Annotated in this window: 52 protein-coding genes and 1 pseudogene; 30 read left to right on the forward strand and 23 right to left on the reverse strand. The window is 74.6% G+C overall.

Annotation, left to right across the window (positions count from 1 at the left end; translation table 11 throughout):
- Together D450_RS29545 and D450_RS34125 are read right to left on the reverse strand one after the other, a co-directional pair.
- Positions 1-181: pseudogene (locus D450_RS29545) on the reverse strand (hypothetical protein); the annotation flags it as partial.
- A 1,077-nt stretch (positions 182-1,258) separates the two neighbouring features.
- Positions 1,259-1,504, reverse strand: a complete 246-nt coding sequence (locus D450_RS34125; RefSeq protein ID WP_017537720.1) for a hypothetical protein — start codon at positions 1,502-1,504, stop codon at positions 1,259-1,261.
- 1,190 nt (positions 1,505-2,694) lie between these two features.
- On the opposite strand from D450_RS34125, the gene D450_RS0105745 reads away from it, so the two are divergent.
- Together D450_RS0105745 and D450_RS0105750 are read left to right on the forward strand one after the other, a co-directional pair.
- Complete coding sequence (locus tag D450_RS0105745) at positions 2,695-3,855, forward strand: heparan-alpha-glucosaminide N-acetyltransferase domain-containing protein (protein ID WP_017537722.1); 1,161 nt, start codon at positions 2,695-2,697, stop codon at positions 3,853-3,855.
- A 176-nt stretch (positions 3,856-4,031) separates the two neighbouring features.
- Positions 4,032-4,862, forward strand: coding sequence for an arginase family protein (locus D450_RS0105750; RefSeq protein ID WP_017537723.1), 831 nt, complete (start codon positions 4,032-4,034; stop codon positions 4,860-4,862).
- 48 nt (positions 4,863-4,910) lie between these two features.
- Here the strand turns inward: D450_RS0105750 and D450_RS0105755 are convergent, their stop codons facing one another.
- Positions 4,911-5,672: a MerR family transcriptional regulator gene (locus D450_RS0105755; protein WP_017537724.1), complete on the reverse strand. Its 762-nt coding sequence runs from the start codon at positions 5,670-5,672 to the stop codon at positions 4,911-4,913.
- 208 nt (positions 5,673-5,880) lie between these two features.
- Between D450_RS0105755 and D450_RS0105760 the strand changes: the two genes are divergently transcribed.
- On the forward strand, positions 5,881-6,408 hold the full coding sequence (locus D450_RS0105760) for a hypothetical protein (RefSeq protein ID WP_039820178.1): 528 nt from the start codon (positions 5,881-5,883) through the stop codon (positions 6,406-6,408).
- Between the two features lie 39 nt (positions 6,409-6,447).
- On the opposite strand, the gene D450_RS0105765 is transcribed toward D450_RS0105760, so the two are convergent.
- Positions 6,448-7,065, reverse strand: a complete 618-nt coding sequence (locus D450_RS0105765; RefSeq protein WP_017537726.1) for a stage II sporulation protein M — start codon at positions 7,063-7,065, stop codon at positions 6,448-6,450.
- Between the two features lie 214 nt (positions 7,066-7,279).
- Positions 7,280-8,314 (reverse strand): acyltransferase domain-containing protein, encoded by a 1,035-nt coding sequence (locus D450_RS0105770; protein WP_017537727.1) that lies wholly within the window; start codon positions 8,312-8,314, stop codon positions 7,280-7,282.
- Between the two features lie 128 nt (positions 8,315-8,442).
- Between D450_RS0105770 and D450_RS0105775 the strand changes: the two genes are divergently transcribed.
- The 3 genes from D450_RS0105775 (at position 8,443) to D450_RS0105785 (ending at position 12,975) form a co-directional block, all read left to right on the forward strand.
- On the forward strand, positions 8,443-10,038 hold the full coding sequence (locus D450_RS0105775; protein WP_017537728.1) for an AMP-binding protein: 1,596 nt from the start codon (positions 8,443-8,445) through the stop codon (positions 10,036-10,038).
- 68 nt (positions 10,039-10,106) lie between these two features.
- Positions 10,107-10,655, forward strand: coding sequence for a GNAT family N-acetyltransferase (locus D450_RS0105780; protein WP_017537729.1), 549 nt, complete (start codon positions 10,107-10,109; stop codon positions 10,653-10,655).
- A 448-nt stretch (positions 10,656-11,103) separates the two neighbouring features.
- Positions 11,104-12,975: a DEAD/DEAH box helicase gene (locus D450_RS0105785; protein WP_017537730.1), complete on the forward strand. Its 1,872-nt coding sequence runs from the start codon at positions 11,104-11,106 to the stop codon at positions 12,973-12,975.
- 291 nt (positions 12,976-13,266) lie between these two features.
- Here D450_RS0105785 and D450_RS0105790 read toward each other — a convergent pair whose 3' ends face one another.
- The gene (locus D450_RS0105790) at positions 13,267-13,986 is read right to left on the reverse strand and encodes an SDR family NAD(P)-dependent oxidoreductase (RefSeq protein ID WP_017537731.1); all 720 of its coding nucleotides are present in this window, start codon (positions 13,984-13,986) and stop codon (positions 13,267-13,269) included.
- An 87-nt stretch (positions 13,987-14,073) separates the two neighbouring features.
- Here D450_RS0105790 and D450_RS0105795 point away from each other — a divergent pair, with 87 nt between their 5' ends.
- Positions 14,074-14,670: a TetR/AcrR family transcriptional regulator gene (locus tag D450_RS0105795; protein WP_017537732.1), complete on the forward strand. Its 597-nt coding sequence runs from the start codon at positions 14,074-14,076 to the stop codon at positions 14,668-14,670.
- Positions 14,671-14,956: 286 nt separating this feature from the next.
- On the forward strand, positions 14,957-15,442 hold the full coding sequence (locus D450_RS0105800; RefSeq protein ID WP_017537733.1) for a hypothetical protein: 486 nt from the start codon (positions 14,957-14,959) through the stop codon (positions 15,440-15,442).
- Positions 15,443-15,517: 75 nt separating this feature from the next.
- Here D450_RS0105800 and D450_RS0105805 read toward each other — a convergent pair whose 3' ends face one another.
- From D450_RS0105805 to D450_RS0105820, 4 genes are all read right to left on the reverse strand, one after another.
- Positions 15,518-15,883, reverse strand: a complete 366-nt coding sequence (locus D450_RS0105805; RefSeq protein WP_017537734.1) for a hypothetical protein — start codon at positions 15,881-15,883, stop codon at positions 15,518-15,520.
- A gap of 336 nt (positions 15,884-16,219) precedes the next feature.
- Positions 16,220-16,558, reverse strand: coding sequence for a nuclear transport factor 2 family protein (locus tag D450_RS29555; protein WP_338037956.1), 339 nt, complete (start codon positions 16,556-16,558; stop codon positions 16,220-16,222).
- Positions 16,559-16,871: 313 nt separating this feature from the next.
- Positions 16,872-17,087, reverse strand: a complete 216-nt coding sequence (locus tag D450_RS0105815) for a Rossmann-fold NAD(P)-binding domain-containing protein (protein WP_017537736.1) — start codon at positions 17,085-17,087, stop codon at positions 16,872-16,874.
- A 91-nt stretch (positions 17,088-17,178) separates the two neighbouring features.
- The gene (locus tag D450_RS0105820) at positions 17,179-17,610 is read right to left on the reverse strand and encodes an Rrf2 family transcriptional regulator (RefSeq protein ID WP_017537737.1); all 432 of its coding nucleotides are present in this window, start codon (positions 17,608-17,610) and stop codon (positions 17,179-17,181) included.
- 693 nt (positions 17,611-18,303) lie between these two features.
- Between D450_RS0105820 and D450_RS0105830 the strand changes: the two genes are divergently transcribed.
- Positions 18,304-18,684, forward strand: a complete 381-nt coding sequence (locus tag D450_RS0105830) for a lipopolysaccharide assembly protein LapA domain-containing protein (protein WP_017537739.1) — start codon at positions 18,304-18,306, stop codon at positions 18,682-18,684.
- Positions 18,681-19,733, forward strand: coding sequence for a YihY/virulence factor BrkB family protein (locus D450_RS29560; protein WP_241483072.1), 1,053 nt, complete (start codon positions 18,681-18,683; stop codon positions 19,731-19,733). Before D450_RS0105830 ends, D450_RS29560 begins: the two co-directional genes overlap by 4 nt.
- On the opposite strand, the gene D450_RS34260 is transcribed toward D450_RS29560, so the two are convergent.
- On the reverse strand, positions 19,639-20,082 hold the full coding sequence (locus tag D450_RS34260) for an MmyB family transcriptional regulator (RefSeq protein WP_152520801.1): 444 nt from the start codon (positions 20,080-20,082) through the stop codon (positions 19,639-19,641). The two genes, D450_RS29560 and D450_RS34260, sit on opposite strands and share 95 nt — an antisense overlap.
- Before the next feature lie 31 nt (positions 20,083-20,113).
- Here D450_RS34260 and D450_RS34265 point away from each other — a divergent pair, with 31 nt between their 5' ends.
- The 3 genes from D450_RS34265 to D450_RS0105850 all read left to right on the forward strand — a co-directional run bounded on the left by D450_RS34265 (position 20,114) and on the right by D450_RS0105850 (position 26,293).
- Positions 20,114-20,293, forward strand: a complete 180-nt coding sequence (locus D450_RS34265; RefSeq protein WP_152520802.1) for a hypothetical protein — start codon at positions 20,114-20,116, stop codon at positions 20,291-20,293.
- Between the two features lie 28 nt (positions 20,294-20,321).
- Positions 20,322-20,501, forward strand: coding sequence for a GNAT family N-acetyltransferase (locus tag D450_RS29570; protein WP_017537743.1), 180 nt, complete (start codon positions 20,322-20,324; stop codon positions 20,499-20,501).
- Between the two features lie 329 nt (positions 20,502-20,830).
- Positions 20,831-26,293, forward strand: coding sequence for an ATP-binding protein (locus tag D450_RS0105850; RefSeq protein WP_017537744.1), 5,463 nt, complete (start codon positions 20,831-20,833; stop codon positions 26,291-26,293).
- 97 nt (positions 26,294-26,390) lie between these two features.
- Here D450_RS0105850 and D450_RS0105855 read toward each other — a convergent pair whose 3' ends face one another.
- On the reverse strand, positions 26,391-27,251 hold the full coding sequence (locus D450_RS0105855) for a haloalkane dehalogenase (RefSeq protein WP_017537745.1): 861 nt from the start codon (positions 27,249-27,251) through the stop codon (positions 26,391-26,393).
- Between the two features lie 53 nt (positions 27,252-27,304).
- Positions 27,305-28,123, reverse strand: a complete 819-nt coding sequence (locus tag D450_RS0105860) for an SDR family oxidoreductase (RefSeq protein WP_017537746.1) — start codon at positions 28,121-28,123, stop codon at positions 27,305-27,307.
- Positions 28,124-28,203: 80 nt separating this feature from the next.
- Between D450_RS0105860 and D450_RS0105865 the strand changes: the two genes are divergently transcribed.
- Together D450_RS0105865 and D450_RS0105870 are read left to right on the forward strand one after the other, a co-directional pair.
- The gene (locus D450_RS0105865; RefSeq protein WP_083932549.1) at positions 28,204-28,785 is read left to right on the forward strand and encodes a TetR/AcrR family transcriptional regulator; all 582 of its coding nucleotides are present in this window, start codon (positions 28,204-28,206) and stop codon (positions 28,783-28,785) included.
- A gap of 441 nt (positions 28,786-29,226) precedes the next feature.
- Positions 29,227-30,177: an MBL fold metallo-hydrolase gene (locus D450_RS0105870; RefSeq protein WP_017537748.1), complete on the forward strand. Its 951-nt coding sequence runs from the start codon at positions 29,227-29,229 to the stop codon at positions 30,175-30,177.
- Positions 30,178-30,571: 394 nt separating this feature from the next.
- Here D450_RS0105870 and D450_RS0105875 read toward each other — a convergent pair whose 3' ends face one another.
- On the reverse strand, positions 30,572-30,958 hold the full coding sequence (locus D450_RS0105875; RefSeq protein WP_017537749.1) for a recombinase family protein: 387 nt from the start codon (positions 30,956-30,958) through the stop codon (positions 30,572-30,574).
- A gap of 156 nt (positions 30,959-31,114) precedes the next feature.
- Here D450_RS0105875 and D450_RS0105880 point away from each other — a divergent pair, with 156 nt between their 5' ends.
- Together D450_RS0105880 and D450_RS0105885 are read left to right on the forward strand one after the other, a co-directional pair.
- Complete coding sequence (locus D450_RS0105880) at positions 31,115-31,678, forward strand: DUF3887 domain-containing protein (protein WP_017537750.1); 564 nt, start codon at positions 31,115-31,117, stop codon at positions 31,676-31,678.
- Between the two features lie 53 nt (positions 31,679-31,731).
- Positions 31,732-32,703, forward strand: a complete 972-nt coding sequence (locus D450_RS0105885) for a CPBP family intramembrane glutamic endopeptidase (RefSeq protein WP_017537751.1) — start codon at positions 31,732-31,734, stop codon at positions 32,701-32,703.
- A gap of 159 nt (positions 32,704-32,862) precedes the next feature.
- On the opposite strand, the gene xylA is transcribed toward D450_RS0105885, so the two are convergent.
- The gene (gene xylA, locus D450_RS0105890) at positions 32,863-34,023 is read right to left on the reverse strand and encodes a xylose isomerase (RefSeq protein ID WP_017537752.1); all 1,161 of its coding nucleotides are present in this window, start codon (positions 34,021-34,023) and stop codon (positions 32,863-32,865) included.
- Positions 34,024-34,142: 119 nt separating this feature from the next.
- Here xylA and D450_RS0105895 point away from each other — a divergent pair, with 119 nt between their 5' ends.
- Both D450_RS0105895 and soxR read left to right on the forward strand, forming a co-directional pair.
- Complete coding sequence (locus D450_RS0105895) at positions 34,143-35,363, forward strand: ROK family transcriptional regulator (protein WP_017537753.1); 1,221 nt, start codon at positions 34,143-34,145, stop codon at positions 35,361-35,363.
- 522 nt (positions 35,364-35,885) lie between these two features.
- Positions 35,886-36,365 carry a redox-sensitive transcriptional activator SoxR gene (soxR, locus tag D450_RS0105900; protein WP_017537754.1) on the forward strand — a complete coding sequence of 160 codons (480 nt, stop codon included), beginning with the start codon at positions 35,886-35,888 and terminating at the stop codon, positions 36,363-36,365.
- A gap of 522 nt (positions 36,366-36,887) precedes the next feature.
- Here the strand turns inward: soxR and D450_RS0105905 are convergent.
- From D450_RS0105905 to D450_RS0105915, 3 genes are all read right to left on the reverse strand, one after another.
- Positions 36,888-37,301 carry a VOC family protein gene (locus tag D450_RS0105905; RefSeq protein WP_017537755.1) on the reverse strand — a complete coding sequence of 138 codons (414 nt, stop codon included), beginning with the start codon at positions 37,299-37,301 and terminating at the stop codon, positions 36,888-36,890.
- On the reverse strand, positions 37,295-38,536 hold the full coding sequence (locus tag D450_RS0105910) for a hypothetical protein (protein WP_017537756.1): 1,242 nt from the start codon (positions 38,534-38,536) through the stop codon (positions 37,295-37,297). The genes D450_RS0105905 and D450_RS0105910 overlap by 7 nt, the downstream gene beginning before the upstream one ends.
- 344 nt (positions 38,537-38,880) lie before the next feature.
- Entirely contained in the window at positions 38,881-39,411 is a 531-nt protein-coding gene (locus D450_RS0105915) for a hypothetical protein (RefSeq protein ID WP_017537757.1), read from the reverse strand.
- Positions 39,412-39,617: 206 nt separating this feature from the next.
- On the opposite strand from D450_RS0105915, the gene D450_RS0105920 reads away from it, so the two are divergent.
- Both D450_RS0105920 and D450_RS0105925 read left to right on the forward strand, forming a co-directional pair.
- On the forward strand, positions 39,618-40,559 hold the full coding sequence (locus D450_RS0105920; RefSeq protein ID WP_017537758.1) for an alpha/beta fold hydrolase: 942 nt from the start codon (positions 39,618-39,620) through the stop codon (positions 40,557-40,559).
- A complete protein-coding gene (locus tag D450_RS0105925; RefSeq protein ID WP_017537759.1) occupies positions 40,556-41,455 on the forward strand; it encodes an SDR family oxidoreductase in 900 nt (299 codons plus the stop codon). The genes D450_RS0105920 and D450_RS0105925 overlap by 4 nt, the downstream gene beginning before the upstream one ends.
- 989 nt (positions 41,456-42,444) lie before the next feature.
- On the opposite strand, the gene rnhA is transcribed toward D450_RS0105925, so the two are convergent.
- On the reverse strand, positions 42,445-42,903 hold the full coding sequence (gene rnhA / locus D450_RS0105930; RefSeq protein WP_017537760.1) for a ribonuclease HI: 459 nt from the start codon (positions 42,901-42,903) through the stop codon (positions 42,445-42,447).
- Between the two features lie 549 nt (positions 42,904-43,452).
- Here rnhA and D450_RS0105935 point away from each other — a divergent pair.
- On the forward strand, positions 43,453-43,890 hold the full coding sequence (locus D450_RS0105935) for a hypothetical protein (protein ID WP_017537761.1): 438 nt from the start codon (positions 43,453-43,455) through the stop codon (positions 43,888-43,890).
- A 24-nt stretch (positions 43,891-43,914) separates the two neighbouring features.
- Here D450_RS0105935 and D450_RS0105940 read toward each other — a convergent pair whose 3' ends face one another.
- On the reverse strand, positions 43,915-44,889 hold the full coding sequence (locus D450_RS0105940) for a zinc-dependent alcohol dehydrogenase family protein (RefSeq protein WP_017537762.1): 975 nt from the start codon (positions 44,887-44,889) through the stop codon (positions 43,915-43,917).
- A gap of 154 nt (positions 44,890-45,043) precedes the next feature.
- Between D450_RS0105940 and D450_RS35145 the strand changes: the two genes are divergently transcribed.
- From D450_RS35145 to D450_RS0105970, 6 genes are read left to right on the forward strand one after another with little or no spacing between them, the layout of a single operon-like run.
- A complete protein-coding gene (locus D450_RS35145) occupies positions 45,044-45,508 on the forward strand; it encodes an acyl-CoA thioesterase (protein WP_017537763.1) in 465 nt (154 codons plus the stop codon).
- Positions 45,505-46,254 (forward strand): energy-coupling factor ABC transporter ATP-binding protein, encoded by a 750-nt coding sequence (locus D450_RS0105950; RefSeq protein ID WP_017537764.1) that lies wholly within the window; start codon positions 45,505-45,507, stop codon positions 46,252-46,254. The genes D450_RS35145 and D450_RS0105950 overlap by 4 nt, the downstream gene beginning before the upstream one ends.
- Positions 46,251-46,898, forward strand: a complete 648-nt coding sequence (locus D450_RS0105955; RefSeq protein ID WP_017537765.1) for an energy-coupling factor transporter transmembrane component T family protein — start codon at positions 46,251-46,253, stop codon at positions 46,896-46,898. The genes D450_RS0105950 and D450_RS0105955 overlap by 4 nt, the downstream gene beginning before the upstream one ends.
- Positions 46,895-47,476 carry a biotin transporter BioY gene (locus D450_RS0105960; protein ID WP_017537766.1) on the forward strand — a complete coding sequence of 194 codons (582 nt, stop codon included), beginning with the start codon at positions 46,895-46,897 and terminating at the stop codon, positions 47,474-47,476. The genes D450_RS0105955 and D450_RS0105960 overlap by 4 nt, the downstream gene beginning before the upstream one ends.
- Before the next feature lie 59 nt (positions 47,477-47,535).
- Positions 47,536-49,143, forward strand: a complete 1,608-nt coding sequence (locus D450_RS0105965; RefSeq protein ID WP_017537767.1) for an AMP-binding protein — start codon at positions 47,536-47,538, stop codon at positions 49,141-49,143.
- Positions 49,106-50,317, forward strand: coding sequence for a thiolase family protein (locus D450_RS0105970; RefSeq protein WP_026124120.1), 1,212 nt, complete (start codon positions 49,106-49,108; stop codon positions 50,315-50,317). The genes D450_RS0105965 and D450_RS0105970 overlap by 38 nt, the downstream gene beginning before the upstream one ends.
- Positions 50,318-50,733: 416 nt before the next feature.
- Here D450_RS0105970 and D450_RS0105975 read toward each other — a convergent pair whose 3' ends face one another.
- Positions 50,734-51,807 carry an ArsO family NAD(P)H-dependent flavin-containing monooxygenase gene (locus D450_RS0105975; RefSeq protein WP_017537769.1) on the reverse strand — a complete coding sequence of 358 codons (1,074 nt, stop codon included), beginning with the start codon at positions 51,805-51,807 and terminating at the stop codon, positions 50,734-50,736.
- A gap of 241 nt (positions 51,808-52,048) precedes the next feature.
- Positions 52,049-52,924: an SCO6745 family protein gene (locus tag D450_RS0105980; protein WP_017537770.1), complete on the reverse strand. Its 876-nt coding sequence runs from the start codon at positions 52,922-52,924 to the stop codon at positions 52,049-52,051.
- 465 nt (positions 52,925-53,389) lie between these two features.
- Between D450_RS0105980 and D450_RS34495 the strand changes: the two genes are divergently transcribed.
- Positions 53,390-53,689: a DUF418 domain-containing protein gene (locus D450_RS34495; RefSeq protein WP_017537771.1), complete on the forward strand. Its 300-nt coding sequence runs from the start codon at positions 53,390-53,392 to the stop codon at positions 53,687-53,689.
- A gap of 144 nt (positions 53,690-53,833) precedes the next feature.
- On the forward strand, positions 53,834-55,081 hold the full coding sequence (locus D450_RS0105990; protein WP_017537772.1) for an MFS transporter: 1,248 nt from the start codon (positions 53,834-53,836) through the stop codon (positions 55,079-55,081).
- Between the two features lie 368 nt (positions 55,082-55,449).
- On the opposite strand, the gene D450_RS34500 is transcribed toward D450_RS0105990, so the two are convergent.
- Complete coding sequence (locus D450_RS34500) at positions 55,450-55,818, reverse strand: hypothetical protein (protein WP_017537773.1); 369 nt, start codon at positions 55,816-55,818, stop codon at positions 55,450-55,452.
- Positions 55,819-56,844: the final 1,026 nt, after the last annotated feature.

The following is a 56,844-nucleotide window of genomic DNA, read 5'->3' on the forward strand; positions in this document are numbered from 1 at the left end:
GCCGCGGCGCCCCCCGGGCACCGGAGGCGCCGGAGGCCTCGGCGGGGGGAGGGGAGGGGCGCCCGTCGTCGTGCGCGGCGGGCGCCGGGCGGGCGGCCTCGGGGCCGTCCGGGGCGCTGTCGGTCGGGGCGGCGGTCTCGGCCGCACCGTCGCGAGGGGAGGGGCTGATGCTGTTCGACACCCTTCGAGCATCGCGCGCCCGGGGGAGGATTGCAGGGGTACAGGCGGCTTGTGACCGGTTGTGGCCGGAGCGCGGCACAGAGGCGCGGCGGGGACAACGCAAGGGCCCCTCCGCGCGTCCTACCGACGGCGCACCGCCCGGCGGACGTGGCGGTATGACCGTTATGCCAAGAATGCCCCAGTTTCATGCATAACGCACTTTATGCATGAAACATCGATCGCCCCCCGAGGGCCCAGATCCACCCCGCGGCAGGCACTCTGGGGCTTGGCACCCCTTTTACCTGCGGGAACGCCGCGTCTTCGCCTCGAACTGCACATCCACCCCGAGGGGCCCCGGGCGATCCGGGACAGGGGGGCGGCACGGCTACGCCATGGGGGCGGAGCGCCAGGGGGTGCCGAGCATTCGCCGTCGCACGGTCACTGCCTCCCGAGCCGCGCCCGCCGGAGTCGTCCGCATCGCACAGGCAGGCCGCCGGCGCAGTTCGGCCGGCACGGCTGGTCGAACCCGAGAGGGCGCTTGAGTCGGCGTGAGGGCCTGGCCTGGCCCCAGGAAGCGCGGCGCCCGGAGCCTCCGTCCGGACGCACACAGAGCGCGGACGGAGGCTCCGGGCGCGTGACAGCAGACAGGAGCGTTCCAGCGGACCTCCAGCAGCGATCTGCGAAGCGGTCGCCCCCGAGCCGTCTCGACGGACGTTCAGGCGCCCGGGTGGGCAGGTACGGAGACCCGAGCCGGTCGGACGTGCCGACCCGCTCCGGCGGCCCGGTGTTCGCCCATCGAGGGCCCTGGGCCTCAGAGGCCGCTCACGAGGTCGACCGAGGTCGGCCAGCGACGCATGCCTTCTCAGTGAACCCCGATGCGCTCACTGGCGCGCCACGGCCTACGGCGCCTCCGGCAGGGCGCGCACCGACCGCGTGTGGAGCACCGGTGGGCCGGTGAGCGCATCGTGCGCACGCGAACCGCAAGCGCGAGAAGCCCTGGGCAACCCCTCTTCCAGGCAGGTCCTCGCAGTGCCGATAATCTGCATTATGTCAAGTTGAATCCGGTGGAACCCTCCCCGCCCGCCGGGCGGCCTGTCAGTTACTGCAGCGACGCGAGCGCCGCGCAGGGTCCACGCTCATGCACGCCGACCTGACCGGCCTCGCCCGATGCCTGTACGGCGACGAACACCGTCCTGTGCCCGAGTGCGAAATCGAGCATCGGGAGGACGAGCTCATCGAGGCGACGACCTTCGCCGGGGCCGATGCGCTCGCGGCCATGCTCGGCGAGCCGTGCCCCAACGCCGCCGACGGCCACCTGCCGGTGCGGGTGCGCGACCTGGCCCACCGGCTACCGGCTCGCCCTGCTCCAGCGGCCGGACGATCCTGCGCTCATGCGGGCGGCCGCCGAGAACCTGTGGATGCACGGACCGGATTGGGATCACATCGCAGAGGAGCTCAGGCAGCGCGCCGATGCTCTCGACGGCGGCCCCTCGAGTAGCTCCTGAGAGCAGGCGCGATCCACCGACCACTCCCCTTGTGCGCCCCTCCTGGGCGCTTTTCCGTAGTTCGGTTCCTCGCCCACGGAGCATCGAGTCGACCGGGCACGGGGGCTCATGTGAGCGGACGGCGCTTGGCCGAGAAGTGCGTACAGTACCGGATTCGGCGCCGACGCCTCGCCTGTGGAGCCTGCTCATATTCATGGGGTCTTCCGGCCGGTCCGCGTAGGTGAAGTCCTCGCAGTGGGCAACGACGAGCTGCTCTGAACAGGGCGTCGATGCTGCCGTCCCCCATTGGCGAGCGCCGAGGATCGGAACGGACGCTGTGCGCGGAGTCGAGCGTCGCGGGCCGGCTGCGATCCTCGGCGAGAGGTGGGACTGATGAGGAGCAGCGAACAGCAGGCATCTGGCAAGCCCGTTTGGGGCGCGGCCGCACTGCAGCAGGGCGCTTCCAGGGGGCCGATCCCCCGCATCAGCGCGCTCCTGTTCCCTTTTCCGGCTTCCCCGGTCAACCGGGCGGGTCCACTCGACTCTGGGTTCCGAGGAGCTGATCGGCCGGATCGGGACGTCCTGCTTTGGGGGCGCTGGGGCCGGCCGTCCGTGGTGCCTGCACTCCCCTCCCCCTCCGGCGTGGGCCCATGGCGGGTTCCCTGGCCCGGACGGCGGCGGCCTCGCCGTGGCCGGGCCAGGGCGCCAGGCCCGGTTCGCCGGAGTCCTGGTCCTGGCCTGCCCGAGGGGCGGCCGATTCGGCCGGTTCGGGCACGGACGGCCGTTTCCGCAGGTCACCTTCGCGTGATCCTGGTCACTTCCCCCCTGGTGCCCGGTCGCTCGGGCGTGCGGGAAGCGCGGCGGGGGCGCGATCCTGCGGGGCGGCGGCACCGACCCGCAGGGTTTGCCTCCTCGGGGGCGCGACTTACCCTTTACGGCGGCATATCCCCCTGTTTGCCTTCGCCGTGCCGCCCTGCCTCTCGCACCACGGCCTTCTCACACACTCCCGCTCCCCCCTTCGGCCGCCCCGCGCGGTCAGGAAGGCCCCCGCTTGACCACCGCTGCCCCCCTGCACGCCCCCGCCCCGCCGTCCGCCGCGGTGTCCGCTCCCGCCGAGGGCGCCGCCCGGCTGGGCGGGCTGGACCTGGCGCGCGCCGTGGCGGTGCTGGCGATGTTCACCGTCCACCTGGGCGCCCCCTTCACCCCCGAGCCCTTCCAAGAGGCCGTGCGGACCCTCTCCCACGGGCGCTCCTCCGCGCTGTTCGCGCTGCTGGCCGGGGTGGCCCTGGCGATGATGAGCGGCCGCACGCGGATTCCCGCCGGGGCGCGCCTGGCCACGGCCCGGCGCCGGATCGCGGTGCGCGCCGGGTGCCTGGCCGTGGTCGGCCTGCTGCTGATCCGGCTGGACACCCCGGTGGCGATCATCATCGCCCACTACGGGGGCTTCCTGCTGCTGGCGCTGCCGTTCCTGGGAATGTCCGCGCGGCGGCTGCTGGTCGCGGCCGCGCTCTGGGCCCTGGTCGGCCCGCAGGCCTCCTATCTGGCGCGCGCGGGGCTGGAGGGGGTCGCGGCCGGCGGTGCGGCCGAGGCGCTGGCGGTCTCCACGGGCGCCGCCCCGTTCCTGCTGACGGGCATGTTCCCCGCGGTCTCCTTCCTGCCGTTCGTGCTGGCGGGGCTGGCGCTGGGGCGTGTGGACCTGGCCGAGGGGCGGGTGCGGGCGCGTATGGCGGCCTGGGGCGCGGTGCTGGCGGCGGCCGGGTACGGCGGGGCGCGGCTGGCGCTGTGGTGGCTGGCCTCCCCCGCCGAGGCGGCGCGGGTGGGGGCGCACACCTACTTCCACGGTGCGGTGCCGCTGGAGGGCCCGGCCTGGCTGCTGACGAGCGTTCCGCACAGCGGCACCACCTTCGAGGCGGCCGGGTCGGCGGGGGTCGCCGTGGTCGTGGTGGCGGTGTGCCTGGAGGCGGCCGATCGGGCGCCGCGCGCCCTGGCGCCCCTGGCGGCGGTGGGGGCGATGTCCTTGACGGTTTACGTGGCGCACGTGCTGGGCATCTGGGCGGTGCGCTCGGCCGGATGGTGGGAGTGGCCGCTGATGGCCGAGGCGTTCGCCGTCGCGGCGGTGGGCGGGGCCTGGGCCTGGCGTGCGCGGTGGGGCAAGGGGCCGCTGGAGCGGCTGGTGGCCGGGACGGCCCGGAGGGTTCCGTCGCGGGCCTAGGGCCGGGTCCGGACGGGTGCGCCCGGCAGGGCTGCGGCGGCGGCCGTGTCGCCGCCGGGCACCGGGCGCGGCCCAGGAGCGGGAACCGGTTGTCCTCCGGGGGTGGCCGCTGTCGGTCGCCGGCCTTTCGCGCCGGATCCGGTGCGGGGCGGGGTGCGCGGTCCTAGGGTGGGTCCATGGTCTGGCAGCGCGACGTCGATCTGGTGGTGCCGCTGTGGCAGGGGGGCGATGACGTGCGGGTGGCGCCGGGGGCGGCGGCGCTGGCGCGCCAGGTGCCCTCCGGCGGCAGCAGGCTGCACGTCTCGGTGACCGACGGCCCCCGGCGGGTGGTCGGCGGAGTGCTGAACCTGGAGACGGTGGCCGAGACCCAGCGCCAGCTCGGGGACCGCCTGGCGCGGCGGGATCCGGCGCGCACGCTCACGCTGGGCGGGGACTGCTGCTCGGATCTGGCGGCGGTGCGGCACCTGGCGGCGCGCTACCCCGGGATGGCCTGCTACTGGGTGGACGCGCACCCGGACCTGAACACCCCGCAGTCCTCGCCGTCGGGGCGGGCGCACGGGATGGTGCTGCGTGCGCTGCTGGGGCAGGGCCATGCGCGGCTGACCGGTGCGGGGGCGGCACTGTCGGCCCGTGATGTGACGCTGGTGGGCACGCGCGCCTTCGATCCGGCCGAGGAGGAGTTCGTGCGGGCGCACGGGGTGGCCGTGGCCGGGCCGGAGGCGGTGGAGGCCGACCCCGACGGGGTGGCGCTGCGGCGCACGGCGGGCAGCCCGGCGTATGTGCATCTGGATGTGGACGTGTGCGACCCGGCCGAGGTGCCTGCGGTGGCGTGCCCGGAGCCGGGCGGGCCGTCGGTGGAGGCGGTGGCCCGGGTGCTGGCCGCGCTGGCGCGCCACCACGAGGTGGTGGGGATCGGGGTGTGCGAGTACGCGCCGGTGATCGAGCACGATTCCAAGCGGTTGAACGTTCTCCTGTCGGCGCTGGGGCTGTGCGAGCCGGTCTTTTAGCCGGTGGTGCGGGGCCGGTGCCGGAGTCGCCCGGTGGGCGGGGTGCCGTCAGTCGTCGCGGGGCACTCCCCCGCCGGTGCGGGGGTCGTCGGCGTCCTGCCGGTCGAGGAGTTCGTTGAGGCGCTGCAGCAGGCGGATCTGTGCGGGGTTGTACATCTCGGCCACCGCGTGGGCCAGCACGTTGCGTGCGGCCACGGCCCCCTGGGGCGAGCCGGCGGTCGGGTCCGCCGACTGCGGGTCCTTCTGCCGTGCCTTGCGGACCACCGGCGCCATGCGTGCGGCCAATCGTTCGATGGCGGCGTCGTCGGCGTCGGCGGGCAGACGTTCGAACTCCTCTTCGGTCTCGTCGCGCTGCTGCAGCATCCGGCGGAACTCCTGCCAGGCCTGCTCGCCGAAGACGGCGGAGTAGACCATGAGCAGTGAGCGCTGGGTGTGGGACAGGTCCGGGGCGACGACGGAGGCGAAGCCGGGCGGGGTCTCGGGCGGGGCCCTGTGGTGCAGGACCGCGGCCAGTTCGGCGCGTGTGCGGGTGAGCCGCTCGATGGTCGCCTCGAGTTCGGCGTCGAGCGCGCGGATCGCCTCGTAGGCCTGTTCGTCGTCCTGGCCCATGGGCGGGATCCGCGCCAGGGGGACCCCCAGGCCGCTGAGCCTTTTGATCTGCAGCAGGCGCACCAGGTGCGCGATTCCGTACTGCTTGTAGCCGTTGGGGGCGCGCTCGGGCACCTCGAGCAGGCCGATCCGGTGGTAGTGCCGGACGGCCTTGACCGTGGTTCCGGCGAGTTCGGCGAGCTGCCGGGTGCTCCACGCCATGGTCGACCTTCCTTGTCCGCGGCCGCCACGGTACCGCGCGCCGGGGTCGGTCGGGTTGACCCTGCCCCGAGGGCAGCCCTTGTACTGGGCGCGGCGCCGGGCGGGGGCGGTGGGCGTTGCGGCCGCCTCCTGCACCTGTGGTCTCCCGCCTGCGCGGGGCCCGGGCCGTTTCGTGGATGGGCCGAACCCCGGGGAAGAGGTGGGCGAGATGGTCGAAGGTCTCAGGCGGCGCCGGTGGCGCGGCAGGGTCGGGCCGGGCGACGGGAGTGCGCTGGCCGAGTACCGCATCTGGCAGGTGTCCACGCGCTCGCTGTTCTTCCTCGACACCGCGGGCCCGGTGGGCGGGCGGTGCGTCTTCGCGGTCGACGTGCGCCACCTGGTGGACTCCACGTCCAAGCGGGAGCACGAGGCCGGGGCCGGCAGGAGCCCTGCCGCGCTGTACCGGGACGGCCTGCAGGTGCACCGCTCCAACCTTCCGGCGGCCTTCCCGGTGCCCGGCGGGGTGATCGAGGTGGCCGCCTCCCCGTTCGGGCTCAAGCGCATGCGCTATGTCGGCGACGACGGCGCCGAGTTCGCGCTGCGCCCGCACCCGCGTTCGCTGGAGGGGCTGCGGGAGCGGCTGGGCCGGCGGTATCCGCGTGCGAGCGCGGTGGTGGGCGCGGCGGGGTTCCTGGCCGCTTTCGAGCGCGCCTCCCGCCTTCGGTACCACTGGCTGATCGACTCGGCCGCCTGTTGAGCGGGCCCGGGGCGGAGGCGATCCGCCCCGGGCCCGTGGTCAGCCCGCCAGCAGGGGCGGGACCAGGTAGATGACCTCGAAGGCCTCGTAGAGGGCGCCGATGACGAACAGCGCCAGTGCGGGCAGGCTCAGCCATGCGATCTGTCGCAGGCCGTGGAGGTAGGCCCGGCGCCGGTTCGGGGCGCCGACGGCGCCGGGGCGGATCCAGGACCTTCCCAGCAGGTAGGCGCCCAGGAGCAGCAGGGCGTAGGCCTGGAACTCGATGAGGACCGTCAGCGAGTGCGGGACCATGGTCAGGGCGGTGGTGCGGTCGACCGGGGCCAGGGCCAGGCCGATGGTGAAGACCCGGTGGCCGAACAGGGCGATGCCGGCGAAGGGCACGGCCATCGAGGGCAGCAGGATCGTGGCCAGGCCGACCGTGAGGGTGTTGACCGCGAAGATGGTCAGGCTGAACAGCCAGGCGTTGGACAGCAGCGAGGTGACCAGGCCGGTGGTGCCGTTGCGCTGCATCGAGTCCAGGTGCGCGGTGTGCAGCTCGGGGAAGAGCAGCGCTGCGGCCGTGCCGGCGAAGAACAGGCCGAAGACGAGGGCGTTGATGGCCAGGTAGGCGCCCAGGTGGGCGCGGATGATCTGGAAGGGCCTGTGCAGGGCTCGCATGTGTCCTCACTCGGTGGCGTGGGGCGGGTGGCGAGCCGTCCGGGCCGTCGCCGGGCGGTGCCGGGCGCGGTCGCGGGTGGCGCCGAGGGCGCGTGCCGGGGCGCGGGTCGCCCGCGGGGTCGGGCCGGCGGCTCGCACACCAGTGCAGTCCATGCCCTCGGGGCAGGGTCAAGCCGGTGAGGGCGCCAGCGCTCGGCCGGGCGCCTTCCGGTGCTCATTCGGGCAGGTCGAGCCACCCGGTGCGCACGTGCCAGTGGCCGCCGGCGGCGACGTGGTCGGCCGTGGCGCGCTCCAGGCGGGTGGTGCGGCGGGCGCGCGCGGGGTCGGCCCGGGGGCTGTGGTGGATGAAGCGGAACACGTCGTCGTCGCCGGGGGCGGGTTCGTCGACCAGGGTGAACAGCTTCTGGAAGCGGGCGATGTTGCCGTCGTGGCCCAGGTGGTCGTTGAGGCGGGGGTCCAGCATCCAGGAGGAGCAGGTGGCCACCGGGTAATCGGCGCCCAGGCGGGTGCGGAAGAAGGGGCGGGCGCGGCGCAGGGAGTCGGCGACGTCGCCGGCGTCCAGGGGCGGGCCGGCGGGGATGTGGATGCGCAGGCAGGGGGCGCCGGGGGCCAGGTCGGGGCGGCCCAGGGCGCGGGCGCGGGCGTGGTCGAACCAGCGGACCGAGGCCTGGGTGGCCAGGACGTTGGGCTCGTACTGCAGGCGGCCCAGCTCGTACAGGCCCGAGCGGAACTGCAGGGCGACCCAGCCGGCGGTCTCCAGGCCGGTGCGGCCGAACATTCGGCGGTTGGCGGCGACCTGGCGGCCCACGTCGCGCAGGGTGGCGCGGGTGACGTCCTCGGGTACGCCCAGGGCGCGCTGGTGCTCCAGGTACCAGGGCAGGGACAGGGCGAAGGCGATGACGGGGGCGCAGCGGGCCCGGGGGTCCTCTGCCGTGTGCAGGGCGGGCCAGTCCTGCCAGGCCGGGGCGGTGCCGGCGTCGGCGGCGGCGCGGGCGGCCAGGCGTTCGACCAGGTGGAGCAGGCCGGGGGGCCAGGTCGCGTCGGGCCAGGCGGCGCGGATCTCTGCGCGGTCGGGCTCGGGCAGGGCGAAGGGGGCCAGGAGGGGGTCGGGGTCGGCGGTCAGGGGGTCGGCGGCGCCCCGGGCGGCGGGGTGGGGCAGGTGGGCGGCGCTGCGCAGCCAGTGCGCGGCGGCGGCCTCCAGGCCGTGGCGTTCGCACAGCTCCTCGGCGTCGTACCCGGGTCCGTTCATCGGTCCTCTCCCCTCCCCCAGGCGCGGGCGTGCCCCCGGTGGATGAGGGCACCATCACACACCAAGGCATACTCTTGTACCGAACGCCGCCAACACCCCGATAGCGTAGAAAACGAGGACGCTCACCGATGCCCACCCCGGCGCAGCAGGTACACGACTGGCTGGCCATGTACGACGCCCCGAACGCATCGGTGGCCCGCCTGTTGTGCGACCGGCATCCGGGCTCGGCCACGGCCGTCGTGGAGATCGGTGAGGACCTGGAGCCGTCGGTGCGCACCTTCGCCGACCTGGCCGAGCGCTCGTCGCGCCTGGCGGCGGGGATGGCGCGCCTGGGGATCGGCCCGGGCGACCGGGTGGCCACGCTGCTGTGGCGCGGGTTCGACCTGGCGGCGACCGCGGTGGCGGCCTGGCGGCTGGGGGCGGTGCACGTTCCGCTGCTGACGGCCCTGGCGCCGGCGGCGATCGGCACGCGCCTGGCCGCGGCGCGGGCCCGGCTGGTGGTCTGCGAGGAGCAGGTGCGCCACAAGCTGCAGGACGCCGGGCCGTGGCGGGTGGCGGTGGCCGGTGAGGGGGGCGGCCTGGCCGGGGACCTGAGCCTGGAGGGGCTGGCCGCGGGGGCGGGCCCGGTGCCCGAGCCGGCGGCGGTGGGCGGCGCGGCGCCGTTCCTGCACCTGTTCGCGCCCGGGCCGGGCGGCATGCCGCGGGCCTTCGAGGTGCCGGTGCGGGCGCTGGCGGCCTTCCAGTCCCACCTGCGCTTCGGCCTGGACGTGGCCGAGGAGGACGTGTACTGGAACACCCACGACCCCAGCTGGCACTACGGGCTCTTCCACGGGCTGGTGGCGCCGCTGGCGGAGGGGCGCTCCAGTCTGCAGCTGCGGGCGGGCGGCGACCCGGAGCTGGTGCTGGACGTGCTGGCCGAGCAGCGGGTGAGCAACCTGGTGGCACCGCCGACGCTGTACCGGACGCTGCGCTCGTCGGTCAAGACGCTGCCGCCGGAGGTGGCGGTGCGGCGCCTGTCGAGTGCGGGCGAGCCGCTGCCCGAGGGGGTGGCGGAGTGGGCGGCCGACGTGTTCGGCACGCCGGTGCGCGACCACTACGGGCAGGCCGAGCTGGGGGTGTGCGTGGGCCAGCACCAGCACCCCCAGGCCCGGGCGGCGGTGCCCGCGGGGTCGCAGGGCACGTGCCTGCCGGGCTGGTCGGTGGCGGTGCTGGACCCCTTCGACGACGTGGAGGCCGCCCCGGGGGTGCTGGGGCGGGTGGCGGTGGACGCCCACGACAGCCCGGCGTACTGGTTCGGCGGCTATGCCGGGGATCGGCGGGCGCGGCTGACGCCCGACGGCCGGTGGTTCGTGACCGGTGACACGGCGGTGCGCGACCGCCAGGGGTGCTTCTTCTTCTCCTCGCGGGACGAGGAGGCGATCCTGGCCTCGGGGTACCGGATCGTTCCGGGGGATGTGGAGACCGCGCTGCTGGAGCACCCGGACGTGGTGGAGGCGGCGGTCTACGGCGCCCCGGACGGTACGGGCGGGCGCACGGTGGCGGCCAGCGTGGTGCTGGCCGAGGGGGCGCAGGCGGGGGCGCAGCTGGCCGAGAAGCTGCGCGAGCTGGTGCGGGGGCGCTTCGCCGAGCACGCCTACCCGCGCACGATCGACTTCGTGGAGGAGCTGCCCAAGTCGCCGTCGGGCAAGATCCGGCGCTCGCGGCTGGGGCCGCGCCGGGGGTGATCCCGGCGGGGCGGCCGCGGGCCTGCAGGGGAACGTGCGCCTCCTCAGAGCCGGGCACAATACGCCCCATGCACCGACCCGTCGGCCTGCCCGTCCTCAGCGCCCGCCGGGGCACCTTCCTGCGCCCCTGGCGCATGTCGGACCTGGAACTGGTCCGCGAAGCCGCCCAGGACGACTACATCCCCGCCATCACCACGGTGCCCTCCCCCTTCACCGAGCACCAGGGCGCGGCGTTCATCCGCCGCCAGTGGGAGCGGACGGCCGCGAAGAACGGCTGCCCCTTCGTCATCGTCGACGCCGGGCGCCCGGTGGGAGCCGTCGGGCTCTGGCTCAACGAGGCGGACCAGGGGCGGGCCACCGCCGGGTACTGGGTCGCCCCCTCAGGGCGGGGGCGGGGAGCGGCCGCGTCGGCCCTGGCAACGGTCGCCGACTGGGCCCTGGGCGCGCTGGCGGTCCCCCGCCTGGAGCTGTACGTGGAGCCGTGGAACACCGCCTCGGTGCGCACCGCCGAGCACGCCGGCTTCCGGCGCCAGGGGCTGCGGCCCCGGTCGCGCACCGTCAGGGGCGCCCCGCGGGACATGCTCGTCTACTCCCTCCCGGTTCCGCGCGACCTGTGAGCGGCCGCCGCCGGTCCGCACCCGGCTCCGGCGCGCACGGACCACCGCACCACGCCCGAAACGGAAATCGGGCCCGCCCCGCCGACGACCCGCGGCCACCGCACCCACCTGCGCCGACACCCCCGCCCTCCACCCCCGCACACCCCCTGGCCCAGTGTGCTTCTGGTCTCCTCTGCGGGCCCCGGGGCGCGGGCAGGGGCGCCCATCACCTAGGCTTGTGGGGCGGCCGGAGCCTAGTGACCGTCGGGGAGGCCGCGACCCTTGTGCGCCCGCGGCCCCATGCGAAGGGGCCGGATCCGGGCATGCGGCGACAGCGCACTGCGGACGCGCGGCGCCGCGAGGGACAGGTCCGCGCCCATCCACCCGCAGCAGCCTGCGGGCACCCCCGCGTGCCCGCACCGCGCGATGCCCCGACGGACACCGACGCCCGCGTCCCCAGAGGAGATTTATGGCATCCGCCGCCCCGACCCTGCCCTCCGAGCAGGACATGCAGGACATGGCAGCAGAGCTTCCCGAGTTCCACGAGCCGGCCCAGGCCGCCGAGCAGGCCGACCCCGCCCCCGAGGGCTTCGCCGCCCTCCCCCTGGACCCCAGCGTCCTGGCCTCGGTGACCGCCGCCGGCTTCACCGACCCCACCCCCATCCAGCGCGAGGCCATCCCGCCGCTGGTCGCCGGACGCGACCTGCTCGGCCAGGCCGCCACCGGCACCGGCAAGACCGCCGCCTTCGCCCTGCCCATCATGCAGATGCTGGCCCAGCGCTCCGGGCGCACCCCCGGCGGCCCGGCCGCCCTGATCCTGGTGCCCACCCGCGAGCTGGCCGTACAGGTGTGCGAGGCCGTGGAGAGCATGGGCGCCGCTGCCCGCGCCCGCGTCCTGCCCGTGTACGGCGGCACCCCCATCGGGCGCCAGCTGCGCGCCCTGGAGCGCGGCGTGGACGCCGTCGTGGCCACCCCGGGCCGCGCCCTGGACCTGATGGGCCGCGGCGGCCTGGTCCTGGACCGGCTGTCCATGGCGGTGCTCGACGAGGCCGACGAGATGCTGGACATGGGCTTCGCCGAGGACATCGAGTCGATCCTGGAGCAGACCCCCGCCGACTGCCAGCGGGTGCTGTTCTCGGCCACCATGCCCTCGCGCATCGAGTCCCTGGCCCAGAGCCACCTGACCGACCCGGTGCGCGTGCGCATCGCCCCCGAGCAGCGCGCCCAGGGCGAGGCCCCGCGCGTGCGCCAGTGCGCCTACCTGGTCCCGCGCGGCTACAAGGAGGCCGCGCTGGCCCGGCTGCTGGAGGCCGAGGAGCCCGGCGCGGCGATCGTCTTCTGCGCCACCCGCGAAGAGGTCGAGCGGGTCACCGAGGCGATGAACGGGCGCGGCCGCCGCGCCGAGGCCCTGCACGGCGGCATGGGCCAGGAGCACCGCGACCGGGTGATGGGCCGCCTGCGCTCCGGCGCGGCCGACCTGCTGGTCGCCACCGACGTGGCCGCCCGCGGCATCGACGTCGACCACCTGACGCACGTGGTCAACTTCGGCCTGCCCGCGGCCCCCGAGTCCTACGTGCACCGGGTGGGCCGCGTCGGCCGCGCCGGGCGCGACGGTGTGGCACTGACCGTCATTGAGCCGCGCGACCAGCGCCGCCTCAAGGCGGTGCGGCGCGCCGCCTCCGGGCCGATCGAGGTCGAGCAGGTCCCCACCGTCGAGCAGATGCGGCGCCGCCGCCTCGAGCGCACCCGCCAGGCGCTGCAGGAGGCCCTGTCGCAGGACCAGACCGCACCGGCCGCCGCCGAGCTGGAGGAGGTCCTGGGGTCGCTGCGCGAGGAGTTCGGGGCCGAGCGGGTGGCCCTGGAGGCCATGCGCCTGGCGCACGGCGCCCTGGCTCCGGCCGCCGAGGGCGAGCAGGAGATCCCGCAGGTGCCGGTGCGCGCCGAGACCGACCGGCGGGGCCGGCGCGGCGAGCGCTCCGACCGCGACCGGGGCCCCCAGGGCCCGGGTCGGCGCGGAGGCGGCCGCGGCGCCTCGGGCGATCGGGTCCGCCTGTTCGTGGGGGCCGGGCGCAGCGCCCGGGTGCGCCCCCAGGACCTGGTGGGCGCGATCGCCGGGGAGGCCGGCCTGAACGGGCGCGACATCGGCGCGATCGAGATCGCCGAGCGCTTCTCGCTGGTGGAGGTTCCCGCCTCTGACGCCGACCGGGTCATCGACGCCCTGCAGGGGGCCATGATCAAGGGCCGCAAGGCCGTGGTGCGCCGCGACGCCCGCGAGAGCGGCGGCGGTCCGCGCCAGGGCGGCGCCAAGCGCCGCCCGGCCACGCGCGCGCCCAGGGACTGACACCGGCCCGCCGCTCAGGGCGGGAGGGCTCCGACGGGGGCGGCACGCACTGCGCGCCGCCCCCGTTTCGCATGCCAGGGGGTGCCGTGACCGCAGGAGGGTGCGGGGAGTATTACTACAGCCTCGGCGCGCACTGACCGGCGCCTCCGTGGTCAACGGGTGCGAACCGGTGGGGGGACCCACTCGCCGGGCACCCGGATGCGGGGCAGAGCCCGGCCTTCGGCGTACGGCCGCCGACCCGCCCACCGGTGAACCGGGGCGGCCGGTATGCCCACCGTATGAGGGGCGCGGTCAGACCTGGGCCTGGCCTCCGTCGACGAACCAGTCGACGCCGTTCACGAAGCTGGAAGCGTCCGAGGCCAGGAACGTCGCCACGGAGGCGATCTCCTCCGGGCGGCCGATCCTGCCGAGCGGCACCTCCGAGGCGAGCTGGTGGTCGGGGCCTACGGCGCCGACCAGGCCCGGGGTCTCGGTCGGGCCGGGGCTCAGCGTGTTCACCCGGAACTTCCGTTCCTGCGCGCTGAGCGCCCAGCTGCGCACCGCCGCCTTCGATGCGCCGTAGATTTCCAGGCCCGGTCCGGGGCGGAGGGAGCTGGTCGATCCTGTCACGACGATCGAGGCGCCGTTCGACAGCAGGGGCAGCGCCTTTTGCACGGTGAAGACCGTGCCCTTCACGTTCGTGCCGAAGGTGGCGTCGGTGGCCTCCTCTGTGATCTCACCGAGACGCTGAGGCACGGCGCTGCCGGCGTTGGCGACGAGCACGTCGATGCGGCCCGCCTCCTCGCGCACGACCGAGTAAAGGTCGTCGAGGTCCGTCTGTACCGAAACGTCGGTCCTCACACCGATGGCCGCCGGCCCGATCTCGGCGACGGCCGCGTCGAGCGGCTCCTGGCGGCGACCGGCCAGGAACACCCGTGCCCCCTGCGCAGCGAACCTTCTGGCGATGGCGAGGCCGATTCCGCTGTTGGCCCCGGTGACCACCGCCACCTTGTCTGCGAGTACTTCCGCCATGACGCGTCCACTCCTCAATTCTTGACTCGTTCGTCCAGAACGCTAACCATTTTGGACGAACGAGTCAAGAACGGGTAGGGTGTCCCCATGGCACGGCCCAAGAAGTTCGACGAGCGGCAGGTACTGGACACTGCCCGGGAGCGGTTCTGGTCGGGTGGGTACGCCGCCACGCGGATGGACGACATCGCCGAGGCGACAGGGCTCGGCAAGGGCAGCCTGTACGGCGCGTTCGGCGGAAAGCAGGAACTGTTCCACCGCGTGTTCGACGACTACTGCGGCTCCGTCGTCGATGCTGTGGGCCGGCAGCTGCGCGGCGACGACGCGGACGCCTACGCGCGGCTGTCCGCCCACGTGTACGCGGTGGCGGCGGCGACCGCCGCGGACACCGCCCACCGCGGATGCCTGCTGGCCAAGGGCGCCGCCGAGCTGGCCGAACACGACCAGACGGTGGCCGAGCGGGCGCGCGCGGCCATCGAGGCGCTGCAAGCCCTCCTGGAGGACGACATCGCAGCCTGTCAGCGCAACGGCGACATCGCCGCGGACACGGATCCGGGAAAGCTGGCCGCGCTGGTGCTGGCCGTGCTGCGCGGCATCGAAGCACTGGGCAAGGCCGGAGCGAGCGAGGAGACGCTGACCGGTATAGCCGGGACGGCCCTTGCCGTACTCCCCCGCCCCGCTCACTGAGCTTCTTCGGCCTGGCGGCCATGGGCGCCTCGAGCCCGCGCAACAGGCCCGGGACGGACCTGCGGCCGACCACCGTGCGGTTCCCGGGCACCTTCCCGGCCGACACTGCCTGGTTCCGGCCACGGTCGGATGCGCAAGAACGGGCTCGCGGCCTTCCACGAGCGATCACCGGTCTTGGACGGATTCGCCCCCTGGATACACTGACCGCGCCCCACCTCGGCCGGAGGTCCTCTCAGTGCCGCCTGCGCTACCTGCACGAGTATTCGCCGTTGCCCCGCCTGCTCTGGTGATTCTCACCCTGTCCGGGTGCTCCTCCTGGGGCTGCACCGACACGACGGCGGAGCGCGGTGAGGCCGGTGCCAGGGTGCAGGTGCTGGACACGGAAGGGCGGCCTCTCGGTGTCACCGCAGCGGTCCTCGACTGGCGCCTCGAGCCCCACCCGCAAGTGCCCTCCGAAGGCGACCGGGTCCACTTCTCCTTCCGCTTCGACGGCGCCGACGAATACTCCGACCGCGCGGTGGACGCCTGCGCGGTCGACGAGGACCGTGTGGCGTTGGGGTGTCGGACGGTTCACTCGTCCCAGGCGTTCGGGCCGGCCGAGGATCCCCTCACGGGCGGCGACTGGCTCGTCGTGGACGCCCCTGAGCAGGTTGCCGACGTGTTGTTGGTCCCCAATGACCAGTCCCACGACCGCCCCACCTGTGAAGTGGACGCCAAGGACGGTGGAGGGAGGCATCCTCCGGAACCCCCCGTCAGGGGGGACCGGCTGTAGGGGGTGGGGCGGTCGAGCGCGTCGGCGGCCCACCGGGCCCGGTCCGGAAGACGGCGGAGCCCGGCGGCTGAGCCGTCAGGGCCCGCCGACACGGCCGCGACGGGCACCTCGCACGGCCAGGACCAGCCCCGAAGCGACGGGAACGGTCCACCACAGCTGGTACCAGAAGACCGCGTCCAGGCTCTGCCACGGAGTGCTGCCCAGGGCGGCCCCCAGCAGCCCGCCCAACGCGAAGACCCCCAAGGCGCCCGGAACCCGGCACGATCCGAGGGCGGCCAGGGCCAGAGCCGCCGCGCACCACACGGCCAGGAACACGCGGTGGGCGGCAGGGTCGGGGACGGGGGCGCCCCAGGCCCAGGCGGCCAGCGCGACCGAGGCGGCCGCGGCCCCCGCCGACAGCGCTGCGGACCAGGGCGTGAACGTTCCGGTAACGATGGCCATCGCCCCGTTGCCTTCCCTGCCCGCCCGCGGCCCCTACCGCCTCGGGCCGAATCCGGCCCCGAGCCGCCCCCGCGGGGCGGTTCAGGGGGCCTGCCAGGCGGGGCGCGTCCTCCTCCACGGCGACGGGCGCTCCCCACAGCTCCGGCAGGGGCGCCTCGGGGGCGAACTCGGCCACGTGCTCCAGGCAGGCCCGCACCGCCGCCTCGGGCGGCGCGTAGCCGCGGCCGCATCGCCCCGGCGAGGTCCCAGCCGTGCACGACCACCTCGGTCAGGGCGATGCGGCCCCCGTCCACGCCGATCCGCGGGCCCGCGAACGCGTGGTGCCGCCGCACCGGTTCAGCCGGCGTTGAACGCCTTGTCGACGGTGAGCGTGTCCTCGTACAGGTGCATGCGGACGATCCGGCCGTCCTCGACCACCAGATGCATGGCCGCCGGTGTGGTGAACTCCTTCCCGGTGGCCACGGCGGTGTGCGTCCAGACCGCCAGCAGTACGACGTCACCGCCGTCGACGATGACGCGTTCCAGCGCGACCTTGCTCATGCCGTGCGCGAAGTGCGGCCACATCGTGGTGAAGTACGGTGCGACCTCCTGCCTGCGGGTGCGGCGCCCGGTCCAGGGCAGAGCGTCGCTGCCGGGGACGTGCCAGTCGATCTCCTCGGCGAAGAGCTCCTGGATGCCGTGGGGGGTCCTGCCTGCCGAGGCGCTCCACGAACTTCTCGGCCACGGTCCGCGGGGCCTGGGCGTCTGTTGCCGTCATCGTTGTCCTTGTCTTACTGCTCGTAGGAGGTGTGCTGGTCGGGCCTCGGCCCTGTAAGGGGAGGGCGGCCTGCCGCCGGGGATCGGGCCGCCGCGCCGCGCGCCCGGTGGTGGGCGCGCTCTTGACGGCCGCCCCCTTGTCGTGTCGAAGCCGTTGCACCTGCGGCGGTGGCAAGTACACGGCCCGGACGCCCTGGAGGAGCCGATGCCTCCCGTGTGGAGGGTCGGGCCCTCAGAGCTGTGTGGCGCCGCCGTCGACGAGCGGTTCCGCGCCGCTGGGGAAGGTGCTCTGGTCGCCGGCCGGGTAGAGGGCGGTGGCGGCGACCTCGTCGGGGCGGCCGACGCGGTCGGGCGGGGCGGGCTCGGCGGCGAAGCGGCGGGCGATCGCCGGGCCGGTGCCGCTGGAGGCGCCGGTGACCAGGGCGGTCCTGTCGTCCAGCTGTCCCATGGGGTTCTCCGAATCTTTGTCGTAACCATTTTTGTTACATTGACGGGTGCAGGGCGCGCCCCCTCGGTCGAGGGAGGCCGGCGGCCTGAGGTCAGGCGGCCTTCAGGATGTCCTGCAGGACGTCCTCCAACGTGGTCTGGGCCAGCTCCCTGCGCAGGGCGGCCTCCACCCCGTCGTACACCGCGCTCAGCGCCGGCCCGATGCCCTGGCCCACGACGCACTCGGGGTCCGGTGCGGCGCGGTGCAGGGCGAACAGCGGGCCCGGCTCGATCGCCCGGTAGACGTCGAGCAGGGTGATCGCCGACAGCTCCCGTGTGAGCGTCCAGCCCGCCCCCGCCCCCCGCTGCGAATCGGCCAGGCCGGCCCTGCGCAGCTCGGACAGCAGGCGGCGGATCACCACCGGGTTGGTGTTGGCGCTGGTGGCGATCTGCTCGGAGGTGGCGACCTCGTGGCCGCGCCGCTGATACAACCCGATCCACGTCAGGGCGTGCGCCGCGACGGTCAGTCTGCTGTTGGCGCTCACGCGGGCCCGCTCCCTTCCTCGCCGGTCGGCTCTTGTCGTAACGGTAATGGTTACGACAGGGCGCGGCAACCCTTGCGGTGCACCCTCCCCTCGGGGCGGACGCCGTCCGCCCCGGCGGCGCCCGGGGCCTCACCGACCGCATCGCGCGTCCTCCCCGCGGCGGCGGTGACCGCACGCGCCTCCGACCTGCTCCGATCCACCGCCCCTCCCCCTGGGCCCGCCGGCCGCCTCCCGGCGGGGGGCGGCCTCAGGGCCCCCTCGGGGAGGGGGGTTTCGTTTGGGCGGGGCCGGCCGGGCCGGGTGACGGTTCGGTCCGCCTCACGGGCTGGCATCCGGTAAGGCCCACTTATCGGGGGTCAGATTCCCCGCCGCTCCGCACCTTCTTTGTGTTTGCAAACCTGGATTACGTAACGAGATAACGTATTTCACTAACGTTATTCGGGTGGGGGGGTGCAGAACCCCCGAGGCACCGGCCACTCCCGCCTCGACCGGCACACAGGACAGGGGCCCGGGAAGCACCCGAGGCCGGGTTCCGGGCGAGGAGAAGACCGGGTGCCGCTGCCGCCCGCGCCACCAGCCGCAGACGGGCTCAGGCAGGACACCCCGGCGTAGAATCGGCCCCGTACCGGTATCGCGACGACATCCTCGAACCGAGACGCCCGCCGTACCGGCTTCCGTCAGGGGGTATGCGGCATGCCGTTCCCACGCCGGCCCGACCGCCACCGCGCACAACAGGACCGACCACCCGACCCGCCCGCCCCCCAAGGCCCCGCACCGGCGGCCGAGCCCGGGCCCCGCGCCGATTCCGCACCTCAGGCGCGCGCCGGCGCGGTCTGGGCCGCAATCGGTGCCCTCGTCCTGCTCGCGGCCCTGCTCATCGTGTTCCTGATCAGCAACACCGCCCGCGTCGAAGTCTCCTTCCTGGCCCTGCGCGGCGAGCTGCCCCTGGCGATCGCCCTGCTCATCGCGATGATCGCCGGAATCGTGGTCGCCCTCACCGGGGCCGCCACCCGCCTCACCCTCGCCCAGCACCGCCGGCGCCGCGAACAGCGGCCCCCCGCCGACCGGCCGTGAGAGCCCGCACCGGTGCGCGGCTGAGCACACGGCCCGCCGGCGCCGCACGCATGCTCGCCGACCGGGCGCGGCAGGCGCGGCGCCTGGCCCTCGACACCGCATCCCGGGCCTGGCAGGACCGCATCCTGGGGCTGGCGGCCGAAGCCGGGTTCTGGGCCCTGCTGTCTCTGACCCCCCTGCTGCTGGTCCTGGTGGCGGCCATCGGCTTCCTGCCCCCGCTGCTCGGCGGCGGCACGGTCGTCGAGGTCGAGGACTGGCTCCTCGCCGCGGCCGGACAGGTCCTGGCGCCCCCGGCCGCCGAGGAGATCATCGGCCCCGTTCTGGACGACGTGCTGCACCACGGACGGGGCGAGGTCGTCTCGGCCGGGTTCCTGCTCGTGCTGTGGAGCGGCTCGGCCGCGATGAACACCTACGTCAACGCCATCACCATCGCCTACGGGATGGACGGCCTGCGATCGGCGCCCCGGTCCCGGGCGCTGGCCTTCGCGCTCTACCTGGGGGCACTGGCGGCGGGCGCCCTGGCACTGCCGCTGCTGGTCGCCGCACCCGGCTGGATCCTCACCGCGACCCCCGCCCCGGCCCGCCCGCCCGTCGCGCACCTGCTCGAGGCGGGCTCCTGGCCCGTTCCCATCCTCGTCTGCACGGGGCTGCTGGTCCTGCTCTACCGTGCGGCGACCCCGGAGCGAGGCAGGTGGCGGCGCGATGTCCCCGGCGCCGTGCTCGCAGTGCTGCTGTGGCTGGGCGGAAGCCTGGCGCTGCGCTCCCTGCTCGCCCTGACCATCGCCGGCCAGGCCGCCTACGGCGTACTGGCCGCACCCGCCGCCGCCCTGCTCTTCCTGTACGTCACCGCGCTGGCGGTGCTGCTCGGTGCCGAGCTCAACGCCCGGATCGCCCGCGCCCGGCCCGCGGCTCCAACGGCGCACCGAGGCGACCGCCCGCCCGGCCCCTACGGCGTCAGCGCGCGCACAACACCTCCAGGGCCGACCGGTTCTGCTCGTCGGCCGCGCGGTGGATCACCAGCACCTGGTCCGGATCCTGGTGCGGGGTGAGCGTCTCGAAGTCCAGCGCGGTCTCACCGGCCTCAGGATGGCGCACCACCTTGGGCCTGGCGCCGCCCGCCCTCGCCTCGCGCTCGCCCCACAACCGCGCGAACTCCTCGTCGTCGGCGATGAACTCGGCGATCAGCCCGCTCAGCGCCCCGTCCTGCGGGTGCGCGGCCCACGCGGCCCGCAGGTGCGCCGCCCCCTCGCGCACCACCCGCTCGCGGTCGGCATAGAACGCGCGCATCCGCGGGTGCATCAGGCACAGCCACATCGCATTGCGCTGCGACGGCGCCAAGGCCCCCACGTCCGGCAGAAGCCGGGCCGCCACCATCGCCGGCAGCGGCGACAGGTCCACGACCAGCCGCGCCAGCGACGGCGCCGAAGCCGTGGCGTCCCCCCGGCGCCGGGGGGACGCTGCCGGGCCAGCCCGAAGAGGTAACCGCCGCACCCTGGCCCGCCTCGACCAGGCCGCCGCGATCGACCCGGTCTACCCGCACGACCTGCTCGCCGGCGAGCACATCCGCGCCGTGACCGCGGGCGACATGAGGATCGAGCCCCGCCGCTGACACCGGGGCCGGAGAGGGGGCGGCGGTCGTGGGCGGCATGGTCCGCATCGACCCCGTCTACACCCCCTCCCGCCTGCGCGGCCGCGGCTACGCCGGCGCCCAGGAGGTCGTGCTGTTCACCGACCCGGCCAACCCCACCAGCAACGCCCTCTACCAGCGCCTGGGCTACCACCGCATCGCCGACTTCGCCGGCTACCGCCTGCGCTGACCCCCGAGCGCACCCCGCTCCGCCCCGGCCCGGGTTCGAACACCCGCCACCGACGGTGTTCGAACCCCGCCCCCTCGGGTGAGACCCCCCACACCCCCGCCCCGCATACCCTGGTCGACCGGGCCCGCCACCACCGGCCCCCGGCCCGGCGCTTTGGCCCATTCCTACAAACTCGGCCCGCCAATGTTGCGCCGAGAACGACATGGCACCACCGCACCGCACACGGAAAAGTGGAACCCTGCCGGGGCACACCCGCGCCCACCCCGCGCAGGCCCCCCGCCGCGGCGCACACGCTCACTGCTCACCACGAAGAGAAGGGCTCGGTCGGCTTGTTCAAGCGAATCGCCATCGTCAACCGCGGCGAGGCCGCCATGCGCCTCATCCACGCAGCACGCGACCTCTCCGCCCAGACCGGCACGCACATCGCCACCATCGCGCTGCACACCGACGTCGACCGCACCGCCGCCTTCGTCCGCGAAGCCGACCACGCCTACCAGATCGGCCCCGCCTCGGCCCGCCCCTACCTCGACCCCAAGGCCCTCGAGCGCGCCCTGACCGAGACCGGCGCCGACGCCGCCTGGGTCGGCTGGGGCTTCGTCGCCGAAGACCCCGCCTTCGCCGAACTCTGCGACCAGCTCGGCATCACCTTCATCGGCCCCAGCGCCGAGGCCATGCGCCGCCTCGGCGACAAGATCGGCGCCAAACAACTGGCCGAACAGGTCGGCGTGCCCGTCGCCCCCTGGAGCGGCGGCGCCGTGGCCACCCTCGACGACGCCCTGGCCGCCGCCACCGACATCGGCTACCCCCTCATGCTCAAGGCCGCCGCCGGCGGCGGCGGACGCGGCATCCGCGTCATCCACGACGCCGACGAACTCACCCAGGCCTTCGACCGCACCGCCGCCGAGGCCGCCCGCGCCTTCGGCTCGGGCACCCTGTTCCTCGAACGCCTGGTCACCGGCGCCCGCCACGTCGAAGTCCAGGTCATCGCCGACGGCCAGGGCACCGCCTGGGCCCTGGGCGTGCGCGACTGCTCCATCCAGCGCCGCAACCAGAAGATCATCGAGGAATCGGCCTCCCCCCTGCTCGACGCCGACCAGACCGCCGAACTCAAGGCCTCCGCCGAACGCCTCGCCCTGGCCGTGGGCTACCGCGGCGCCGCCACCGTCGAATTCCTCTACCACCCCGGCCAGCGCCTCTTCGCCTTCCTCGAGGTCAACACCCGCCTGCAGGTCGAACACCCCATCACCGAGGCCACCACCGGCACCGACCTGGTCGCCGCCCAGCTCCAGGTCGCCGCCGGCCACCCCCTCACCGGCACCGCCCCCCACGAGCGCGGCCACGCCGTCGAGGCCCGCCTCAACGCCGAGGACCCCGACCGCGACTTCGCCCCCTGCCCGGGGCGCATCACCCGCCTGGAACTGCCCGCCGGCCCCGGCATCCGCGTCGACACCGGCGTCGCCGAAGGCGACACCATCCCCGCCGAGTTCGACTCCATGATCGCCAAGATCATCGCCTACGGCCGCGACCGCGACCAGGCCCTGGCCCGCCTGCGCCGCGCCCTGTCCGAGACCACCGTGGTCATCGAAGGCGGCGCCACCAACAAGAGCTTCGTGCTGGACCTGCTCGACCAGGACGAGGTCACCGGCGCCACCGCCGACACCGGCTGGATCGACCGCGTCCGCGCCCAGGGCCGCCTCAACAACGCCCCCCACTCCACCATGGCCCTGATCGCCGCCGCCATCGAGGCCTACGAGGAGGAAGAGGGCGCCGCCCGCGACCACCTGCTCGCCACCGCCTACGGCGGCCGCCCCCAGGTGCGCCACGAGACCCACCGCCCCCTGGCCCTCAAACTCCGCGGCGCCATCTACCAGGTCCACCTGGCCCGCACCGGCGCCGACCGCTTCCGCGCCACCGTCACCTCCGGCGAGAACACCGCCACCGCCCAGGTGCACCTGCACCGCCACGACGACCACACCGGCCAGATCACCGTCAACGGCCACCGCCACCGCCTGCTCACCGCCACCCACGGCCCCGTCCACCTCGTCGAGATCGACGGCACCACCCACCGCGTCAGCCGCGACGAAGGCGGCATCGTCCGCTCCCCCGCACCCGCCCTGGTCGTGGCCACCCCCCTGCAGCCCGGCCAGACCGTCGAGGCCGGCCAGCCCGTCCTGGTGCTGGAGAGCATGAAGATGGAGACGGTCCTGACCGCCCCCTTCGACGCCCGCCTGGCCGACTCCCAGGTCCAGATCGGCAGCCAGGTCGAGACCGGCGCCGCCCTGCTGCGCCTGGAACCCCTCGCCGAGGGCGACCAGGCCCCCGCCGAGCAGAGCGCGCACCTGGACCTGCCCCCCGCACCCGGCCACACCCCCCTGCACCAGCGCCTGGCCCGCGGCCAGGCCGACCTGCGCGCCCGCATGCTCGGCTTCGACCCCGACCCCGACGACCCCGACGCCGACCTGGTCGGCTACCTCGCCGACCGCGCCGCCGCCACCGACCAGGGCGCCGCCCCCGTCGCCGACGAACTCGGCATCATCGAGGCCTTCGCCGACCTGGCCGAACTCTCCCGCAACCGCCCCGCCGAGGGCACCGCCCCCGGCGAGGAGCACCTCCACAGCACCCGCGAGCACTTCCACACCTACCTGCAGAGCCTGGACCTGGACCGCGCCGGCCTGCCCGAGGCCTTCCGCACCCGCCTGGCCCGCGCCCTGGCCCACTACGGCCTCACCGACCTCGACCGCACCCCCCGCCTGGAGTCCGCGGTCTTCCGCGCCTTCCTCGCCCAGCAGCGCGCCGCCTCCGACGCCCGCATCATCGCCGCCCTGCTGCGCACCTGGCTCACCGAACCCGCCCCCGACCACACCCTGCGCGAACCGGTCGGCCTGGCCCTGGAACGCCTCATCGCCGCCACCCAGGTCCGCTTCCCCCACCTGGCCGACCTGGCCCGCGGCGTCGTCTTCGCCTGGTTCGCCCAGCCCCTGCTGCGCCGCAACCGCGCCCGCGTCTACGCCGACGTCCGCCGCCACCTGCGCCACCTGGACGCCCACCCCCACTCCCCCGACCGCGCCGAGCGCATCGCCCACATGGTGCGCAGCACCGAGCCCCTCGTCCGCCTGCTCGGCCAGCGCCTGGCCCGCGGCCGAGCCGACAACTCGGTCATGCTCGAGGTCCTCACCCGCCGCTACTACGGCAACAAGGGCCTGAGCGAGGTGCGCACCGCCACCGCCGCCGGCACCGACTTCACCCTGGCCCAGCGCGACGGAACCTGCCTGGCCTCGGCCGCCCTGCCCTTCGAGCACCTGGACAGCGCCCTGGCCGGCCTGGCCGAGCTCGCCGCCGACCAGCACAGCCTGGACGCCGACCTCTACCTGGCCTGGGAGGACCAGCCCGAGGACCCCGAGGCCACCGCCGCCGCCCTGACCGAACACCTGGCCGCCCGCCCCCTGCCCCCGCAGGTCAACCGCGTCACCACCACCGTGGCCGGCAGCCGCGGCGCCGTCATGCACCACCACTTCACCTTCCGCCCCGACCCCGGCCGGGGCCACCGCATGGCCGAGCAGCGCCTCATCCGCGGCCTGCACCCCCACATCGCCCAGCGCATGCAGATCGAGCGCTTCGCCGACTTCGACCTGACCCGCCTGCCCTCCACCGACGAAGAGGTCTACCTCTTCAAGGCCCAGGCCGGCACCGACGCCTCCGACGAGCGCCTCATCGCCTTCGCCCAGGTCCGCGACCTGACCGAGCTGCGCGAGAACGACGGCCGCCTGGTCGCCCTGCCCACCGCCGAGGGCACCCTGGCCGCCTGCCTGGACTCCATCCGCCGCGCCCAGGCCGACCGCCCCGCACGCAAGCGCCTGGCCACCAACCGCATCGTCGTCTACGTCTGGCCGCCCAGCACCCTGACCCGCGACGAGATGGAGATGCTCGCCGAACGGATCCGCCCCACCACCGCCGGCGCCGGCCTGGAGGAGATCACCTTCATCGGCCGCCGCCGCGACCCCGACACCGGCGCCCTGACCAAGATCGCCGTGCGCATCTCCTTCGACGCCGCCGGCCGCCCCGAGCTCACCGTCGGCCCGCCCGACCTCGAGGCGGTGCGCCCCCTGGACACCTACCGCCAGAAGGTCCTGCGCGCCGCACGCCGCAACACCGTCTACCCCTACGAACTCACCGGCATGCTCGGCGACTTCACCGAGCACGACCTCGACGCCGACGGCCGCCTGGTGCCCGTGGACCGCCCCAAGGGCCACAACACCGCCGCCATCGTCGCCGGCACCGTCACCACCCCCACCGCCAAGCACCCCCAGGGCATCACCCGCGTGATCCTGCTCGGCGACCCCACCAAGGCCCTGGGCGCCCTGTCCGAGGCCGAGTGCCGCCGCGTCATCGCCGCCCTGGACCAGGCCGAGCGCATGGGCGTACCCCTGGAGTGGTACGCCCTGTCGGCCGGCGCCCGCATCGCCATGGACTCCGGAACCGAGAACATGGACTGGGTCGCCGCCGCCCTCAAGCGCATCGTCACCTTCACCCAGGACGGCGGCGAGATCAACGTGGTCGTGGCCGGCATCAACGTCGGCGCCCAGCCCTACTGGAACGCCGAGGCCACCATGCTCATGCACACCAAGGGCGTGCTGGTCATGACCCCCGACTCGGCCATGGTCCTCACCGGCAAGCAGTCCCTGGACTTCTCCGGCGGCGTCTCGGCCGAGGACAACTTCGGCATCGGCGGCCACGACCGCATCATGGGCCCCAACGGCCAGGCCCAGTACTGGGCCCGCGACCTGCCCGCCGCCCACGGCGTGCTCATGGCCCACTACGACCACGCCTACACCGCCCCCGGCGAGACCGCCCCCCGCCGCGCCGCCACCACCGACCCCGCCGACCGCGACATCAGCCCCTACCCCCACACCGCCGAGGGCAGCGACTTCACCACGGTCGGCCAGATCTTCTCCGCCGAGCACAACCCCGACCGCAAGAAGCCCTTCGACATCCGCACCGTCATGCGCGCCCTGTCCGACCAGGACCACGCCCTCCTGGAGCGCTGGGCCGACATGGCCGACGCCCACAACGCCGTGGTCGCCGACGCCCACCTGGGCGGCACACCGGTGTGCCTGCTGGGCATCGAGTCCAAGAACCTGCCCCGCCACGGCTTCCCGCCCACCGACGGCCCCGACGCCTACACCGCCGGGACCCTGTTCCCCCAGGCCTCCAAGAAGGCCGCCCGGGCCATCAACGCCGCCAGCGGCAACCGCCCCCTGGTGGTGCTGGCCAACCTCTCCGGCTTCGACGGCTCACCCGAGTCCATGCGCAAGCTGCAGCTGGAGTACGGCGCCGAGATCGGCCGGGCCGTCGTCAACTTCGACGGGCCCATCGTCTTCTGCGTCATCTCCCGCTACCACGGCGGAGCCTTCGTGGTCTTCTCCAAGGCCCTCAACCCGAACATGACGGTGCTGGCCCTGGAGGGCTCCTACGCCTCGGTGCTGGGCGGCGCCCCGGCCGCGGCCGTGGTCTTCTCCGGCGAGGTCGACGCCCGCACCGCCGCCGACCCCCGCCTGCAGGCCCTGCAGGAGCGCGCGGCGGCGGCCGAGGGCACCGAGCGCGCCGCCCTGGCCGCCGAGCTGGAGGAGCTGCGCGGCTCGGTGCGCGCCGAGAAGCTGGGCGAGGTCGCCGCCGAGTTCGACGCCGTGCACAGCATCCGGCGCGCCGTCGAGGTCGGCTCGGTCGACGAGGTCATCAGCGCCTCCCAGATGCGCCCGCGCATCATCCAGGCCCTGAACGGCCACCGGGGCTGACCCGCCCGCACAAACGACAATGGGGGCCGCGCGCGGTGCGCGCGGCCCCCATTCGCGGTCGCCCCGGGGGGCTTCGCCGTGCCGTGGTCTCGGGCGCCTAGCGCAGCCCGTGCCGGTCCGCCCAGGCCGAGACCGCCGCCGCGATCTCGGCCGGGCGGTCCTCGGGGGTGTGGTGCCCGGCGGGGACGTCGTAGTGCTCGGTCTCCAGCGCGGCCATGTGCCGCCTGCACCAGGCGGCAAGGCCGGGCCCCATCATGACGCCGGGGCCGGGCGCGAAGTCGACCAGCAGCTTGGGGACCTCCCCGCTCTCGGCCAGCCAGGCGTCGTAGGCCTCGACTCGGGCGACGACGTCGGCGGGCTCGCCCCCCAGCGGCATGGCGCGCGGCCACTGCAGCAGCGGCCGTCGGGTCTCCCGGGTCGGGTAGGGCCGCAGGTAGGCCTCCAGGTCGGCGGCGTCGAGCGGGGTGGCGACGGTCCCCGGCAGGCCCTCTTCGATCATCACGTTGTCGTCGAGGATCAGGGCCTCCCCCACGCCGTCGGTCTTGATCGCGCGGAACAGGTCGCGGCCGCCCTCGGGGAACTCCTCCCAGGCCATCGGTTTGACGATGGTCTCGGTGAAGGCGATGCCGCGGACCCGGCCGGGGTGGCGGGCGGCGAAGTCGAAGGCGAGCGCGCCGCCCCAGTCGTGGCCGACCAGGACGGCCTCGTCGAGGCCGAGCGCGTCGAACCAGGCATCGAGATATCGGGCGTGGTCGTCGAAGGTGTAGGCGATGCCGGGTTTGCTGGAGCCGCCCATGCCGATGAGGTCGGGGGCCAGCAGGCGGCCCCGGCCCACGGCCGGCAGGACGTTACGCCACAGGTGCGAGGAGGTGGGGTTGCCGTGCAGGAAGACGATCGGTGCGCCCGATCCGCGCTCCCGGTGGGCGATGGTCGAGTCGAGGACGGGGGTGGTCGGCATGCGGGATCTCCCGGGGGTGGGTGAGGAGCGGTGTCCGGCCGGGCCTGGCCGGATCAGCGGAAGGCTTCGGCGTTGCGGGCGGCCCAGTCGGCGAAGGGGCGCGGCGCGCGGCCCAGCACCCGCTCGACGTCGGGGCTCACCCGGCGCTCGGCGGGCAGCGGCTCTCCGAGGATGGCCAGGGTGCCCTCGACGACCGGCTCGGGCATGAACGCGAGCATCTGCTCCCGTGCCTGCTCACGGGTCTGTTCGATGAAGCGGACCGGCTCGCCGATCGCGGCGCCGATCGCCGCGGCCCGCTCGCGCGGGGTGGCCGGGGCCGGGCCGGTGAGCTCGTACACGGCGCCGTCGTGGCCGGGCCCCAGCAGCGCGGCGGCGGCGACCTCGGCGACGTCCGAGGGGTCGACCACCGGCAGGCCGGCGCCGCCGAACGGGGCGGCGGCCTGCCGGTCGGCGCGGATGGTCTGGGCCCAGGCCAGGGCATTGGAGGCCAGTCCGCCGCAGCGCAGGATGCTCCACTCCAGACCGCAGTCGCCGAGCGCGGCCTCGAAGGCGGCGGCGTGGGCGTAGGCGGCGGGGCGGGTGGCCACGCCCAGGGAGGAGACCAGGACGACCCGTCGGACGCCGCCCCTCTTCGCGGCCTCGAGCACGCCCCGCGGGTCGTCGCCGGCCACCAGCAGGAACAGTGCCTCGGCCCCTTCGAGCACGGGGCGCAGGCCGTCAGGGTCTGCCAGGTCCGCCTGCCGGTGGCGCACGTTCGGGGGCAGGTCGCGCGCCCGGCCGCGCGAGAGGGCGCGCACCGCCTCGCCTGCCTCGGCGAGGTGGCGGACCAGCTCACGGCCCACGTTTCCGGTGGCGCCGGTGACTGCGATCACGAGGACTCCAAGTGAGTTAGCTGACTAACTTAAAAGGCGACCATAGCCCGCCCCGGCGGCGTTCGTCTACAGTCAGTCAGATGACCGACTCACACCGACGGGAGCGGCGCACGCCGGGAAAGCGGGAACGGCTCGCCGCCGCAGCGGCCGAGGTGCTCCACGAACAGGGCGTCGAGAAGACCACACTGGCCGACATCGCACACCGGGCCCACGTCCCCACGGGGAACGTGTACTACTACTTCAAGACCAAGAACGACCTGGTCGAAGCCGCCATCGGAACCCACAGGCAGAACCTGTCACAGATGACCGCCGCCCTCGATGCACTGCCCACGCCCCACGAGCGGCTCAAAGCGCTCATCGCCGGGTGGGTCGAGCAGCGAGAGACCACCGCGCGGTTCGGCTGCCCCACCGGCACCCTCGCCTCCGAACTGGACAAACGGACCGACGGCCTCGACACGGCGGTCGCCGACGCCATGCGCGACCTCATCGACTGGGCCGAGCGGCAGTTCACCGAACTGGGCCGCAGCGACGCCCGCGAGCTGGCGGTCGCACTGATCGCCGCTTACCAGGGCATCTCCGTGCTGACCAACACGCTCCGCGCCCCGGACCTCATGGCCGCAGAAGGCCGCCGCCTGGAGCGCTGGATCGACTCACTGGCCTGACCCGCCCCCTCGCCGCGTGCCCCAGACCAGGAGGACGGCGCGCGCCCGAGCGACCACGGACGAACCGGCGCCGCCCGGCCGAGCAGGACAGGGCGCGCGGGGAGCATCCACGCCAAGGGCCGCGCCGCAGCCCCGGCCCGCCGGACCAGCCCGACCCGCTCAGGGGCCTCGTCCGTGGTCCCCGCCGCCTCATGCCCCGCGATGCCGCCCAGGGAGTGCACCCCCAAGACCGTCAGCAGGCTCCCGCCCCCACCGCTGAACGTGTACGGGTCCTGCCCCCGGTCCCGGCACCGCGTGGGCCCGGCCAGTGCACCGCGGCGCGGCCCAGGACGCGCACTCGCCCCGGAGACGAGCCGCGAACCAGCACGAACACCCCACCGCCCCACCGCATCCCACCCACCGGGACCACACCCACCACACCACACGGCAAGGAGCGCCCGCATGCGCGAGCACACCCCCCTCACCCGCCGCACCCTGGCCCGCCTCGCCACGGGCGCCCTGACCGCCGCCGCACTCCCCCTGGCACCCGCCCCCGCACACGCCGCCACCCCCGGCACCCCCTACTACGACCGCGCCCGCCGCCTGGCCGGCCGCGACCCCGTCCTGACCGCCATCGCCCGCGCCCTGCACCCCGACACCGACCTCCCCGGCGACCTCCCCGCCCCGCCCCCCACCCGCGTCTTCGACGACCTGGCCGTCCTCAGCACCGGCTTCGTCCACGCCATGGCCCTGACCACCGACGAGGGCATCATCCTCATCGACGCCCTGCGCTCCCCCCACGACGCCCGCACCGTCATCGAACCCGGCCTGCGCGCCCTGGGCGCCGACCCCGCCGACATCGCCCACATCGTCATCACCCACGGCCACTACGACCACTTCGGCGGCGCCCAGTACCTCGCCGACCGCCACGGCGCCCGCGTCCTGATGTCCCCCGCCGACTGGGACCTCGTCGAAGCCGACGCCCACGAGCACGCCCCCCGCCGCGACACCGACATCACCGACGGCCACCGCCTCACCCTGGGCGCCACCGCCGTGACCCTGCACCACACCCCCGGCCACACCCCCGGCACCGTCTCGCCCCTCTTCGGTGTCCACCACCGCGGCCGCCCCCACACCGCCATGCTCTGGGGCGGCACCAACCCGCCCGCCGAACCCGAGCACCTCGCCGACTACCTGGACTCCATCGACCGCTTCCGCACCCGCATGCACCGCGCCGGCGCCGACGTCGAGCTCTCCGCCCACCCCAACGACCACGGCCTGCAGCGCATGGAACAGGTCCGCCGCGACCCCCACGGCCCCAACCCCTTCGTCCTGGGCCGGGCCCGCACCCACCGCTTCATGGCCGTCATGGACCTGATGATCCAGGGCCGCCTCGCCGACGCCCGCGCCTGACGGGGCCGAGGAGGATCGCCCCAGGATTCAGCGGTAGAGCCGCGACCTGGGCGACTGAGCGGATCGCCCGCTACGGCCGCCGGGTTCCGGCAGCGCGCAGCACGCCACGGCGGCCAGGCCCCCGAGCGCCTTCGGGGCCAGGCGGGAGCGTCGGGCGGCAGCAGGGTCCACCATGGCGGTCCTCCCCGGCCGGATCGGTGAAGGGGATGGGACGGCGGTCGCTGGACGCACAGACGGTCAGGTCGTCGCAGCCCGCCTGGAGGGCGCCGACCAGGGCGGCGCGGATCGTGGCGAGGCCGGCGATCTCGGGGGGCGAACCGAGTGAGCCCGGAAGGCGCGGGGGCCGGGTCGCCCGGTAGCTGAGCTACTGCTGCTCGGGGTCGTTCTCCGCTGCTTAGACCTCGCCGTGCACGACGGCCGGGCTCACCCCGGCCCCGCGGGCGATCTCGCGTGGCGATGGGCCCTCGGCTCGGCGGGCCAGGAGCGCGCGGCGCTTGTCGGCGTCGACCACACGCCCTCGGCCGCCCTTGCGGCCGGCGCGGGCGGCCGAGGCCAGGCCGCTGCGGGTCGTGCGGACGATGTCGCGTCGGCGGTCTTCGGCCAGGGCGAGCGCCAGGTCCAGGATCAGGCTGCGCTCGGTGTGCTCTCCGGCGGCGATGCCGTCCAGGACCTTGACCGCTGCCCCTTGCTCGAACAGGTCGTAGAGCACGATCAGCCCCTCGGGGAGGTTGCGGCCCAGCCGGTCGGCCTCCTGGACGGTGAGCATGTCGCCGGGGCGCATGCGTCGGTGGATGAGCCCTCACGGTGGGCGGACACACCCGGTCGGGCAGCCTCGCACATCGTTGCGCGCACCCTCCTGGCGCACAGCCGGTTGTAAAGATAGGCTTTACAGATGCAAGAACGATTGACAGATGCGTTGCAGGCCTTGAAAACGCGCATGGAGGCGCTCCTCGCGGCACGTGTCCTGACGAAGGACGACGACTGGGCCGACTCGATTGGGCGTGCCGTGAGCATGCAGGCGGCCGCCGATGACGTCGTGCGTGCTGTCGTGCAGCAGGCGCGCCAGAGCGGCGCTACGTGGCAGGTCATCGGTGACGCGCTCGGCGTGAGCAGGCAAGCGGCGTTTCAGCGCTATGGCAGACCGATCGACCCCAGAACAGGAGAACCCATGAACACCACGCCGCTCTCCGGCGCCGCCGAACTGGCCGCCTCGACGATCGAGGACCTCGCTTCCGGGCAATGGGCGCGTGTCACCGAGCAGTTCGATCCGACCATGCGCGACGGCCTGCCGGAGGACGCGCTCGCGGCCGCGTGGGCACAGATCGTCGGCCTGTCAGGAGCCTTCGAGAGGCTCGGAGAGCCGGAGGTCACCCGGGCCGGCGACGTGACCATCACGAACACGCCGCTCTCGTTCGAGGCAGGCGACTACACGGCACGGATCGCGTTCCGCGACGACCGCACCATCGCCGGTCTGCACATCCTCGAAGGGCACATGTCGTGACCAACGGCTCTCCGGGCGGACCGAAGACGACCACGCCTCCTAGCGGGCCCCGCATGACCGGCCGGGACCTGCGACCCATCGGCGTATTCACCGCCCTGGCCTTCGCGCTCGCCTGGCTCCTCGCGCTCCCTCTCTGGTTCGGTGACGGCCTCGCCAGCCCCTGGTTCACCCCCGTGGCGACCGCCACGATGATGACCCCCGCGATCGCCGCCCTCATCGTCGTGTTCTTCGTGGAGCGGCCGCAGCAGAAGGCGTGGACGCTCGGACTGTGGCCGCTCAGACCGGTTCGCAGACTCCTCGTCTACTCGGCGCTGGGAATCTTCGTCTCCATCGCCCTGGTCCTGGTGGCGCTCCCGGTCGGCGCGCTGCTGGGGGTCTATCCGGCCGACTTCACGAACTTCTCCGCCTTCCAGCAGGCCCTCGACGAGCAGGCGGGCACCGCAGGAGCGGCCGAGATCCCGATACCGGTCGGCGCGCTCATCGCCCTCCAGATCGCCCTGCTCCCCTTGGCGGCGTTCATCAACCTCATCCCGGCGCTGGGCGAGGAACTCGGGTGGCGCGGGTGGCTGCTCCCGAAACTGATGCCGCTCGGCACTCTGCCGGCCCTCCTGGCCTCTGGCGTGATCTGGGGCCTTTGGCACGCCCCGCTCGTCCTCCTCGGGTACAACTACCCCGATGCACCGGGCTGGCTCGGCTTGACCGCGATGGTCGGCATGTGCATTCTGATCGGCGCGGTCTTCGGCTGGCTGAGGCTCCGATCGGGATCCGTGTGGCCCGCAGCCCTGGCACATGCCGCGTTCAACGCGGCGGGCGGGACCTACCTCCTCTTCGCCGCGGCGGGAGAGCACGTCGACACCACGCAGGCGACGATCCTCGGCTGGAGCGGGTGGATCGTCCCGCTCGCGCTCGTCGTGGTCCTGATCGCCACGGGACAGTTCGCTTCCGCCAAGCACCCGTCCACCCCGCCGTCGAAGAAGGGGAGCCTGCCCGCACACCCGGCGACGGGACAAGCAACCCGTGAGTAGCGACAGCGGATTCTGCGGCCTTGGCCGCCGAGCGGGGACGAGCGGGGAGAGGCTCTACCGCTGAATCCCGCAGTAATCCTCCTCGCCCCCTGACCCCGCAACGCCCCGCACGGCAAAAGGGCCCGGCCCCCAAGGGGGTCCGGGCCCTGGCGCCGCGCACTACCCGCGCACACCCAGCATGAACTCGGTCGCCAACTGGTCCAGCCGCTCGAACCCGTACCCCCGGGCCCGCAGCCCCTCCAGGTCCGCCTCCCGCTCGCCCAGCACCGAGGACAGCGACTCCCCCGCACCCAGCGTCGGCTCCGCCAGCTCGCCCACCCGCGAGGCCTCCAGCGCCTCGGCCACCTCCGGATCGGCCCGAAACGCCGCCGCCCGCTCCCGCAGGATCAGGTAGTTGCGCATGCACGCCCGCGCCGACTCCCACACCCCCGCATCGTCCTCGGTGCGCGGCGGCTTGAAGTCGAAGTGCCGCGGGCCCGCGTACCCCTCCCGCTCCAACAGGTCCACCAGGAAGAACGCCTCACGCAGGTCACCGCCCCCGAACCGCAGGTCCTGGTCGTACTTGACCCCCCGCTGCCCGTTCAGGTCGATGTGGAACAGCTTGCCGTGCCACAGCGCCTGCGCCACCCCGTGCACGACGTTCAACCCCGCCATCTGCTCATGGCCCACCTCCGGGTTGACCCCCACCATCTCCGGGTGCTCCAGCTCCGAGATGAACGCCAGCGCGTGGCCCACCGTCGGCAGCAGCACATCGCCCCGCGGCTCGTTCGGCTTGGGCTCCACCGCCAGCCGCAGATCATGGCCCTGCTCGCGGATGTAGCCGCACAGCGCGTCGAAGGCCTCCCGCAGCCGCTCCAGCGCCGCGCGCCCGTCCTTGCCCGCCTCGCTCTCGGCCCCGTCCTGGCCGCCCCAGCACACGTAGGTGCGCGCCCCCAGCCGCGCCGCCAGGTCGATGTTGGCCGCCGCCTTGCGCAGCGCCAGCCGCCGCACCCGGCGGCTGTTGGAGGTGAACCCCCCGTCACGGAACACCGGATCGCTGAACAGGTTGGTGGTGGCCATCGGCACCACCAGCCCCGTCTCCTCCAGCGCCTTGGTGAAGCGATCCACGATGCGCTCGCGCTCGGCCCCGCCGGTGCCCGCCGGGATCAGGTCCTCGTCGTGGAAGCTCACCCCCCAGGCGCCCAGGCCCGCCAGCTCGTGCACCGCGCGCACCGGGTCCAGCGGCTCGCGCACCGCCGCACCGAAGGTGTTCACGCCCTGCCAGCCCACGGTCCACAGACCGAAGCTGAACCTGTCCTCGGGGCGGGGGCGGTAGTCCATCAGGGACCTCCTCGGGGGAAGAAGCGTTGCCGACCCCCATTAGTCTGGTCACCGAACAAACCCCGCGTCAATGCCCCACCACCCCCGCACACCCCACCCGACCACGACACAATGGCCCCGTGACCACCACCGACCGCCCCGCCACCAAACACACCATCCGCGCCGCCAACCTCGGCCTCATCCTGCGCACCCTGCGCACCCACGCCCCCTGCTCCCGCGCCCGCCTGGCCACCGCCAGCGGCCTGACCAAATCCACCGTCTCCAGCCTCGTCGACGAACTCACCGCCGCCGGCCTCATCACCGAACACGGCCCCCACCACACCCCCACCGCCGGCCGCCCCGCCCTCATGCTCGGCCCCGACCCCGCCCGCCGCGCCGTCCTCGGCCTCGAAGTCAACGCCGACTACCTCGCCGCCAGCGCCCTGGACCCCACCGGCGGCCAACTCCTCACCCTGCACACCGACCACGACACCCGCACCGCCACCCCGCAAGCCACCGCCCAGGCCGCCGCCGACCTCATCACCCGCGCCCTGAACCACCCCGCCCTGGCCCACCGCACCCTCCTGGGCACCGGCATCGCCATCCCCGGCCTCATCGACCCCGCCACCCACACCGTCCTCACCTCCCCGCCCCTGGGCTGGACCCACACCCCCTTCACCGACCTCCTCCCTCCGCCCCCCGCACCCACCGGCCCCCACATCACCGGCAACGACGCCACCCTCGCCGCCCTGGCCGAACACCGCTTCGGCCACCTCGCCCACACCCCCGACCTCGTCTACCTCACCGGCGAAGTCGGCCTCGGCGCCGGCATCCTCACCGGCGGCACCCCCCTGACCGGCACCCGCGGCCACGCCGGCGAGATCGGCCACGTCACCCTCGAACCCGACGGCCCCCACTGCGCCTGCGGCCGCCGCGGCTGCCTCGAAGCCCTCGCCGGAATCGACGCCATCCTCCACGCCGCCGGAACCGCCCCCGACCCCCACACCCCCACCAACACCGCCCTCACCCACGCCGTCGCCACCACCGCCGACAACGCCCGCAACGGCGACCCCCGCGCCCTCACCGCCCTCACCCGCGCCGGACACCGCCTCGGCCAGGGCTGCGCCATCCTCGCCAACCTCCTCGACCCCGCCGCCATCATCCTCGGCGGCTACTACACCGACCTGGCCCCCTGGCTCCTGCCCCCCGCACGCCGGACCGCCCGCACCCACATGCACGCCCCGCCCCCCGGCGACCTCATCCACCCCTCCACCCTCGGCCTGACCGCAGCGGCCAAAGGCGGAGCCGCCGCCGTGCTCACCGCCCTCGAAGAGGGCCGCATCCCCCTCACCCCCGCCTGACACCCCGCACGCGAACACCCCCGGCACCACCCAGACACGCCCCCGGTTCGGGGCGACGACGGCCGCACGCCCGAAGAGAAGACGGCAGAGCGCAGAGCAGGAACCACCGCCACCTCAAGCCGACACATCATGCCGACGCCGAGTCGGCCGACCGGACCACGCGGGCACGACCGCGCCACCGGCCCTGGCCGGCCGGCTCCCCGGCCACCAGCTCACACCGGACCGTGTGTGCCCCTGCGGATGCGGCGGCACCGTGCCGCCCACACGCCCACCGCACAACGCGCTCACGAACCCCAGGCCGCGCACCTCCAGGTACACCCCCTCCGCGCCCTGCCACAGCCAAGCCGTGAACACCCCGCCCGGCGGCCCCGACCGCGAATGCCGCACCGCATTGGTGCCCAACTCGCCCGCGCACAGCAGCAGCGCCTCTCCCAGCCGCACGCACGGCGGCCGCCCGCGGCCCCACCCGGCGCGGTGGGCTACCCTCGTGCCCGACGCAGGGCGTGCGAGGGGAGGCCGCAGGTGGCCCAGGAGGCCTGGAAGCGCAAGGAGCTCACCGTGGGCCAGGTCGCAGAGCGCAGCGGCGTGGCCGTCTCGGCCCTGCACTTCTACGAGCGCCAAGGGCTCATCACCAGCCGCCGCACCGCCGGCAACCAGCGCCGCTACGCCCGCGACACCCTGCGGCGCATCGCCTTCATCAAGGTCAGCCAGCGCGTGGGCATCCCGCTGGCGCGCATCCGCACCGCCCTGGAGAGCCTGCCCGACGAGCGCACCCCGACCGTGGAGGACTGGGCGCGCCTGTCCCGCGGCTGGCGTTCGGAGCTGGACGCCCGGATCGAACAGCTGGAGCGGCTGCGCGACGACCTCAGCGACTGCATCGGCTGCGGCTGTCTCTCCTTGGAGCGGTGCGTGCTGTCCAACCCCTACGACCGCCTTTCCGAGGAGGGCCCGGGGCCGCGCCGCCTCATGGTCGCGGGCCTGGAGGACCGGGCCGAGGAGTAGGGGAGGGGAAGCGAGGGGCCGCGTTGCCCGTGGGGCCCAGAGCGATCGGGCCACTAGACGAAGGCCTCCCAGGGCGCCCTGAGTGCGCGCCTCGGCCGTCGCGCCGCCCGCCTTACCCGGGATTCGAGCGCGGACCCGCTGGCCTGCTCCGCCGCCGCACATGGCCGCGGACACGCCTCTCCCCGGACAGGGACAGGCGCTATGCCCGAAAGCTCCATTTCGTCGTGGGTGGGGCGCGCTTCAGAAGATGAGTGCGGCGTAGCCGCACGATCTCGGTATGCAGTGACTGGTTACTGGTAACCAGTGTTGCCTTTATGGCGTAGATTCAAAGTACTAGTTCTGTGTACCGTCGAACGCCCCGCCCGAACTAGTCCCTACCTCAGGGCCCGTCCCTCTTCCGGCGGCGTCTTCCCCAGCGTGCTCAGCCTCCTGCGGTGGCTCCGTGCCCGGCGGGCGGGACCGCCGCCGTCGCCCGCCCGCACCGTATCTGCCCGGTGCCGCCGCCCTGGGACCGCTCCCCTGTCACCGCCCTTCGGACGGGACGTCCCTGCGCACCCTGAGAGGGTGGTCGGTCGGGACCTCCACGATGTGCAGGAGAAGTCCGTCGGGGTCGGTCACATGCATCTCGATCAGCCCCCACGGCTCCCGCCGCGGCTCGCGCATGATCACGCACCCGCGCTCCGACAGCTCCTGCTGTGCACTGGTGGCGTTCTCCACCTGCAGCCACAGCTGCGTGGCCTGCGGCTCGGGCCGCACCCGCGAACCCCCCGAGAGCTCCAGGAAGCCGCCGCCCAGGAAGAAGACCGTCCCCCACTCCCCTTCCCCGGTGGCGAACTCGCGGTAGACCGCCAGTCCCAGCACATCCCGGTAGAACGCCAGGCTGCGCTCCATGTCGGTCGGCCTGATCACGAACCTGCTACTGAGAACGTTCACCATGGACGCGACTCTAGGCTCCGCCCCGCCGCACGGCCCAACGAACGGCCGTCACCGGTGCCGACAGGGCCCCCTGGCGTCCCCCTCCAAGCGGACACCGCAACGCGAGAATCCGTCATCCCCGCCCGTCCTCCTGTGGCCGAGACCGTGCACTGCCTGCCCGACCATGCCGCCTCGGCCGCCGCGCGGTCGAGCTCGGCGGCCGGAAAGGGGGTCCTCTTGCTCCGCGTGAGCAGCCGGCGGTGGAAGCCGTCCAGGACGAGGACGGGCCGGGCGTGCCGGTCGATGATCCCCGCGGTCTCCGCGGGAACTCCGCCGGGCTTTCGGCCGGCGCACCACTCCCGAAGGAACACGTGTCCGTCCGTGTCGCCCCGAAGGGAGTCGACGAGGTGGCGGAGCAGATGGCTCGCGGCCGAATGGCGGTCGTAGGCCAGATGGTCCGCAAGGAACCGCTCCTCGGCGGCTGAGAGCGCGAATCCCGAGCTCAGGGCCAGCCCGAAGTCCGCGAAGTAGATCGAACGGCCGTCGGTCAACAGGTTGTCGAAATGGACATCGAAGTGCACGAGCCCGCGAGAGCTCATGAACGCCGCTCCCCGCACCAAGGCCTCCTCCACCCACCGATACGCGGAGCCGTCGCCGGCCCGAGCCGCGTTCCCGCGGTGCGCGCTCAGCCACGCACCCGGTGTCCGCGGCACGTGCTCAAGGAAGAGCACCAGACTGCGGGAGCAGCGACCGATGGCCTCCAGCCGCTCGCGCACGGCCGGTGAGCCCTCCCAGTGGGCGACCGCGCCGTCGATGCCGCCGAACTCGTCCACGAAGCCCTCGGGAGGGGAATCGGGCAGCACACGCCAGTGGTACATCAAGGGAAAGCCCTCGTGCCGCCCTTCCAGGACCCAGGTTCTGGTCGCGGCGTGGACCGCCAGCTCCCGCCAGGCACCGAACCCGGCCGAGCCCGCCCCGTACTGGTAGAACACCGGCAGGCCGAAGAGGTTCGCCGTGGATCCGGCGTTCTCCGGCCGGGCCTCCACGTCGGTCAACGGCACCCTCTTGACGAAGACGGGCGTGCCGTCGACGTCCAGCTCCGCGGACCTGCCGCCGATGCCGGATCCGACCACGGAGGCGGACGACACGGCCTCAGCGAGCCGCCGGTCGCTCAACGACGACAGGTGAGCGGCCACGGTCCCGTAGGCGGCCGCCCGCGCGGCGTAGGCGGAATAGGCGGAATCGCAGCGGCACATCGGCGGCTCCTCGGTGCACCGGCCCCGAGGACCCGGTGATCGCAGGGACTCGGCGACCCTATCGAGCCCTTATCTCCCGAAGCCGCGACCGGCCGCAGCAAGGCGCGGGACGCGCGCTCCACGACCCTGCTCCCTCCACCGCCGGGGCGTCGCAGAGGCACGGACCTCGGGCCGCAGCCCCACCGGGCGGACGAAGCGACCCCAGCGGCGGGCCCCGAAGAACACCGATCCCCCGGTCGGCCAACGACTCCTGCCGGTTTTCCGTCCCGGGACTTCGCAGTGGGGCGGGTGCCGTGCCCGTGGGGGACGGCGCGGGCGGTGCCGACGCACTGCGGCACCGCTGCTCAGCCGCGGCCGCGCATCGGCTCCAGCAGCGACGCATCGTGCACCCGGACCAGGCGCAGCGGACCCGGCCCCGGCGCCGGGGTGTAGACGCGCACCAGCACGCCCTCCTCCGCCTCTGCCGCGGCCACCCAGCACATCCCCGTCACCAGCACCACGGCCCGCACCGCTCCGCCGTCCACGGACAGCTCGGCCTGCGACCAGCACGCGTCCTCCCCCAGCGACAGGGCCGCCCCGCCCTGCGGGTCGCGCATACGGCGCTCCATCAGCGCGCGCTCGGCGCACAGCCCCCGCAGCGCCCGCTCCTCGGCCGGCCCGTCCCAGACCCTGGTGGCCACCTCAACGTCCGGGCCGGTGTCCCGCCCCTCCGGGGTGGACCCGAAGTCGACCACCGCCCGCAGCGGCGTGCCCGCGACCGGGTCCGCCGTCACCGAGCTCACCCTCCCGGGGCGCTCCTCGCCCTCGGGCACGTACACCGGGATCGCCTCGACCAGGCCTTCCAGGCCCTCGCCCTGCTCGTCCGCCGCATCCATCACCGCCGAATCCTAGGCCGATCGGCCCTACCGCGGCGAATCCCGCGAGCTGAGCGGGGCCCCGCGGCGACCACCGAAAAACGGATAACCCTTCCAATGCCCATTGTCATGGTCTACGCTCGGGCGGCATACCGACCGACCCGTCGGTAACAACCCGTGCACCCCGACCCCCGTCCCGCCCCCGCGGACGCCACCGAGGAGCCGACATGACCCCCCAACGGCAGCACCGCACCGTCGAATCCGCCGACGGCACCCTCCTCAACGTGGAGACCACCGGCCCCGACGACGGCCCCGTCCTCGTCCTGGCCCACGGCTGGACCTGCACCACCGCCTTCTGGGCCCCCGTCGTCAACCGCCTCCCCCGCCACCTGCGCATCGTCATGTACGACCAGCGCGGCCACGGCTCCAGCGCCCGCCCCGCCACCGCCGCCGGCTACTCCACCACCGCCCTGGCCGACGACCTGTGCGCCGTCCTGCAGGCCACCGTCCCCGCCGGCACCCCCGCCGTCCTGGCCGGCCACAGCATGGGCGGCATGACCCTCATGGCCGCCTCCCGCCGCCCCGCCCTGCGCGAGCGCGCCGCCGCCGTCGCCCTCATCAGCACCGGCAGCAGCCGCCTGCCCCACACCTCCACCGTCCTGCCCCTGGCCGCCTCCGGCAGCGCCGCCCGCGCCGCCCTCCACCGCGCCGCCCTGGGCGCCCCCCTGCCCCTGGGACCCAAGACCCCGCTCACCCGCGCCGCCGTCCGCTACATCACCACCGCCCCCGGCGCCGACCGCCGCATGACCGACTTCACCGCCCGCCTCGTCCACGCCTGCCACCCCGCCGCCCGCGCCCGCTGGGGACACGTCCTGGGCACCCTCGACCTCGACGAGGCCCTGCGCGCCCTGGACATGCCCACCGCCGTCGTCCACGGCACCCGCGACCGCCTCATCCCCCTCCCCCACGCCCACCGCACCCGGCGCATGCTGGCCGACTGCCGCACCTTCACCGAGATCCCCCGAACCGCCCACATGACCCCCCTGGAGGCCCCCGACCGCATCGCCGCCCTCCTCACCGACATGGCAGCGGCCCACCTGCCCGCCCCCGCCGCCAACGGCGCGGCCAAGCCCAAGGCCAAGAAGAAGACCCAGGAGGCCGGAGCATGACCCGCACCCACCCCGGCCTGGCCGGCCGCACCGCCGTGATCACCGGCGCCGCACGCGGCCTCGGCGCCCTCCTCGCCCGCAAGCTGGCCGACCAGGGCGTCCGCGTGGCCCTGGTCGGCCTCGAACCCGACGAGCTCAAGGCCGTCGCCGCCGAATGCGGCCCCGACGCCGCCCACTGGGAGGCCGACGTCACCGACCGCGCGGCCCTCGCCGAGACCGCCCGCGCCATCGAGGACCACTACGGCCGCATCGACATCGCCGTGGCCAACGCCGGCATCGCCACCGGCGGCCCCTTCGGCGACACCGACCCCGACGCCTTCGACCGGGTCGTCGAGGTCAACCTGATGGGCAGCATCGCCACCGCGCGCGCCTTCCTGCCCGCGCTGCGCCGCTCCCGGGGGCACCTGCTGCAGGTCGCCTCCCTGGCCTCCCTGACCCCGGCCCCGCTCATGGCCGCCTACTGCACCGGCAAGGCCGGCGTCGAGGCCTTCATGCACTGCCTGCGCCCCGAGGAGTCGCTGCACGGCGTCACCACCGGCATCGCCTACCTGTCCTGGACCGACACCGACATGGTCCGCGGCGCCGACGACGACCCCGCGCTGCGCGAGCTCCGCTCCCGCCTGCCCTGGCCGCTCAACCTCACCCACCCGCTCCCCCCGGCCGCCGACCGCATCGTCGCCGGGATCGCCCGCCGCTCCCCGCACGTCTACGGCCAGCCCTGGCTGCGCGCCCTGCAGGGCGCACGCGGGGCCCTGCCCTCGGTGGTCGCCGCCTTCGGGCCCCGCGAACTGCGCCGCCTCCAGGACCGCCTTGCGGCCGGGGCGGCCACCCGGGCCCACGCCGTGGGTGCGGGCGGCCAGGCCGACCTCGCCGCACGGCGGCACCGCGCGGACTGAACGCGCCCCTCGACCGCGGGGTCCGGCCGCCCGCCCGCAGCGCCCCGGACCCCGCGCCCGCTCCACGGGCGGCCCCTGACCGCTTCCGCCGCCCCCTCCGGAGCGTCTGGCAGGGACGGGCCAGCAGGGCCGAGAGCTTCAGCACCTAGCGCCGACCACGCGCTCCTCGAGAACGCCGGCGGGCGACGGCGGCCCCGGCGGACACGGCGAGGCCCGAGTCCGCCGGCCACGCGCTCGGGCACTCGCGCGCCGGGCCGTCCATCAAGCTCCAGCCGCCGGTGGTGCCAGGCGCCGGACAGCGCGGTGACAGTCTGCAGTTCGCGCGGCCAGTGTGCGGTGTCCGCATCGGTCGGCTCGGACCAGGGGTCGGCCGATGAGGCCTGCGCGACCACTCCCCCGAGTACGTCCAAGCGGTCACCGAATGGGGGCACGGCCTGCCCGACGCCCCCGCCGCGGAAAGGGCGGACCCGGCTCCGGAACAGGACGAAGAGAGCGAACCGCTCGCGCCACTGGCCGCGCACGAGTCACCCGGCGTCCAGCTCACCGCCTTCGCCGTACTCGTGATCGCGTTCGGGAGCTCCCTCGCCACCGGCGCCTACTCCCGCCTGCGCGGCCGGCCCCGGCTGCACCCCGGTCGCCGAACCGCCAGGGCGCCGGGACGGCACCCGGCCCGGTCCTCGCCGGGCACCCGCTGCCGTGGCTGGCACTGCAGCTGGCGACCCTGGGCGCCGCCGCGGCGGCGCTCACCCTGGGCATCCGCGGCTACCGTGCACGCGCCTCCCTCGATACCCCCGCGAAGATCCGCCTGGGCTCGCTGCTCGCCGGCACCGCCGTCCTGCTGCCCTGGGCCGCGTACTGGGGCCTGTTCACCGTCTGACCGCCGGTGCGCGGAAACCGGCCGGACCGGGCGGCGGGGTCGAGGAGGCCACGACCGCAGCCATCAGAATGCGCCCCGGCCCCCGTGCCCGAACACGGGCCGGGACCGGGCGTCAGACCCCCGCGGCCTCGTCCCTGCCCTGGCAGGCCAGTGCGTCGGCCCGCTCGTTGCCCTCGTCGCCCGCATGGCCCTTGACCCAGCGCCACTCCACCTCCAGGCGGCCGGCCGCCTCGTCCAGCCTCCGCCACAGGTCGGCGTTCTTCACCGGCTCCTTGGCCGAGGTGCGCCACCCGTTGCGCTTCCATCCGTGCACCCACCGCGTGATGCCGTTGCGCACGTAGGTGCTGTCGGTGTGCAGGACCACCGGCACCGGCCGCGTCAGGCTCTCCAGCGCCATGATCGCCGCCATCAGCTCCATGCGGTTGTTGGTGGTCTCCCCCTCGGCGCCGTACAGCTCCTTGACGTGGGGGCCGAACCTCAGCACCACGCCCCACCCGCCCGGCCCCGGATTCCCCTTGCACGCCCCGTCGGTATAGGCCACGACGGACCCCGGGATCTCGTTGATCGGCATGCCGGGAAATCTACCTCCGCCTCCGCCTGGGCCCGGACCGTGTTCCGCCGCCCGGCGCGTCCCCCGAAGTTCCACACTTCTTCGCACAGACCAGCGCTTAGGCAATCGAACCTTTGGCCCTGTATGTCGCACCTTCCCCTCGTGCCCCCAGGGAAGTGAGTGCGGCGTAGCCGCTCCTCTATTGAAGGGAGGCCGAGGCCACTCAGAACCACTGACTTTACGACGTAGATTCTTGAAGTGCTCAGAGCGCATCGCTCTCCGTCCCCCAGCGCTCTGGGACACGCGACCGATACTGCGCCCACTCCCCTCCCCGGTGGACGACCGAGCGCGCGCTGCGCCACCGGCGCTGTCCAGGGCCTAAGCTCATGATCGACCATCACCGGGACCATCCCCGCACCCCACACGGTGAGCACATGCGAGCACTGCCCTGTGCCGCCGGCGCGCCCCTCCGGGCAGCGCGTCCTTCTCCCCTGCTCTAGAAAGCCCTGACCGTGCCGCCCTGCGCTCCGAACCGACCATGCGCCGCCTGCGCACCCTCGCCGTCCTCGAGTGGGTGAACGCCCTGCTCATCTTTCCCGCCGTGGCCTGGCTCTGGGAGATGCCCCTCTCACCGGCCTCGGCCTCGTCCTGCTCGTCCTGCTCGAGGGCGGCGCCTACTGGTGGCTCAAGTACCGCGGCCTCCTCGCCGGCCGCCCCCGCACCGCCGGACTGCCCTTCTTCCGCGTGCTCCGCGCCGCCAACCCCGTCCTGCTGGCCGCCGGCGCCGTCGTGGTCGGCCTGGGCCTGGGCTCCGGCGCTCCGTGGACGCACGCGTGGCCGGGCGCGGCGCTGTGGCTGTTCGCGATCCTCAAGCAGGTGAACTACTTCCACCTGCAGCTCTCCCACGACACACGGGCGGACCTGGCCCGCCTGCGGCGCTCGCGGCGGCTGCGCCCCTCCCACCTCGCCCGCGACCTGGCCCGGGAGCGCACCCGCACCGCCCCGTGAGGACGGCGGACCGCTGGGAGCGCATCAGGGGAGCAGCAGCACCTTGCCCCTTCCTCCGCGCTCCTGGGCGGCCACGACCGCCTCGCGCACCCGGTCCAAGGGGTAGGCGGCCTGCACCTTGGAGGCGGCCGTGCCGTCCAGGACCAGCCGCCCGGCCTCGTACAGCGCCTCCTGCACCTGCGCGCGCGGGGCGGCGTGCACCCAGTCGCGCAGCCGGAAGAGCACGATGCGCACATCGGGCCTGCTGCGGGCCAGGTCCCCCGGCAGCGGCAGCCCCGACAGCAGCCCGTAGTGCACCAGCCGCCCGCCCGGGAGCAGCGTCCGGGCCAGGCGGGCCCCCTCGTCGCCCCCGACGGCGTCGTAGGCCACGTCGGGCCCGCCCCCGGTCAGCCGCTCCAGGTCCCGCTCCCAGCCGGGCCGGTCCGTGCTCACCGCCCCGGCCCACTCCGGCCCCGACACCGCGGGCCGGGCGGCGTCCCCCCGCACCAGCGCCACCGGCCGGACGCCGCGCCCGTGCAGCAGGCGCCCCAGCATCCCCCCGATCGCCGATGCGGCCGCGTTCACCGCGGCCGCGGGCCGGGGGGAGCCCTGGGCGTAGGCCTGCACCATGCGCACCGCGGTCAGCGGGTTGATGTAGGCCAGGGCCGCCTGCTCGTCGGTCAGCTCGGGCAGGGTGCGAAAGCACCACCGGGCCTCGGCGGTCTTGACCTGCTGCCAGGCGCCGGGGCCGCCGATGGGCAGCACCCGCTCCCCCTCCCGCAGGCCCTGCACCCCTGGTCCCACGGCGCACACGCGCCCCACCCCCTCGAAACCGGGGATGTGCGGCAGGGGCGTGCGCGAGGGGTAGGCGCCGGCGATGGTGACCAGGTCCGAGGGGTTGACCGCGGCCGCCGCCATGCGCACCTGCACCTCCCCCTCCCCCGGCGGGCGGGGGGTGTAGTCCTCCACCCCGACCGCCTCGTCGGCCGGGCCGAAGCGGGTGACGACGGCTCTGCGCACGTGATCCTCTCCCCTCGCCGTTGTTGTCGGGACCCAACGTAACGACGCCGAAGGCCGATCGGGTACACAAGAGGTGGCCCCGCCTCTGCACACGGCGGGGCGAGGACCACGACGACGGCGCCCCGCGCGGGCGCCCGCCCCGAGGAAGCAGCCCATGCGCCTACGCGTCCCCTTCTCCGACGTCGACATGCACGGCAACATGCACAATGGCCGGTACGTCGCCTACGCCGAGGACGCGGTCAACGAGTTCCTGCGCGAGGCCGGCCTGAGCGGGCTGTTCGACCCCGCCTCTTCGGCGGCGGCCTACCACGTCAAGAAGGTCGAGGTGGTCTACGAGCGGCCGCTGCGCTTCGGCGAGCCCGCCGAGATCGCGGCCCGGGTGGAGCGCATCGGGCGCACCAGCCTGACCTTCGCGGTGGTCGCCCGTAACGAGGGCGCCCCTGAGGGCGCGGCCGCCGCCCGCGCCCAGGTGGTGTGGGTGTGCGTCGACCCGGCCACGGGCCGCCCGGTCCCGGTGCCGGAGCCGACCGCCGCCGCCCTGCGCGAGGCCGCGGGGCCCGAGGCCTCCGGCGGGTCCGATGGGTCCCCCGGGTCCGACGATGCGGAGGGGCGGGCATGACCTCGGCCACCGGCCCCGCCCCCGGCCCGGCGCCCTCGGCCGGGCAGACCGGCGTGCGGCCCGAAGCACCGGTGATCGAATTGCGCGGGGTCGGCGCGGGCTACGACGGGCGCCCGGTGCTCGGCGGGCTCGACCTGCGCCTGACCGAGCGGCGCATCGGCGTCATCGGGCAGAACGGCTCGGGCAAGAGCACCCTGGCGCGGCTGCTCAACGGGCTGGTGGTGCCCGACGAGGGGCAGGTCCTCGTTGACGGGCTCGACACCCGTACCGAAGGCCGCCGGGTGCGCTCGCGGGTCGGGTTCGTGTTCCAGAACCCCGACAACCAGATCGTCTTCCCCATCGTCTCCGAGGACATGGCCTTCGGGCTGAAGAACTTGGGCCTGCCCAAGAAGGAGATCCCTGGGCGCATCGCCCGGGCCCTGGAGGAGTTCGGCATCTCCCACCTGGCCGAGCGGCAGAGCCACCTGCTCAGCGGCGGGGAGAAGCAGCTGGTGGCGCTGGCCTCGGTGATGGTGATGCGCCCGCGCACGGTGGTCTTCGACGAGCCCACCACGCTGCTGGACCTGAAGAACCGCAACCGGCTGCGCGACGCGGTGGCGGCCATGGAGCAGGCGGCCGTGGTGGTCACCCACGACCTGGAGCTGGTGGCCGGCTACGACCGGGTGCTGGTGGTGCACGAGGGCGGGATCGCCTTCGACGGCGGGCCCGCCGAGGCGGTGGCCTGGTACCGGGAGCACTGCTCGTGAACACCACGCTGTACGTGCCGGGGGACACGCCGCTGCACCGGCTGCCGGCCGGGGTGAAGTTCGCGGTGCTCTTCGCCGCCGGAATCGGCCTGTTCCTGCTGTCGCACCCGGCGGTGCTGGGCGCGGCCGCGGCGGTGGCGGCGGGCCTGGTGCTGTCGGCGCGGGCGCCGCTGGCCGCGCTGCGGGCGCGGCTGCTGCCGGTGGGGGTGATGCTGGCGGTGCTCTTCGCCGCCACGTCGCTGTTCCAGGGGCCCCAGACCGCGGTGGCCATGCTGCTGCGGCTCGCGGCGCTGATCCTGCTGGCGCTGGCGGTGACCCTGACGACCCGCCCGGCCGACCTGCTGGAGTTCTTCGAGCGCCTGACCGCCCCCCTGGCCCGCATCGGGGTGGCGAACCCCGAGCGGATCAGCCTGGGCGTGTCGCTGGTGCTGCGGTTCGTCCCGGAGGTCTTCCGCCGCTTCCAGGAGATCCGCGAGGCCCAGGCCGCACGCGGCCTCAAGGCAAGCCCCGTCGCCCTGCTCGTCCCCCTGATCGTGCGCACGCTCAAGGCCGCCGACGACGTGGCCGACGCGATCGACGCACGCTGCTACCCGCCCCCGCGCCGCCCGGAGGGCGGCGCCCGCACCGAGGAGAACCCCACGTGAACCGCCCCCAGGACCGCGGGATCACCACCCGGGACGTCGTACTCGTCGCCCTGTTCGCCGCGATCATCGTCGCGCTGGGACTGGTCCCGCCGATCACCATCGGCATCGTGCCGGTGCCCATCACGCTGCAGACCCTGGGGGTGATGCTGGCGGGCGCGGTGCTCGGGCCGGTTCGGGGAGCGCTGGCCTGCGGCCTGGTGGTGCTGCTGACCGCGGTCGGCCTGCCGGTGCTGGCGGGGGGCCGGGGCGGCCTGGGCGTGTTCGCCGGGCCCACCGGCGGCTACCTGGTGGGGTGGATCCCCGGGGCGCTGGTGACCGGGCTGATGGTCAAGTACTGGGCCCGGCGCCTGACCCGCGGGTGGGCCAAGGCCGGTGCGGTGCTGGCCGCCTGCGTGGTCGGCGGGATCGCCGTGGTGTACGCGCTGGGGATCCCGTGGCTGTCGGTAAGCAGCGGCCTGGCACTGCGCGAGGCAGCGGCGGGCGGCATGGTGTTCGTCCCCGGGGACCTGATCAAGGCGGTGGCCGCGACCCTGGTGGCGCACGGTGTGGCCCGCTCCTACAGCATGGAGCTGAAGTGAGCCGGCCGGGCCGCCGAGCACCCGGGCCCGAGAGGCCGTGACGCCGTGGAGGAGGAACCGTGCCGCTGAGCGCGCGCATCCTGGAGCACGCCCGCAGGCAGCCTGAGCAGTCGGCCTTCGTGCTCGGCGAAGACCGCATCGGGTACGGCGAGCTTGCGCGCAGGGCCGCCGCCGTGGCCGCGGTGCTGCGCGCGGCCTCTGGGCGCGGCGACGGCCTGCTGGCCTTGGGGACCGGGAACTCCCCCGTCTTCGCCGAGCTGTACTCCGGGGCGATCGCGGGCCGAGGGCGGTGCGCCGTCCTCGACCCGTCCTGGCCGCGCGTGCAGGCCGAAGAGGTTCTGCGCCGTCTGGGCCCCGACCTGGTGGCGGCAGGCGGGGGAACCCCCATCGCCGAGGCGGCCCGGGACCTGGGCCTGCCGGTGCTGGTCGACGGCGCCGGCGGCCAGGAGCGCGACCCGCGCCTGGAGGAGGCCCTGGGGGCCGCCCCCGAGGAGGAGTTGACACCGGGCCCGGACGAGTCGCCTTTCCTGGTCGGGTTCACCTCGGGGACCTCGGGACCGCCCAAGGCCTTCCACCGCACACGCGGCTCGTGGCGGGCGAGCCTGCACCACGGGGGCGAGGTGTTCGGCGCACGCGCCGGGGACCGCACGCTCGTCCCCGGCCCGCTGTCCCACGGGCTGGGGCTGTACGCCCTGACCGAGGCCCTCTATGAGGGGGCGTGCTGCATCACCCTCCCCCGGTTCGACGCCGTCCGGGCCCGGAGCGCGCTGGTTGAGCACCGTGCCACGCGGCTGGTGGTGGTGCCGACGATGCTGCGCGGGCTCGCCGACAGCACCGAGGCCGACACCCGGGCCGAGAGCACAGGGCGGGCCGACGCCCTGCCCGGCGCCTTCCCCGACGTGGAGAACGTCGTCAGCAGCGGCGCCCGGCTCGACCCGTCCACGTCGCGTCGCGCCATGGCCCTGTTCCCGCGCGCACACGTTCGCGAGTACTACGGCGCCTCGGAGCTGAGCTTCGTCACCGTGCGCCACACGCCGCCCGGCACCGACCCCTCGGCGGCCGAGCCCGGTGCCGTGGGCCGCCCGTTCCCCGGGGTGGAGGTGCAGGTGCGCGGCGAGGACGGCGCGCCCCTTCCGGCCGGCGAGACGGGCACGGTCTTCGTACGCGGGCCGCTGGCCTCCTCCGGCTACCTCTGGGACGACGACGCCCGGGAGGGACGCGACGCGGGCGGCGGGTCGGGCTTTCGGACGGACGGGGAGTGGGCCACGGTCGGCGACCTGGGGCGGCTCTCGGAGGACGGGGAGCTGTACCTGGCCGGGCGCTCGGGCGGCATGGTGATCACCGGCGGGCTCAACGTCCACCCCGGCGAGGTCGAGGAGGCGCTGACCCGGCTGGAGGGGCTGGAGGAGGCCGTGGTGCTCGGGCTTCCCGACGCCTACCTGGGGCAGGTGCTGGCGGCCGTGGTCTCCGGCCCCGGCACCGACGGCCTGACCCGGGCCCGGCTGCGCGCCGAGTGCGCCGCCCTGCTGCCCCGGCACAAGGTCCCGCGCCGCCTGTGGGCGGCGCGCGAGTGGCCGCTGACCCGCAGCGGGAAGGTGTCCCGCACCGCTCTGGAGGATTGGATCGCCCATGGTGACACCCGGCTCGTCCCCGTCCCCGCCGCCTGAGGACCGCCGCCCGGTGGTGCTGGCCGCCCTGCGCACCCCGGTGGGGCGCGCCGGCGGTGCGCTGGCCCGGGTGCGCGCCGAGGACCTTCTGGTGCCGGTGCTGCGCGCGGTACTGGAGGAGGCGGGTGCGCCTGCGGCCGAGGTCGACGACGTGGTGGTGGGCAATGCCGCGGGCGGCGGGGGCAACGTCGCCCGTCTGGCGGCGCTCACCGCCGGCCTGCCGCTGGGGGTCCCCGGGGTGACCGTGGACCGCCAGTGCGGGTCCGGGCTGGAGGCGGTCGTGCAGGCGGCCCGCCTGGTCGCGGCCGGGGCCGGGCAGGCCTACCTGGCCGGAGGGGTGGAGAGCACGAGCACCGCTCCCTGGCGGGCCGAGCGCCCGACGCGGCTCACCGGGACGCCGCGGTTCTATGCGCGTGCGCGGTTCGCCCCCGAGGAGGTCGGCGACCCGGAGATGGGCGAGGCCGCGGAGAACGTCGCGCGAGCCTACGGGGTGGGCCGCGAGCGCCAGGACGCCTTCGCACTGCGCAGCCACCGCCGGGCGGTGGCCGCGGCGGCGGAGGGGCGGTTCGACGCCGAGACCGTTGCGGTTCCTACGCGGGGCGGGCCGGTCGGGCGCGACGAGTGCCCGCGCCCGGACACCTCGGCCGAGGCCCTGGCGTCGCTGCGCCCGGTGTTCGCCGAGGACGGGACGGTCACGGCGGGCAACTCGTGCCCGCTGAACGACGGGGCGAGCGCGATGCTGGTCACGAGCGCGGCGCGGGCCCGCGCGCTGGGGGCGCGCTCGGCCCTGGGGTTCGTCGACGCGGCCGCGGCGGGGGTGGACCCGAACCTGCTGGGGATCGGGCCGGTGGAGTCCACCCGCAGGCTGGTCGGGCGGCAGCCGGGGCTGGACGTGCGCGGGCCGAGGATCGAGTTCAACGAGGCCTTCGCCGCCCAGGTGCTGGCCAGCCTGGACCAGCTGGGCGTCGATGAGGAGTCGGTCAACCTCGACGGAGGGGCGATCGCCTTGGGGCACCCCTTCGGGGCGTCTGGGGCCATCCTGGTGACGCGCCTGTACAGCGCCCTGGTCCGGGACCCGGAGACGCGTCCTGGGGAGCAGGGCCTGGCGATGCTGGGCATCGCGGGCGGCCTGGGGCTGACCGCCCTGTTCGAACGCGTGGAACTCGACGCCTGATCTCATCGGGAAGCGCCGGGCGGCTCACAGGGCCACCCAGCAGCTCCGCACACCGTGCGGCGTCCTCGGTGCCGCCTGATCGTCCGAGCGAGGTCGTTCCCCCACCGAGGGTGCCCGGCGGCGACCAGCCGCCGAAACACCTGGGCCCCTGAGAGGGCGGTCAGCCCCTCACTGCAGAGCGGCACCGGCCCGAACACCCCAAACACGCGGCCCTGGCCTCGCTCCTGCAGGGTCCGCCTGTAAAGGCGCCCGGCGGTTCAGAATGAGGTGCCCCGACCGTGCCGGTTTCACCGTGCCCCCTCGTTCGCCCGGGGGACATCGGTCCCCCGCCGAGGGCATGGTGACGTCCTGTCCCCCGAAACACCTGGCAGGGGGAGCACCGAGAGCGCCGGCGCGTCCGCGCCCGGGCCCTGGCCTCATCCCTGCAGTAGTGCCTTGATCTCCTTCACCGCCTTCTTGGCCGCCATTCCGGCGCCGATGATGGTGGCCGAGGCGGGGCCGGTCCAGTCGCCGTAGCCGACCAGGTGCAGCCGCGGGTCGGCCAGAGACCGCGTCCCGTCGGTCGGGACGGTGCCGTCGGCGCCCGGCTCGACCATCGGCGCAAGGTGCTCCAAGGCGGGGCTGAAGCCGGTGCACCAAACGATCGCGTCGCACTCCCACTCCTGGCCGTCGGACCACACCGGCCCCTTAGCGGTGAGGCGTTCGAACATCGGGTGCGCCTTGAGCACACCCCGGTCCCGCGCCTGGCGGACTGGGGGCACCATGACGATGTCGCCGAGGTCGGCGACCCCGTCGCCGCGCACGCCCTCCCGGCGGGCCGCGGCCGCGCGGGTGGCCACGTCGAACAGCACCCGTCCGTCCACGTCGTCGGTCATCAGTCGCGGCTCGCGGCGGGCGGCCCACAAGGTCTCGGCGACCCCGGAGAGCTCGGCGAGGATCTGCGCCGCCGAATTGCCGCCGCCGACCACCGCCACCCGCATACCGGCGAAGGCGTCCGGTCTGCGGTAGTCGGCCGCGTGGAGCTGGAGCCCGCCGAACCGCCCCCGGCCGGGGAGGTCGGGGGTGTGGGGCCGTGACCAGGTTCCGGTCGCGCTGACCACCGCCCGGGCCCGCCACTCCCGCGGCCCTTCGGCGGTCCGGGCCCGCACCGCCAGGCGCGCGCCCTGGGGACGGACCTCCCGGACCCGCACCGGACGCCGGACGGGCAGGCCGTAGCGCTCCTCATAGGCGGCGAAGTAGTCGGCCACGTGGCCGGCCGTGGGGAAGGGCTCCCCCGGCTGCTCGGGCATCCACCACCCCGGCAGCGGGCTGTGCTCGGCCGGGGAGAACAGGCGCAGCGAGTCCCAGTACAGTGGCCAGGCCCCGCCCGGCGCGGGAGCGTCGTCGAGGATCAGGTACTCCAGCCCGGTACGCCGCAGGTGGTAGCCGACCGCCAGGCCCGCCTGTCCCCCGCCGACCACCGCCACGTCGATGTCCGCGCCGTGCTCCACGCCCGCCCCTTCTGCCCGGCCTGCCGCTCCCTTCCTCCCAACCGCTTCTCCGCCCGGCCTGTTCCGGCCCGCGCCGTCAGCGGGAGGGAGCCTTGAGAGGAAGGGCGTTGCCGGTCCCGGCGCCCGGCGGGTCAGCTCACCGGGGCCGGCCGGGCCGACCTCGAGAACCGCGGCCCCTCGCCGACCTCGGCGGCGGCCGAAGAAGAGGCGAGGGACCGACGGGTAGGGCGCCTTCGGACGCCTACTTCACAGGCCGCATCCAGGGCAGCAGGTCGGCGCCCACCTCCTTGCCCAGGGGCTTGCCAAGGGTGCGCAGCTCCTTGCAGCCCTCCTCTCCCAGGGCGGCGTAGGGCGCCGCCGAGAGCCGGTCGGTGGCGGCCTCGAGTTCGGCCCGGTGCTCGGCGCCCTTGTCGGTCAGGGCGAGGCCGCCGTCCTCGCTCACGAGTCCTTCGGCCCGCAGGCGCTCCACGGCGGCGTCCCATTCCGCGTCGGGCCAGGCGCGGCTCGCCCGCAGGAACTTCAGCATCACGCTCCCCGTGGCGGCGTGGAGGACCACGGCCTCCAGCCCGCTCCGCCCGCCGGCCACCAGCAGGGCGATGTGTCCGTCGCCCCGGAACTCGCGCAGCAGGGTCTGGGCGTGCCACAGCACCAGGTGGGGCTCCTCCGGCCAGGGCAGGGCCGCGTGCGCGGCGAACAGCGGCCGCCCCTCGGGCATGTCCGCCGCCGCCTCGGCGGCGGTGCGGGCCAGCTCGGCCGCCCTGCGCATCTCGGGGCCGTCCACGCGGTCGCCCAGGATCCGCCTCAGTGAGGCGTCCATGCCGCTCAGCCGCGCCTGCACGTAGTCCTGCGGGGAGGCGGCCTCCCACACGGCCGGCACCGCCCGGCGGACCAGGTCGGGGCAGAAGTTGTAGAAGGTCGAGACGACCACCTCGGCCGGCACCGGCCCCATCGGCGCCGCGCGCGCGGCGAAGTAGGAGTGCTGCGGGTCGGCGCCCAGCTCCTGGTACTTCTGCTGCGCCTCCGGGGAGAAGTAGACGCCGCTGTGGTACGGCTCCAGCGCCGCCCACGCCTTCCGGGCGAGCACCGGGTCGATCTCCTGGGTCACGCTGCTGCTCATGGGGCCGCCTTTCCCGCGCCTCCCGGGCGCCGACGGGTTCTTGGAGGGCGCACCGAGCCTACCGAGCGGTGTTCGGTTCCCCTGCGCCGGGGTGGGCCCCTGCGACTTTCGGCCGACACGGGCATGCAGGGGTCCGCCGTCCGATGCCTCGGGCCATACCCCCGTCCGATGCGCCCGCTGGGCCCGGCTCCCTAGCGTCTGACCCACGTCCGCTCCGACCGAACCGACGGGCCCGACCGACTGCGGCCCCACCCCTCGGCGGCGCGCCCCCGCACCCCGCGGGGCGGTCCGCGCCTCCGAGCGCGCCCTGGCCCCGACCTGGCGCGCGGCGCGATGCTGCTACGGCCCGTCCGGCCGGCACCCGGCCGACGGCGGCCCCCTGGACACGGCCGTGCAGTTCGCGATGATCACCGGCCTGGACCTGCGCGCCTCCCCCTGTCCTCCTTCCTGTTCGGCTACGGGGTGATGCGCCTGTACGAGCGCCAGGTCGCTGACGGCTCCTCCTCTCGCGCCGCCTCGCTGCTGCTGACCCGCCGGGGCCTGTTGATGGTGGCGTTCGCCCCCGCCCTGGCCGCCTGGGGGCTGGGCCTGGGCGTGCACTTGGGGAGCGCCTCCATGGCGGCCTTCGCCACGGCGGTCTGGTCGGCCACGGTCGCGGCCGCCTACGGGCTGGAGCGCGCGGGACTCCCCGGCCCCGCAGAGGCCCTGCTGCGTCGGCTGGTCTGCAAAAGGCCAGTACAGGGAGCCCCCAGAAGCCCCATGTGACACAGGTCGACCCGGGACGCGACAACACTCACACGGCCTGAAGCGGCGAATCGGAAAGTTCGCCCGGCGTGAACGTGTTGGCTCGGGGTGTCACCTGGGGGCGCCCGGCGCCTCCCCCGCCGTCGATCCGCGAAAGGGAGCGCTTTGCCCATCGCACTGCTCGCTCTGGCTCTGGGAGGCTTCGGCATCGGCACGACCGAGTTCGTGGCGATGGGAATCCTGCCCGAAGTCGCCGAATCCTACGGCGTCTCCATCCCCACGGCCGGGTACATGATCTCCGGTTACGCGCTCGGCGTCGTGATCGGGGCCCCGCTGCTGGCCGCCGTAGGGGCGCGGGTGGACCGCAAGCACCTGCTGCTGGCCCTGATGGGGGCGTTCACCCTGGGCAACCTCGCCTCCGCCGCGGCCCCGAACTTCGAGTTCCTGCTCGCGTCGCGGTTCCTGACCGCCCTGCCGCACGGGACGTTCTTCGGCGTCGGCGCGGTCGTGGCCGCGTCCCTGGTGCCGGTCACCAAGCGCGCGCAGGCCGTGTCGCTGATGATCGCCGGGCTGACCGTGGCCAACATCGTGGGCGTCCCCCTGGGGACCGCGGTCTCGCACGCTTTCGGGTGGCGCGCCACCTACCTGCTGGTCGCGGTCGTCGGCGTGGTGACGCTGCTGGCGCTGGCCGCGTGGGTGCCCTCCCAGAAGCCGCACCCGGGCACCTCGGTCCGGGCCGAGCTCGGAGCCCTCAAGCGCGGACAGGTCTGGCTGGCGCTGGCCGTGGGCGCGGTCGGCTTCGGCGGCATGTTCGCCTCCTACAGCTACATCTCGCCGATGATGACCGACGTCGCCGGGTTCGGCCCGGGGGCGGTCACCCTGATCCTGGCCGTGTACGGGGTCGGCATGACGGCCGGCAACCTGGTCGGCGGCCGGGCGGCGGACCGGGCGCTGATGCCGACGATGTACGCCTGCATGGCCGGGATCGCCGCCGTGCTGCTGCTGATGCACGCGGTGGCCTCCTACAAGGTGCCCGCGGTCGCGGTGGTGTTCCTGCTCGGCTTCGCCGGGAGCGCGCTGATCCCCTCGCTGCAGATGCGGCTGATGAACGCCGCCTCGGACGCGCCCACGCTGGCGGCGGCGCTCAACCACGCGGCGCTGAACATCGCCAACGCGGCCGGGGCCTGGCTGGGCGGCCTCGTGATCGCCGCCGGGTACGGCTACACCGCGCCCAACCTGCTCGGTGCGGGCCTGGCCGTGGTCGGCCTGGGGCTGGCACTGGCGTCGGGACTGCTGGACCGGCGGTCGCAGCGCCCCGGGGGCGCGGGCCGCGACGCCGGCGAGAAGGTCGCCGAAGGGGCCGCCGAGCAGGTCCCCGCGGCCGCCGCACAGGGGGCGGACCGGACCCGCTGAAGCGCTCGCGGCCAGGGCCGCTGACACGGGTACTGCTCTGGGGCCGTGCGGGGAGGGATCGTGCCCTGCCGCGCGGCCCCAGGTGTGTGCGGGCCGCTGAGCGCACGGTGGAGGCACCGTTCAGGCCGCGTCCATGCGGTTCCGCCGACCTTCCGCCTCAGCGTGAGCGCTCTCGCGGCGGTGGCGCCGGTCGGCCGCCGGGTGGCCTGCCGCCTTGGCCGTGGAAGGACCCCTCCCTTTTCGCGTTCCAGGCATACCGGGCGCACCAGGCGGCAGCCGGGCATCGAGAGTGGTGATCTCACCACCATCGGTGCGCACCGGGGACGCGAGCAGCACCGCGCCTGGCGCGTACCGGGCACGGCCGCCTCTCACCGATCGGTCCGCTGGGGCAGGCGCCGGGTGAGGGACGGTGCGTTCCGGGACGGGGCGCCGACGGCCAGGAGCGCGAGGGGCTCCCGTCCCGTTCCTGCCTGCCCGAGTGCCGTCGCCGCCGCGGGGCCGGCCCCGTCGGAATGGATGCGGGAGGCGAGTCCGAGGGCGGCGGAGGCCAGCGCCGCACGGTGCAGGGCCGCCCCCGCCTCGACCTGTTGGAAGCGGTACCAGCGGGCCCCTGCTCCGCGGTCGTCCCGTGGGTCCCCCGCCAGGACGAGGGCGGCGGAGGCGCCGTAGAGCGCGGAGCGGGTGTCGGGGTGCCAGGGGCCCAGCCGGACCGCCGCCGCCTCCTCCGGGCCGCCCACGCGTTCGAGCGCGCTGTGCCCGCCCAGGTACCGGTAGCAGCCCGCCGCCAGGTCGACGGCGTCGAAGACGACGAGGAAGAGGGCGAGCGTGGACGGCCCCTCTTCTGTTCCGGGGAGGTCGTGCGGCCCGGGCGCCCGGGCCGCCGCGAGGATCCGTGCCAGGTCGCCGACGGCGACCGGCGCCGGCCGGTACCCGTCAGGCGCCGAGCGCCGGGCGGCGAACCCCCGGTGCAGGGCGGGCGGTCCGGCGTCGGGGAGCGCGACGAGGGGGCGTGCGCCGCCGGCTCGGCCGGGCGTTCCCGGGCGACCGGCTGCATTCGCGCGTCCAGGGTGCGAAGGTCGACCCTGGTGGGCGCCTCCCCCTCCACCGCCAGGCCCGCCAGCCGGGAGAAGCGGGACAGCGCCAGCCGGGAACCGAGCATGCCGGGCACCGCACCGGTGAGCAGGGCGGACACCGGGGACCGCCCGGTAGGCGGCGGCGCGCCCGTCGGCATCCGGCGCGCCCCGGCCTCCTCGGGCGGGCCGACCGGAACCAGCCAGGCCTCTTCGGCCGCCTCATCGATCAGGGCCTGCCCGACCTCGGAGCCGGTCCCGATGAGGGCTCGGGCGGCGGCGAGCAGTTCGTTCCGGTCGGTGGAGACGTCCAGTACGACGTCGGGGGCGGCCGGTGCCGCGTCAGGGGGTGCGAAGGAGACGGACTGCCGCGCGTCACGCAGGGCCCGGTCGGCCGCCGCCTTGAGCGCCCGCACCTCTCCCTCCGGGGCGTGGACCTGAACGTTGCGCCATCCGCTTTGCAAGCCGGCGTGCAGCAGTGCTTCGGCGACCGGGCCGGAACCGCGCAGGGCGATGCGCGCCTGTCTCAGACGCTCGAACCTCCGCTCGGCCGAGGCGAGGCGGTAGCGCACGAACGCGATCTCGACGCTGTAGGTCTCCAGCTCCTCCCTGGAGAGGCCGTGCGGATCGTCGTCCTGGGCGTCGACCACGAACCCCGCCTCGACGAGGCTGCCGACCAGACCGCGAACCCGG

The organism is Nocardiopsis halophila DSM 44494, assembly GCF_000341245.1.
Taxonomy (GTDB): Bacteria; Actinomycetota; Actinomycetes; order Streptosporangiales; family Streptosporangiaceae; genus Nocardiopsis_A; species Nocardiopsis_A halophila.

Coding starts and splice junctions, on each gene's coding strand:
- D450_RS0105750 (WP_017537723.1), top strand. CDS start 4,032: ATGGTCTGGCAGCGCGACGTCGATCTGGTGGTGCCGCTGTGGCAGGGG.
- D450_RS0105755 (WP_017537724.1), bottom strand. CDS start 5,672: ATGGCGTGGAGCACCCGGCAGCTCGCCGAACTCGCCGGAACCACGGTC.
- D450_RS0105760 (WP_039820178.1), top strand. CDS start 5,881: ATGGTCGAAGGTCTCAGGCGGCGCCGGTGGCGCGGCAGGGTCGGGCCG.
- D450_RS0105765 (WP_017537726.1), bottom strand. CDS start 7,065: ATGCGAGCCCTGCACAGGCCCTTCCAGATCATCCGCGCCCACCTGGGC.
- D450_RS0105770 (WP_017537727.1), bottom strand. CDS start 8,314: ATGAACGGACCCGGGTACGACGCCGAGGAGCTGTGCGAACGCCACGGC.
- D450_RS0105775 (WP_017537728.1), top strand. CDS start 8,443: ATGCCCACCCCGGCGCAGCAGGTACACGACTGGCTGGCCATGTACGAC.
- D450_RS0105780 (WP_017537729.1), top strand. CDS start 10,107: ATGCACCGACCCGTCGGCCTGCCCGTCCTCAGCGCCCGCCGGGGCACC.
- D450_RS0105785 (WP_017537730.1), top strand. CDS start 11,104: ATGGCATCCGCCGCCCCGACCCTGCCCTCCGAGCAGGACATGCAGGAC.
- D450_RS0105790 (WP_017537731.1), bottom strand. CDS start 13,986: ATGGCGGAAGTACTCGCAGACAAGGTGGCGGTGGTCACCGGGGCCAAC.
- D450_RS0105795 (WP_017537732.1), top strand. CDS start 14,074: ATGGCACGGCCCAAGAAGTTCGACGAGCGGCAGGTACTGGACACTGCC.
- D450_RS0105805 (WP_017537734.1), bottom strand. CDS start 15,883: ATGGCCATCGTTACCGGAACGTTCACGCCCTGGTCCGCAGCGCTGTCG.
- D450_RS0105815 (WP_017537736.1), bottom strand. CDS start 17,087: ATGGGACAGCTGGACGACAGGACCGCCCTGGTCACCGGCGCCTCCAGC.
- D450_RS0105830 (WP_017537739.1), top strand. CDS start 18,304: ATGCCGTTCCCACGCCGGCCCGACCGCCACCGCGCACAACAGGACCGA.
- D450_RS0105855 (WP_017537745.1), bottom strand. CDS start 27,251: ATGCCGACCACCCCCGTCCTCGACTCGACCATCGCCCACCGGGAGCGC.
- D450_RS0105865 (WP_083932549.1), top strand. CDS start 28,204: ATGACCGACTCACACCGACGGGAGCGGCGCACGCCGGGAAAGCGGGAA.
- D450_RS0105870 (WP_017537748.1), top strand. CDS start 29,227: ATGCGCGAGCACACCCCCCTCACCCGCCGCACCCTGGCCCGCCTCGCC.
- D450_RS0105875 (WP_017537749.1), bottom strand. CDS start 30,958: ATGCGCCCCGGCGACATGCTCACCGTCCAGGAGGCCGACCGGCTGGGC.
- D450_RS0105880 (WP_017537750.1), top strand. CDS start 31,115: ATGGAGGCGCTCCTCGCGGCACGTGTCCTGACGAAGGACGACGACTGG.
- D450_RS0105885 (WP_017537751.1), top strand. CDS start 31,732: ATGACCGGCCGGGACCTGCGACCCATCGGCGTATTCACCGCCCTGGCC.
- xylA (WP_017537752.1), bottom strand. CDS start 34,023: ATGGACTACCGCCCCCGCCCCGAGGACAGGTTCAGCTTCGGTCTGTGG.
- D450_RS0105905 (WP_017537755.1), bottom strand. CDS start 37,301: ATGGTGAACGTTCTCAGTAGCAGGTTCGTGATCAGGCCGACCGACATG.
- D450_RS0105910 (WP_017537756.1), bottom strand. CDS start 38,536: ATGTGCCGCTGCGATTCCGCCTATTCCGCCTACGCCGCGCGGGCGGCC.
- D450_RS0105915 (WP_017537757.1), bottom strand. CDS start 39,411: ATGGATGCGGCGGACGAGCAGGGCGAGGGCCTGGAAGGCCTGGTCGAG.
- D450_RS0105920 (WP_017537758.1), top strand. CDS start 39,618: ATGACCCCCCAACGGCAGCACCGCACCGTCGAATCCGCCGACGGCACC.
- D450_RS0105925 (WP_017537759.1), top strand. CDS start 40,556: ATGACCCGCACCCACCCCGGCCTGGCCGGCCGCACCGCCGTGATCACC.
- rnhA (WP_017537760.1), bottom strand. CDS start 42,903: ATGCCGATCAACGAGATCCCGGGGTCCGTCGTGGCCTATACCGACGGG.
- D450_RS35145 (WP_017537763.1), top strand. CDS start 45,044: ATGCGCCTACGCGTCCCCTTCTCCGACGTCGACATGCACGGCAACATG.
- D450_RS0105950 (WP_017537764.1), top strand. CDS start 45,505: ATGACCTCGGCCACCGGCCCCGCCCCCGGCCCGGCGCCCTCGGCCGGG.
- D450_RS0105970 (WP_026124120.1), top strand. CDS start 49,106: ATGGTGACACCCGGCTCGTCCCCGTCCCCGCCGCCTGAGGACCGCCGC.
- D450_RS0105980 (WP_017537770.1), bottom strand. CDS start 52,924: ATGAGCAGCAGCGTGACCCAGGAGATCGACCCGGTGCTCGCCCGGAAG.
- D450_RS34495 (WP_017537771.1), top strand. CDS start 53,390: ATGCGCCTGTACGAGCGCCAGGTCGCTGACGGCTCCTCCTCTCGCGCC.